This window comes from Nonomuraea sp. JJY05, from assembly GCF_043496855.1.
In the GTDB taxonomy this organism is placed as follows: Bacteria; Actinomycetota; Actinomycetes; order Streptosporangiales; family Streptosporangiaceae; genus Nonomuraea.
The window spans coordinates 54,495-110,104 of record NZ_JBIEIS010000043.1 but is presented as its reverse complement, the minus strand read 5'-3'; the positions used below and the strand labels follow the sequence as shown (position 1 = coordinate 110,104).

The window sequence follows — 55,610 nt, the reverse complement described above, 5'->3', positions numbered from 1 at the left end:
CGGCACCGGCGGATGCCCCTTGGTGGCATCGCCGTACAGGCCTGCCAGTTCCTCATGAAAGGCTTCATCGAACAGTTCGTGCCGGTGCAGGCGCAGGAAGATGAACAGTTTGGCCCGTTTGATCGCCTTGATGATGATGTGCTCAGCCGGTGCCAGCTCCACTGGTGGTTGCCACGTTCTGGGACGCATGAATCATGGATCCTCCCTGACCCCGACCGAAGACGCGATCAGGGAGAGGTACCACAAACACCATCAGAGATACATGACCGACGCTCTAGACTCTCATCCAGATGGAGGTCAGGTCATGCGACAGTAGACTCCCTGGGGGTTGAAGGCTTCGCCGCTGGAGTAACTTATATTCTCCAACTTGCCGTTATAGTACATCTTCCTGGTGATGTTGTAGCGCTTCTTGATCCCTTGCGGATAAGCCCGATACACCTGCCCACTCTTAGTGAACTTAGGGGAGTTGCACTGCGAGGTCACCGTGGTTGTGGTGGCCGTACTAAAACCGATTTCGGCGGCCACGATGGCTCGGGTAACGCCGAGCTTGGTTTGGATAGTCCGTGCAACTGAGAACGACCTGGAGAGCGAGCAGGTGCCGCCGACCCCGGCGGAGCAGCTCGCCAGCTGCTTGTTGTAGAGCACAACAGTGCTATCGGTACTCGTCACCTTGATCGCATAGGTATACACGGGATAGTCAGCGGCGGCGGAGTGCGCTAAGGCGCTTGGCGAGGTCAGTGGAATGAGTGCCATGGGGAGAACAGCGCTGGCTAGCGCGATGGTCCATTGTCGGGATCTGGGCATGAGGACACTCCTCGGGAGTTAGGCGAATCACCTGTTTACCGAGAGGCTAGGGGTGCCTGGTATATCGTCGGTATGTCGCCCGAGCCGTACGGGCGCAGGCGTACATGGTGAGGACCCCCGATCGGGTCGATGTAAACGAAGGTCACTGCCGTTCGGGTGCCCTCAACTCCGGCGCGTTCATGGTGTGCCGCTGATGGCCAGGCCCTCGACGGGCCTGTTCGACCTGGCGGAATGGAGAGGAGACGGCCTGATGCCACGCAGGCAGGCACAGACCAGAATCGAGCGGTGCCGACCGCGGCGACGAACGCTGCGCATGCTCCGATGAGGTCGACGAACCCGAGGTCGTGCTGCATACGGCGCAGCGCCGGCGCAGCCTGACTGCGGACGACTTCGGCCGCCTAGGGAGTGTCCTGTGGATCATGGAGTCGGGTCGCGGAGCCAGATCCTGATCGAGGCGACGTCGATGGTGCCCTGGTAGATCCGCTCGCGTTCTTGCTTGAGACGATTGGCTCGCTGATCTTTCTTGATCGGAATGACCGCCTTGATCCCACGTCGACGCAGGTAAGCGCGGTTACCCCGCGAGGAGTACGCCTTGTCGGCCAACGCCCGCCCAGGACGCTGACGAGGGCGGCCCAAACCACGACGCAGGATCCGTACGCGCTCCAGCACGCGCCGGAAGTACGGGCTATCCCCATGCTGACCAGGACTGACCATCGTCGCGATCGGCCGGCAGCGCCGGTCGGCGACCAGATGAATCTTGGTGCTGAACCCACCCACGAGCTCAGACGGGCAGGCCAAGGGTGATGCTGGCGGAAACATGCGCATCCTTCGTAAGCCGTCGCCAACGCATCCACGACATACCAGAAATATACCGCCGCACTCTATGGTTAAATCCACAACCTTGGCAGGACATCCAGGATGCTATCCGGTGATTGTCGGGTGTTTACTCGACATTTATTCGGCCATCGTTGAACTAGCCTCTAGTATCAACTTCAAGGGAAGGCGTTTTGTGAAGCGATTCGTTACGATTGCCATGCTGGCAGCAGCGACGTGTTTGACGCTGACGGTCAACGCGGCCCCGGCCAGCGCAGATACTGTCCATTCCTACTACCGCTCTAGTACGGCGTGCTACAAGGCCGCCAAGGTTCTTAACGCGCTCAGTTTCGGGACAAAGAAGTACTATTGCTTGTCCAATCCGCGCATCGCCGTCTATAAAGTGATGCGTGTGACGAAATAGTGTTGTTGCCTGGCCAGACAACACATGTGCTCAATCGATCCCCTCGGATGCTTCACACCGAAGCGATCAGAAGCCGCTGCCGGTAAGCGGCCAAATGACAAAATGAGTGACACCAAGGGTGCCCAGAGTGACCCGGCGGCACACTACGGTGCACATGAACAGACGTTTGAACTGGCAATACGCAAGGTGGAGCGATCAACTCGAATGCTTCGCATCGAAGGGGTCAGGGATTCGAAATTCCCTTCTCTCCACCAACGGCCGTTCTTGAAACTGCTGGACTGAAGTTGACGGAATCCCGTTCGATCATCTGGATTGGACGGGATTTCGCGTTTTCCTGTTCTGCCGCAGCGAAGGTTGAGCAATTCTGGGGGTCAGCCCACATAAGGCCAAAAGCCACATTGAGATGATCTTGAAGAGGCTGAGCAGCAGGTTGATGAAGCTGTGATCTGGCTTCGCCTGTTGTGTGCGTGTTCGTCTCGCTGCGGTGTGTCTCGTTCATTGGCGGGGTGAGCCTGGAGGCGTGTGCGGTGACGTCGGTGGAGCGGACCGCGTACCGGGTGTTCCCCCGGTTGGTGATGCCGCGTGAGCTGTACCTGTTCTACTCCCCGTCGGCCGAGGGGATGGCTTGGACGAGGGAGAAGAGCGACACCGATGAGCACCTGCTGGCATTGACGCTCGCGCTGAAGTGTTTCCAGCGGCTGGGTCGCTTCGCCAAGGCCCGTGAGGTGCCGCCTGTGGTGGTCGAGCACGTTTGGAGCGGCTGGCCCAGGCCCGGCTGCAACCGCCGGCGTTCTCCACGCTGGACAGCATGGAGTCGACCATCCGCGGCCAGGTCAACGCCCAGATCTTACAGACGATCTGGCGGCGACTGAGTACCGAAGACCGTGCCCGTATCGGGGCATTGTTCGTACCCCGGCCGAGTGGCAGGAGCGGTCTGGACTGGTTGAAGAAGCCGGCGCGCCGGGCGAGCTGGTGGAAGTTGAAGGAGCAGGCCGAGCATCTGGCGTGGGTGGAAGGGTTGTGCGATACCGAGACGGTGCTGGAGGGCATCGCCGCCTCGAAGATCGCCGACTTCGGGGGGGGAGGCGGAGGCGGCCGATGCCGATGTGCTGGCCCGTTCCTACAGCGTGGAGGTCAAGCGGATCGCGCTGCTGGTGTGCTTGGTGCACTCCGCCCAGGCACGGGCGCGCGATGACTTGGCTGAGATGTTGTGCAAGCGGATGGCGGCCACCGCCAAGAAGGTCAAGGCCAAGCTGGAGGAGATCCATCAGCGGCAGCGGTGGGTGGGGGAGAACCTGATTTCCGCCTACCGGGGCGTGCTGCAGGGCCTGGTGCCGGGCGGGCCGGTCGAGGTGGCCGAAGTCGCGGCCGCGCAGTTGGTGATGCTGGCGCTGACCGCGCTGCGGGGGTCCGACGGGGACGCCGACGCCGACACTGGCCCCGAACTCGGGGCGGGCCTCGGGGGCGAGGAACGCGGGGACAGCCATTGGCGGTGAGATGGATCATGGTGCGGACCGCCACCCCTGACTTGCGGAAACACGAAAAAGGCGTTATTGCGTCGGGCTATCCCACCATGTCTGGGCCGAAAAGCTGCTCAACACTGTTGATCGTGCATCGCCCTGACCTGGTCGAATAGCCCATACCGCCAATGGCTGTCCCTGCGTTCCCCGACCCCGGTACCGGCGGTCTCAACTCACCTGCCATGCAGTCACCAAACCGCAACTGGGACACCTTCAAGATCGCGATTGTGGCTTTTGGGCTTATCTTGGCTACACCCCTGCTGGGTGTGGGGCTGGCTCCGGTGCTGGTGATGGTGTTGCGGCCGTCGGATCCGGTGGCGTTCGCGGTCTCGCCCGCCGGGGTGGGGCTCGGGTACGTGGTCGCGGTGCTGGTCACGGTGCTGGCGGCGTACGCCTCGTCGCGGCGGGCGGCGGCGATCCCGCCGATCGCGGCGCTGCGGGCGGCTCCGGAGCCCGGGCGGACGCGGTCGCTGCTGGGCGTGCTGTTGCCGGCCGGGGGCCTGATCGGGGTGGTCGCGACGGCCGCCCCTGGTGAGGGCACGGTGCCGCGGATCGTCGCGCTGGCCTCGGCCGCCGTGGGCGCCACCGGGTGATGCTGCTCGCGCCGGTGATCGTGGCCACGCTGCTGCGGCCTCTGGACCTGCGGAAAGGAGGGCCGGCGTGGCAGCTGGCCGTACGGAACGCCGCCCGTGACCCCCGTCGTACGGCGGCGACGGCGAGCGCGTTGATGATAGGGCTGGCGCTGGTGTGCGCGTTCGCCACGGTCAGCGAGTCGTTCGCGGGGCTGATCCGCTCCACGACCCGCGCGAACGTCCCCGCCACCACGACCGTCCCGCACCCGGCGGCCGGGGCCCGGCCCGGCTCTCGGCGGGCGACCTGGCGCGGGCGCGTACCGTGACCAGCGCGTACGCCGCCCGCGACCGGCTGGCCACCCCCCGGTACGCGGGCGGCTCCACCGAACGGATCGTCACCGCGATCGACCCCGGCGCCATGGGGACGGTGCTGCGGCCGTCGGTCACGGCGGGCTCGGCCGACCTGCGGCGCGGCGTGCTCGTGGCCCGCGACCAGGCGGCCATGCTGGGGCTGGACGTCGGCGACCCGATCACACTGGTGATCTCGCCCGGGGCATCGGTGAACGTCCGGGTGGGCGGCTTGTACGAGGCGAGCGAGTTCTCGGCCAGCGTGTACTACGACGCCGCGCTGGCGCCGGCCGGGCTCGGCATCACGATGATCTACGCGGACGGCGCGAGGCGGGCCCCTGGACGAGGCCTTCCGCGGCGGCCCGACGCGTCGGTCATCGGGCGCGACGAGCTGATCACCAACGCGGTGCGGGCCCAGGAGCTGGGGTTCCTGGTGATGTACGCGATGTTCGGGATCGCGGTGGTCGTGGCGCTGCTCGGGGTGGTGAACACGCTGGCCCTGTCGGTGCTGAACCGTACGCGGGAGATCGGCGTGGCCCGGGCCATCGGGGCGACCCGCGGGCTGATCGGCCGGTCGATCCGGCTGGAGAGCCTGCTCATCGCGCTGTGCGGGGCGGTGCTGGGGATCGTCGTCGGGGTGGCGGCCGGGGCGGTGATGCAGCATGCGATGCTCGGGCAGCCGCTGTCCGGGCTGCGGGTGTCGTACGGGGTGGTGGGGCAGGCGTTCGCCGGGATGATGGTGCTCGGCGTGCTGGTCGCGGCCTGGCCGGCACGCCTCGCCGCCCGTACGGATCCTCTGGAAGCGATCAAGAGCTGAGTCGTCAGTCGCCCGGCGCGACGTCTCTGGAGGCGATCGGGACGCGAGGTGTCAGTCGCCCGGTGCCACATCCGCCGGGCGCGGCCAGCGGAGCGTCACCGGCGGCCCCCACCCGCTGCACTTCGACGACGCCAGGAAACCGCCCTTCTTGCACGCCTGCCCCTGGAAGGTGTAGCCGACGGACTGCCGTCCCTTCAGCGCCTTGGGGTCACCGAGTACGGTGACGATCGACGCGGTCGGCTTGAGCAGGGACTCGTCGTCGTCCTGGCCGCACCGTTCGGCGGGGTTGTGGTGGGCGGTGCACTCGATCTGCCACACGTCGTACCGGCGGTACGTCGACTCGAAACTGACGAAGACGCCGGGGTTCTTGCCCTTCGTCCGCCGTTCCCACCAGGAGGTGACGGCCAGCGCCCCGGCGCCGTCGTTGTCGGGCCGGTAGGTCACCGCGCCGTACTCGAAGTGCTGCCTGGAGGTGCCCGCCGGATAGCCGGGGACGTTGATGCCGCTCACCCCGACCGGGCAGCCCAGCACGGACGTGTCGCGCTTCATCTCCTCGCGCCAGTACTTCCCCACCCGGTCGATCGGGACGCTCTTGCACTCGCGGGTCTGCTGGGCCGTGATCGAGATCGGCGGCGCGAGGTAGCAGTAGCCGGGCGTCCCGGCAGTCACGCACGTGCCGGACGTCTTGAGCTGAACGCTGTACTTCGTCCCCTGCTGCAGGTTGTTGTGGAGGTTGATCCAGCTCCAGGCGTTCTCGTTCTTGGCGAACTTGCCGCCCGCCAGCTCCCGGAACGGCTCCTGTTTGGGCTTGTCCGTCCACCAGCCGACCGTCACGGCCCCGTCCGCGACCCGGCCCGAACCGCCCCAGGCCACGTACATGCTGTCGTTCAGGTGCACCGAATTGCCCTGGTACAAGGCGACCCACCCGCCCGGCGCCAGGCGCGGGGCCTCGATGACGACGCCGAAGTCGAACGTGACCTGCTCACTCACCCCGTCCACGCCACCGCTCTGCTCGCGTTTGCGCTGGACCAGCTCGCGACCGCGCGGGCAGCCTAGCGGGCTGCGCTCGGCGCCCCATTTGCGCCAGATGTTGCCGATGGTCGCGGGAAGCTTGACGGTCGTCACGCATTCGTCGTGTACGGGGGGCATACTGCTCGTCTGCGCCACCTGTGAGCTCGCCAGGAGCGCCAGGGCGACAAATGCTTTCATAGGGCCGAAGGTACGAACGGGACGCCTACCGCCACATGAGTAGGGGGTACTCATATCTCCGCGTCGTGCACCAATATCGCGGCCTGAACGCGGTTGGCCAGGCAGAGCTTGGCCAGCGAACGGCTGACGTGCGCCTTCACAGTGGCCTCACTCATGGCCAGCTCCCTGGCGATCTCGCCGTTGGACAGCCCGCGCGCCACCCGCGCCACCACCAGCCGCTCGCGCGGCGTCAGCACCACCAGCCGCTCGCGCGCCTCCTCGCCCCTCGGCGGATCGCGGTCGGCGAACGCGCTGATCAGCCTCCGGGTGACGGTCGGCGCGAGCACGTAGCCGTCCACGGCGGCCCTCACCGACGCCCATGTCCGCCACCCCCGGCGGACGCACTTCTCCCCGGCTACCGCTACTGGGAACCGGATTGATCACCCTCTCGTCCGGTGGCGGGAGGCTGAACGGACCCGGCGGGAAACGCGAGCGGCGTCACTGACGCTCTCACGGCAGAGCGACTGACACTCTGTGGCACTTGGCACCTCGGGGGCACGGTTTGTCGCGGGAGCCAGAAACGACGGAGATGCCCAACGAGGTGTGCGTTCCCGGCGGACACGTCTACGGTCGAGTGCATGGGCTGGATGTTCGCGCTGTGAGGGCTGGGCGGTGGGCTGGCCATCGAGGCGCTCGACTTCATCAAGGCGGTGCGGCGGCTGGCCCTGGCGCTATCCGCATGGGCCGGGTGGCGGCTCCTACCTGGTCTCGGTGCTGGGCCGCGCGGCCGCGAGCGCGGTGGTGGCCGGAGCCGCCGGCGCGTCGGTCAACGGCATGACGCCCCTCATCGCCCTGGCGCTGGGGGCGGCCGCACCACTCATCCTGGAAAAGCTCAGCCAGCAAATCCCCGTGCAGGCCGACCTCCCCACCGTCGCCAGGCGTGACGAGACCCGCCGAGATTGGTCCGGCCGCCGCGGCGCCCGATCAGGGCGATCAGTCCAGGCCGGACGTCATCGCCGAGTCTGGGCCTGCGTCATCGGCCGATCCGGTCACCAGGCAGGTAGGAGAAAGCGATGCCGCGCGCTGACTCACTCGCGGGCCGGATCATCACAGCCTTCGCCCGTACCTCGCCCGCTTTCCGCCCGACCGGCGGCCGAAAGCCCGGACGGTCGTGGTGGCGAGCCTGGACCCGCATCACCCCGGCATTCGCCCCCTCCTGGCCCCCAGTGTGGCCCGGCGCGCTCCTGTCCGACGTTGACCTGACCCTCGCGGACCTGAGCAACGCGGACCTGGCCTACATGAACCTCACCCTCGCAGACCTGGCCCGTGCGAACCTGACCGGCGCGAACCTGAACCGCGCGCAGCTGGTCGACGCAGTCCTGACCGGCGCGGACCTCACCCGCACGAACTTGCCCAGCGCGAACCTGAACCGCGCGCAGCTGGTCGACGCAGTCCTGATCCGCGCGGACCTCACCCGCACGAACCTGCCCAGCGCGAACCTGGACGGCGCGTACGCGACCGGCGCCAATCTGAACGGCGCGCAGCTGGTCGACGCGACCCTGTTCGGTGCAGACCTGACCGACGCGGTCCTGACCCGCGCGAACATGACCGAAGCGAACCTGACCGAAGCGAACCTGACCCTCGCGGACCTGAGCGACGCGAACCTGACCGGCGCGAACCTGGCGGACGCGGACCTGACCCGCGCGGACCTGACCCGCGCGAATCTCACCCGCGCGGACCTGACCCGCGCGAATTTCATCGATGTGGTCTGGAGTGAGCGGACCCGGTGGCCCACAGGTCAGTGGGAGGCGCGCATGCGAGCGGCCTCCGAGCAGCTGCGGGACGGTCGGCTGCGGGTCCGCGCGGAGGGTGCCTCGGACAGCGCCCGGATCCACGCCTAAAACACCCCCAGACGGCGGCTGCATGGTGCGGACGCACAGAAGGCCCTGGAAGAAAGGATCAGCGTGAGGGCGCGGCGCCCGTGACGGTGGGCGGGTTGTCGTTCTCCAGCGCCCGGTACAACGTCGACCGCCCCACGCCGAGCTCCAGGGCGATCCGGGTGACCGACTGGCCACGCTCGCGCCGGGCCCGGGCGGCGGCGAGCACGTCCTCGGTGACCATGACCGGGCGGCCGCCGACCCGGCCGGCGGCGCGGGCGGCGTCCAGGCCCTCGTTGGTGCGCTCGGAGATGAGGTCGCGTTCCATCTCGGCGGCCATCGCCGCGACCAGGAACAGCATCTTGTCGGACATCGTCTGGCTGTTGGGGCGGTGGATGCCGGCGCAGATGCCGGTCAGGATGTGCAGGTTGATGCCGCGCGGCGCGAGCTCGTCTTCGAGGAAGACCAGCAGCTCCTTGACGCTGCGGGCGACCCGGTCGGGCTTGGTGATGACCAGCGTGTCGCCGGCGTTCATCGTCGCCAGGGTGGCCTGCAGCTTGGGGCGGTCCTTGCGGCGGGTGGAGATGGTCTCCTCCACGATGTCGCGGCAGTCGGCCGCGTTCAGCAGTTCCGACTGTGCGGCGTGGTCCTGGCCCCGGGTGGAGACGCGGGCGTAGCCGAGGCGGATCGCGTTCGACGGCTCGGCGGCCTCAGTCACGTGCGACGCCTTCCTCTCTCGGCTCGCTCCTGGCGGGCCTGCTGACGCTTGCGCCGGTCTTTCTCTTCCATGTCGGCGTCGGCCTCGATGATCATGTCTTGCTCGGCGGGCGTGAGATCCGTCCAGGCGGCGCTCTCGAAGAACGGCGCCGCAACATTGGGCGGCGTCATCCTGAGCAGCGCGGCGGTCAGGCGCGCGTGCACCCGGTCCATATCCGGCTCGGGTGTCGGTTTCCGAAGCCGCCTGCGCGGATGTCCGAAGTCCTCTGCACGGGTATGGGAGCCGCTTTGGAAGGTTTCATCGGACGAGATCCGAGTGTTGATCATCTTCAGTGGTGCGGCAGCCGTTCCCTCTCTTCGGCCCCGACCAGGCTTGATCGGTCAGGCCGGCGAAGCGCGCGGATGGCCGGTGCGCTCGTTAGGGGTGTCGTTCACTTGGTGAGCGGGTGGCGAGGCGCTGGAAATGATGTCGCCGAGCCTTCGGCTGAAGCGTAGGGTGCGGGCGTGCTTCCTGCTGATTTCTACACAGGCATCGTCGCCGAGTTGTATGGGCCGCTGAAGTCCGTCGCCCAAGATCCAGAGCCCTATGCGGCGTTTGTCCAAGAGGCTGGTTCCCCGGCTCTGGAACTGGGGTGTGGGGACGGGGATCCATTGATCGACCTGCGTCGGCGCGGCCTGGACGTCGAGGGTGTTGACTCCTCGGCGGACATGCTGCAGCGGTGCCGTCTCCGGGCACGGAAGCAAGGCGTCGATGTCGTCGTCCACCACCAGCGCATGGAGGCGCTCGATCTGCCGCGCCGCTACCGTGCGATCTTTCTTGCCGGGCCGACTTTCAACCTGCTCCCCGACGACTCGACCGCTCTGGCTGCCCTCCACCGCATCCGCAACCACCTCGCCGTGGGCGGCACCGCCCTGGTGCCGCTGTTTGTCCCATCGCCCACACCCGCCGAACGGATCGGCCGAGTGCGCACCGCGACGGCGGACGACGGTGCTGAGTTGCGTGTCTCGGTGTTGTCCGAGGAGCGTAGCGATTCCGCGCGGACGCAGACGACGGTGTTGCGTTACGAGCGGTACCGCGATGGCGAGAGCACCATCGTGGACCGCCCCTGGGTGCTGCACTGGTATACCCGCTCAGGATTCGAGAGCCTTGCCGCAGCCGCCGGCCTGATCGCGGTGTCGGTCCTGGAGACGCCAGGCGCCTCCGACCTGCAATTCCAGCTGCAAGCCGCCGGTTAAGACGTCGTCTCATTTGATGAGTCGGCGGTGCCAGATGAGGGCTGCGGCGTAGGCGATGAGCGGGCTGTCATCGATTCTCGGGAAGGGCCGGACTCCAACCAGTGGATGTCAATCAGGTGGCAGCGAATCCGCGTACGCAGCAGTTCAGTGACGCACTGATGGCTGCCCCTCAGGTCCATCGTTATCTGGGGTAGTCAAGCGAACTATCCGGGTGGAACGCCGGGAAGCAGGTCCGACACGACGCCCTCGCCCGCACGCCACCGGCCGAGCAGCACATACACCTGACGCCGCGAGATCCCCAGCTCGGCCGCTGCCGCATCCGCGGCCGCCAATCCCAGTCGTGGCTCGGCGGCCAGCCGGCCGATCAGCTCCGCCTAGCCCGCTTCCGGCTTCCCCATCCGTCGCGGCGCCGCCGGCCGCCCAGTCCGGCTACGGGCGGCCGATCGGCCAGGTACGGCCTCTAGATCTGGAGGTGCATCCGGCCATCGACGCCGGCGCCGCGGCCGTCGGGCACGGCGAGCTGCCCGCCTACCTGCCCCGCGCACACGATGAGGTGCTCGCCGGGATCGTAGCTGAGGCCCGGGGCGGGGCCAGCCGGATCGTGGTGCTGGTGGGCGGATCCTCCACCGGCAAGACCCGCGCCCTGTGGGAGGCCGTACGCCAACTGCCGGAACCGTGGCGCTCTGGCACCCGATCAATCCCGGCCCCCCGAGCCGCCCTCGCCGACCTGCGGAGGGCCGGCCCGCACACGGTGATCTGGCTGAATGAGACCCAGCACTACCTGTGCACCGCTGATGACATCGGCGAGCAGGTCGCCGCCGGGCTGCGCGACCTGCTCCGCTCCCCCGATCGAGGGCCAGTCCTGGTGGTGGGCACCCTGTGGCCCGAGTACGCCGCGATCCTGTCGGCCGTCCCGGCCCCGGGTCAGCCGGATCCGCACGCCCAGGCCCGGGACTTACTCATAGGCGCCGAGTTACGGATCCCGGAGGCCTTCAACCGGCCTGGAGCTGGAAACGGCCGTCCACATGGCCAATGCGGGCGGGGATCCCCGATGGGCAGAAGCACTACAGCAGGCCCGCGCCGGGGCGCTGACCCAGTATCTGGCCGGCGGCCCGGCCCTGATCGGGCTCTACCAGAAGGCCGCCGCCGAGGCCCGGGCCGTGCTGCACGCGGCCATGGACGCCCGCCGGCTCGGCCACCGCGTGGCGCTGCCCCGATTGCTGCTGGAACAGGCCGCCGCCGGCTACCTGAACGAGGATCAGTGGGACCTGCTGGGCGATGACTGGCTGGAACGGGCCTTCGCCTACCTGACTGACCCCCGGCCCTGCCGGGGAGCACTGCCCCCCTTGACTCGAATCCGGCCCCGCCTCGGAACCGGCAACACCAAGCCGCAAGGAGAAGAACCGTCCTATAGGCTGGCCGACTACCTGGCACAACATGGCGCCCGCACCCGCCGCCTGATCTGCCCACCGGCGGAGTTCTGGGACGCCGCCACCCGCCACGCCGCCACCCCCGCCGACCACTCCGCCCTGGCCCGCGCCGCCAATGCCCGGGGCCGCTACCGTCACGCCTACAACCTCTGGCAACGTCCCGCCGACCGTGGCGACACTGCCGCGCTTGGAGCCCAGATCGAGATGCGGGAGCGGACGGGAGATCGGGAGGGCGCCGAGCAACTGGCCCGCGCCGGCGACCCCGCCCTGCTGCGGAACCTAGCCGCGATGCGGGAGCAGGCGAGAGACCAGGCAGAGGCCGAGCGGCTGTACCGCGCCGCCGCCGACGTCGGCAACACCGCCGCGCTGTCGGCCCTGGCCCGGCTTCGGGAGCAGGCAGGAGACCAGGCGGAGGCCGAGCGGCTGTACCGCGCCGCTACCGACGCCGGAGACACTTGGGCGCTGCAGGCCTTGGCCCGGAAGGGCGGGCGACTAGACACGGGTGGTCGATGGTCTGACCTACTGCGGTTCGGCCTGGAAGCGGACGGACGGGTGGCGGACCCGTGGTGAGAACGGTGCGCACACGATTGCGCAGCGCTTCATTAGTACTCGCGGGGATGGGGCCGTAGAGGGCTGGTCCGATCTTGTTGATGTAACCCTGGTGGGACCATTGGGACAGTTGGACACGGAAGCTGTTGATGTTCTCGATTCCGAGGATATCGGCCAACTCTGCCCCTTTCCAGGCTCGCCATGGCTGAGCGGCCAAGAGTTCCAGGACCTTGCCGCGCCGGTCGGGACTGGACAGCTCCGGAAGCGGTGGCGGGTCGCCCCAGCGGTTAGGGGGTGGTTGACCTGCCAGTTCGCGCGTCAGGCGGCGGGTCATCTGGTGCGCGGTAGCCCACCAAATCAGGGCTTCGTGGTGCTCGAGCCTGCGTTCGTAGATCCGGACGAGCCGGCGGTAGCGGGCCAGCCAGGCAAACGTTCGCTCTGCCACCCACCTGCGAGGCAACACGACGAAGCCCCTCAGGTCGTCGGAGCGCTTGACGATCGCGACGGCCACACAAGGCCCTGCCTGGCCCAGGTCACCAAGCGCCCGGCGTTGCCGCCGTCCGCCCACACCAGCGTGATGGTGGAGAACTTCTCCCGCAGCAGGGCGAGCAATGGGTGTTCGCCGTCACGGTCTTGGACCGACGCGGCGGTGGCGATCACACACAGCAACAGCCCGAGCGTGTCGACCGCGATATGCCGCTTCTGCCCATTGATCTTCTTGCCCCGGTCAAAACCGCAGGCCGCGGCCCCGACGGTCTCGGCCGCCTTGACCGTCTGGGAGTCGATGCACCCAGCCGTCGGCAGCTCGCCCCGTCCGGCCATGACCCGCAGCCTGCCGCGCAGCCGCCCAGCGAGCCGTTCGGGCAGACCACGCCGAGACCAGCGCAGGAAGAACCCATACACCGCCTCGTGTAGGGGAAAGTCGACCGGCAGGGCCCGCCACTCGATCCCGTACCTGGTCACATAGCCGATCGCGTCCAGCATCGCCCGCAGGTCATGTACCATCGGCCGACCCGTGGTCGCGATCAGTTCGGCCATCACCGCCCGCGCCTCGCCTTCCAGCACCGCCCACTCGGCATCGGTCAGATTCGACGGATATGACGGCTTCCGGCCATGACACCGGCACCCCGGTGAAGCACAATCACTGGCGTCCACGGACGCGAGCGTGCAAACAGACAACCACGAGCTCCTGGCCGCCGAGATGCGTAGACAACACCTCAGCTACCAGGAGCCCGCTCCCATTCACGGGTCAACGACCCGAAGTGACCGCATCTCAGTGATCTCCTGACCCCACCGTCGAGTATCAAATCCCTATGTCAGCAGGCACGCGCAGAGCTACCACCGCTACAGACAAGGGCTCAATGCTTCGAGAGGCACCCGAACTGCATCGCGTTCGAGATTCACGAGCACAGCACTCGGCCGCCGACCATGGCCGCGACGCTCAATCGTGGGAATCCGGTCAGGGTGCGACTGCATCGAGCACACACGAGGGATCACAGGTTTGACGACCTACTGGATGCTCCAGCGGTGCGGATGCGAGGGAACGGGGCAGGCGAAGACGTTCAGCTGACCCCAGTTACCCACCGCGACCTCGGTCGGCGTGGCGAACCGGTGCGTGGGCAGGTCCTGCTCCTCAATCGGCTTCCAGCTGCCGCTGCCGCCGTCCCACTCGCGGCTGTCGATGGTCAACAGTAGGTCCATCGGTGCCGTGCAGGTCCGGCAGTCCATGGGAGACGGGTCGGTCACGTGCCACGACGCGAACCCTCCGACGCGCCAGCCGGGCGGAATGGACAGGTCGAGCTGGTAGTAGGTGGGCGCCTCGGGTGCATCGTCGTCCACCGTCTCTTCGGCCTCCTCCTCGAGGGCTTCCTCCCAGGCGTCAATCCGGGCGCGCAGGTTCTCGGGCAGCAGTCCGGCGAACGGGTAGGTGGCCACTTGTTCCGGGTGCAGCACGCAGGGCTCCGGTACGTACCCCTCAAAGCCAACGACCGCTGGTCGGGGTGGCGCGGCCAGGACCTCGGCTACCTCGGAGGATCGGCGCCAGCGGAGGTCCAGCGACATGCCGTAGCCGGTGGGTCCGTGCAGGTCGAAGGGGCACCAGAACACCTGGAGCAAGTCGCACCCGTCCGGTCCCGCCAGCAGGTCGGGAACGTCCCGCCGGTACAGCTGGGCGACGCCGATCATCGGCAGCGGATCGGTGTCGGCCACCCCCGCGACGCGATGCTTGCGCGCCAGCTCCTCCAGGAGTGCCTGCTCCTCCGTCGTGGGACCCGGATCCGAATCGCGAGCCCAGGCGGCTGCGAGGACCTGTCGCTCCCGATGGATGTCCGCGGGGCGCCGGCCGGTCCCGCGCTTGTGCGGCTCCGTGCATACTGGCCATGGCTCGTCCGCCGGCCACAGAATTGGCCCGCCCACGGAACTGGACGACACGTCCGGGCTTCCCGGACGAGGGTGCAGCCGGGTAGTCGTGCCGCGGTAAGCGGCCAGCTCCGGGAAGAGCACCTCAACATCGAGCGGGCGCCGCGGGGTGGTCCTCGTCACGGATGCGATCTTAGACAACACCTCAGCTACCGGGAGCCCGCTCCCATTCCCGGGTCAATGGCCCGAACACGACCAAACCCGACCGTCTCCTGGCTCGAACTCCGACACCAAATCCCTTTGTCAGCAGGCTCTAAGGTTCATCTGGCCGCCGACCGCAAGTGCCGCCCACTGGCGTTCGTGCTGACCGCAGGCCAGGCCGCCGACAGCTCGCAGTTCATCCCCATGTTGGGGAAGATACGGGTCCGCGCCCCCGTCGGCCGCCCCCGCACCCGGCCGGACGCGGTCGCCGCCGACAAGGCCTACTCCTCCCGCGGTAACCGGGCCCACCTGCGCGGACGCGGTATCAAGGCAGTGATCCCGGAGAAGAGAGACCAGGCCGCCAACCGGAAGAAGAAGGGCTGCGCGGGCGGTCGGCCTGTCAGCCACGACGCTGGCCTCTACAAGGAGAGGAACACCGTCGAGCGCCTGATTGACAAGCTTAAGGCCTGGCGAGGCGTCGCCACTCGATCCGACAAGACCCGGGCAGCTACCTCGCCGGCCTCCATCTGCGCGCCTCAATGATCTGGGTCAAGGACCTCACCCGGACCACCAGTTGATCACGACCCAATACGCGCCCGAGGAGAACCCGCATGAGACCCGACACCATCGTCCTGATCCACGGCTTCTGGGTCACCCCGCGCAGCTGGGAGAACTGGGTCGCCCACTACGAGGCCAAGGGCTTTCGGGTGCTCGCCCCGGCCTGCCCCGGCTTCGAGGTCGAGGTCGAGGCGCTCAACGCCGACCCCACCCCCATCGAGCAGGTCACGGTACCGCAGATCATCGACTCATTGGAGAAGCTGGTTGGCGGCCTGGACCAGCCGCCCATCCTCATGGGGCACTCGGCGGCGGCGTCTTCACCCAGATCCTGCTCGACCACGGCTACGGCGCGGCCGGCGTCGCGATCAACTCCGCGCCCACCGAAGGCGTCCAGGTCATCCCGCTTTCCCAGCTCCGCGCCACCTTCCCGGTGCTGAAGAACCCCGCCAACCGCCACAAGGCCGTCGGCTTCACCTACGACCAGTGGCGCTACGCCTTCACCAACACCTTCCCCGAGGACGAGGCCCGCGCCACCTACGAGCGCTACCACGTCCCGGCTTCCGGCCACATCTTCTGGGGCAGCGCCCTGGCCAACATCAACCCCGGCAAGGACGACAGCTGGGTGAACTACCACAACGACGACCGCAAGCCGCTGCTGTTCATTTCCGGCGAGCACGACAACCTCATGCCGCCCAAGGTCCAGCGCTCCAACGCCAAGCACTACAAATCAGCCAAGACCATCGCCGAAGTGACCGAGTACCCCGGCCGCTCCCACCTGATGCCCGCTCAGGACGGCTGGGAAGAGATCGCCGACCACGCCCTGGCGTGGGCCCTGCACCACAGCTGACACCTTCAGAAGGAGCGCGTTCCATGTCGGACGTCAGGTTCACCCACATCGGCGGTCCCACCGTCCTCATCGAGTTCGACGGCTGGCGACTGCTGACGGACCCGACCTTCGACGCCCCCGGCCGGACCTACGCGTTCGGCTGGGGGACCTCCTCCCGCAAACTCACCGGTCCCGCCCTCCCCGCGGCCGACATCGGTCCCGTGGACGCCGTCCTGCTCACTCACGACCATCACGGCGACAACCTCGACAACGCCGGGCGCGCCCTGCTGACCACCCCAGAACGACGATCACCACCTCCTCGGGCGCCCGCCGCCTCGGCGGGACCACCCGCGGCCTCAAAACCGGACAAACCACTCGGCTGGAGGCGCCCGGCCGACCGGCGATCGAGATCACCGCCACCCCGTGCCGGCACGGGCCGCCACTGAGCCGGCCCATCACCGGCGAAGTGATCGGCTTCGCCCTCACCTGGCCCGGACAGGCCCACGGCCCGCTCTGGATCACCGGCGACACCGTCTACCACCGCGCGCTGCGCCGGGCCGCCGCCCGCGTCCGGCCGGGCACGGTGCTGCTCCATCTGGGCGGCGTCGGCTTCCCCCTCACCGGTCCGCTGCGCTACACCATGACCGCGCGACAGGCCGTACGGCTGTGCGCGGCCATCGCCCCGCGCACGATCCTGCCGGTGCACGACGAAGGCTGGCAGCACTTCCGGCAGGGCCGTGACGGCATCGATCGGGACCTCCTGCGCGCGCCGAAGGAGATGGGCAGCCGGTTTCACTGGCTGCCCATCGGACCGGCGGAACAGGTCCGGCTCTAGATCACAGCCTGACCTCGCACGCAGGGCCTCCCGCATTCCGGCAGTGACGGGCCTTCACCCCATCTCCACCTGGGCAGCCGAGCCCGCCCACCCCGGATCCACCCATGGAAGGAACACAGCATGACCTCCACTCAGCTCGACAACTTGACGACCGCTGCCTTGCGGGATGGGTTGAGGCGGCGGGCTGAGCGACCCCGCCGCCCGCGATGCTAGGGTCCGGCCATGGGTCACGAGCGATCAACGGGGCCGACCGGCTTCACGTAGTCCGCCAGGAGATACCTGGCGGTGCTACCGAGGGAGCCTCGTGTCCCGCACTGCCCATCACATTGACCGCCCGGTTCTCGACCGAGACGGCCCGTGGCGATCGGTGACGATAGTCGATCTCCGGTACAGCGCCGCATGCCTGCGTGGGGCAGAACGAGCCGGTCGTCGAGCACGTCCGGCCGTCGTCCGCCGCAGGATCGACGTCTACTCCTGGGCCAGGGCCGATCCTCGGGACCGCTCCGTGGCGCAATGGGCCAAGATCGAGGAGCGTCGGGCGCGCCAGTGCCTGCGTCTCCAGCTCGAGATGATCCGTCGGTACGCCAACGCCACCGAGCCTGTCGACGATCTCGAGGTCCACCCTGCCCGACACCGCCGCAACGCCATCTGGCAGTACTGATCGGGGGATAGGGCCCTCATCGCACCGGCATGAACTGCCGCGTACCGTACCGGCGGCACTATGGAGCGTCTCGGCTGTGCCGCTGGTACCAGCCAAGAACCGGCCGATCTTCTCCCTGGAGTCGGCTCTGCTCAGTGCCTGGAAGCTGCCGATGCCGCAGTACCTGTTCTCGTAGGGCTCTGGCTTTCCCGAATAAATCTACATTGTAAAGGCGCTGGGTGCTGGTCAAACTGGCCAAAGTGACAAAACAAAGCGGGCTCCGCCCGCCTTTCCTCTAAAGGAACAGCCACCATCGCGAGGCGTGTTTTGTGACCAGCGTGCCGCCCGGCGTGCGCTTGCCCTCATCGCGAATGATCATGGGTGGGCTGGGGAGTGTGGGGTGGGAGGCTTGCGGTAGGGCCGATCTGTGCGCTTTTCCGCCTCGGGTGGGTGTCGGAGGTCGTGTGTATTCTGGCTGGTTAGGGGAGTGTTCGGTCCGGTGCCCGCAGTTTTGACGGGGTCTTGTGGCCGGTGGGGGCGGCCCGCGCGCCGGACTCTTCTGCATGCCGATCAAGGGCTCGATCATGGAACTTCAGAACCAGACCGCTCTGGTGACCGGCGGCGGCTCGGGCATCGGTCGTGCGACGGCGCTGGTGCTCGCCCGCGAGGGAGCCTTCGTCATCGTCGCCGGTCGCAATGCCGGCCATCTCGCCGAGACGGTCGCGGAGATCGAGGGGGCGGGTGGCCGGGCTCGTGCCGTCCCCACGGACCTCAACGATCTGGAGGCGCTGCGGCGGCTCGCTGATGGAGCCGGTGACGTTGACATCCTGGTCAACAACGCGGGTGTCTACCCCTTCATGCCGACTCCGAAGCAGGATCTGGAGTCGTTCATGCAGGTGTTCGACACCAACGTACGGGGACCGTTCTTCCTGACGGCCGCCCTCGCGCCGAGGATGGGGGCCAAGGGGTACGGCAGCATCGTCAATGTCAGCTCGATCGCCGCCCTTCAGGGCATTCCGGATGCCGCCGCCTACGGGGCGACGAAGGCTGCTCTTGACGCGCTCACTCGCTCGTGGGCCGCTGAGTTCGGTGATCGCGGGGTCCGGGTCAACTCTGTCGCCCCTGGCAATACCAGGACCGACAACGTGGTGAAGGCCCTCGGTGAGGAGATGTTCGAGGAGTGGGGGCGGACGGGCAACCCGCTCGGCCGCCTCGGCCGGGCGGAGGAGGTCGCCGAAGCGATCCTTTTCCTTGCCTCTCCGCGGTCGAGCTATATCACCGGGGTTACTCTGCCCGTCGATGGTGGCTATGTGGCGCGTGGCTGAGCCGGCCGGGTGGCCGTGCTCCGCGGCCGTGTCCCGACTTCATGGGCGGGCTTTTATGGCAGGTCTTGGGGCAGGGTCGGCCAGGTCGGTCCGCGGGGGTGGCCGCTGGGCCGCGGAGCGTTGGCCGGCGGTTCAGGGGTGTCTGGGTTTGGTGTCCGGCGTGCTTCGAGCGCGTCCAGGATGAGGTCCAGGCCGTAGTCGAATTCGCCGGTGTGGTCGTAGCCGGGCCGCAGGGCGTGGTCGACGATCATCTCGGTGAGGTATGGCAGCTCGTCCGCCGGCAGGTGCTCCAGGATGCTGCCGGCCACTTCGTGGACATCGTCCGGCGTCCTGACCGGCAGGCTCGCCTCCTGGAGGACGAATCCGCCGATGTAGCTGTCGATGAGGGAGACGGCGTGTGCGGCCATCGGCAGGGTGAACCCCGCTTTCCGCAGGACGCCGAGGACTGCGTCGTGGTGGCGGAGTGTCGCGGGCCCCGGGTTGCGGCGGGAGTCCATGAGGCCGAGAGCCCAGCTGTGCTGTGACAGGACAGTACGTGCGGAGGAGGCGCGTGCGCGGATGGCGTCGCGCCAGTCGTCGCACTCGGCGCCGGGGAGCTTGATCGCGGCGAACACCATGTCGACCACGCCGTCGAGGATGGCGTCCTTGTTCGGTAGGTGGTGGTAGAGCGACATCGCCTCCACGCCGAGTTCCTGTGCGACCCGTCGCATCGTGATCGCCTCGACGCCGCCTCGGTCGGCGACCCGGATCGCGGCTTCCAGCACGAGATCTCTGCTGAGCGGTTGGGGTGGTGGTGGCATGACGGCTCCGGGAGTGCGGGTTGACAGCCTTACAACTGTAAGCCAGCCTTACAGGTGTAAGCCCTCTCGGGCGAGAGAAAGGGGATGCCCGATGCCGATGCCGAAGTGGTGGGGGCAGGTGAACAAGAGGGTGTTCAACCCTCGCGCGATCGCGAGTGGGGGGTGGCCCGTGCTGGTGCACGTCGGTCGTGTTTCCGGCGCTACTTATCGCACCCCGCTCGAGGCGCATCCGGTCGACGGCGGCTACCTGTTCGTGCTGGTGTACGGATCGCGCTCGGACTGGGTGCAGAACGTGCTGGCGGCCGATGGTGCGCGGCTCCGGGTCGAGGGGAGGGAGGTGGCACTCGCCGCCCCGCGCCTCGTCGGGGAGGACGAGGCGTTCCGGGCGCTCCCCGACGAGGTGGCACGCCCGCCGAGGCTGCTGCGCGTCACCGAGTTTCTCCGTATGGACCTGGTCGCGAACTGACGATCGGGGTCCAGGCGCCCGCGCACGCCCGGGCGACCGAGGTGCCGGTGCGCATCCCCACGCCGCGGTACGGCATGCTGCTGATCGAGGTGACCGACGACGGCGCCGGCTTCGACCCCGGGGCAGGGGTTCCCCGAGGCCCGGGCGAGGCGTCCACCGGCCGCCGGGTGAGGCGCCTCAGCCGGCGCCGATCCGCACGCGGTGACTGACGCCGCCGGAGTCACCGGAGCAGTCGGAGTCACCGGAGTCGGCGGACAGGAACGCTGCCAGCTCCCGCCCCTGCTCGGCGACGGCGTCGCGGTCGGCTCCGGACAGTTCGACCAGCGGCGTGACGGCCACCGTGCCGGCCTCGACGGTCCAGGTCGCGGCGACCCGGCCGTCGACCAGGACCACGCGTGCGCCGGCCACCGACAGGCCGCGGTGGGCGTCGTCGATGATCCGGCCGCGGTCGTGGTAGCCGAGGATCGCGTTGTCGAAGGCGGGCAGGAACCGCACCGGCGCGGGCGTGTCCGGGTCGGGACGTGGCGCGTCGGGCAGGTCCAGCAGTTCCCGGCCCCGCTCGTCGCGGAAGGAGACGAGCTCGTCGCGTACCGCGGCCACCGCGGCCGGCAGCCCGGCCAGGCCGCACCAGGCGCGCAGGTCGGCCGAGGCGGCCGGGCCGTAGGCGGCCAGGTAGCGCCGCACCAGCGCCTGGCCGACCGGGTCCGAGCCGTTCGGGGCGGGCGGGTCGATCTCGCGCCCCAGCCAGGAGGACAGCAGCGCGTTGCGTACGCCCGCCTTCGTCCGCCACAACCCGCGCGGCGGCAGTTGCACCATCGGGATGAGGGCGGCGACCAGCATCTCGCCCAGCACCCGCGGCCCCGGCGCCGGCCAGCGGTCGGCGACCGCCCGCCCGATCTCGCCCATCGAGCGGGGTTGCCCGTCGGCCATCACCGCCAGGCCCGCCGCCAGGAGCTCGTCGAGGTCCACCCCGTCGAGCTCGCGGCGGTAGGTCCCGAGCATCCGCTGGCGCAGCATGGCGTCGTGGCGGGCGCGCCAGGCCAGGGCGTCTTCGGCGGTGAGGAGGTGGACGGTGCGGCGCATGAGAATGGTCCGCACCAGGCGCCGCCCGGTCAGCAGGTCCGAGAGCACCGCGGGGTCGAACGCGCGCAGCCGCGACCAGAGCCCCACGAACGGCTCCTGCGGCTCCTGCGCCTGCAGGCCGCACAGGTGCGCGACGGCGTCCGGCACCGGTAAGTCGGCGCGGTCGAGCAGCAGCTGCCGCGCCAGCGTCGCGCGGTTGAGTGTCCGGGTGTCGAGCACAGTCATGCGATCATCCTGCCGCAGGTGATCAGGACGCGTCGTACGGGCTGACGACGTCGATCACCCAGGTGACGCCGAACCGGTCCGTCAGCATCCCGTACAGCGGGGCCCACTGCGCGGGCGCGAGGGGCTGGACGACGCTCGCCCCTTCGGAGAGCTTCTCCCAGTACGCGGTGATCTCCTCGGCCGTCTCGCCGCGCACCGAGACGAAGAACGCGTTCTCCCCCCGGCTGTAGGGCAGGCGTGAGGGCACGTCGTAGGCCATGATCCGGAATCCGTCGGCGGAGCTCACCTGGCCCCACATCACCTGGTCGGCCTCGGACGGCTCCTGGACGTTGCCGGCGTCCTTGTAGGTGACCACGGCCAGGTCCCCGCCGAACACGGACTGGTAGAAGGTGAGCGCCGCCTGGGCGTCTCCGCGGAAGTTCAGGTGGGTCACGGTGTTCACGGACACGGTGTGCTCCTTTTGTCGGTTGTCTTCCCGGTTGCCGACCACACTCCCAGGGGTAGCGGTCAGGTTGTGGCCTCTTCTTCGGGCGATACTGGGTGGGTGCAGAAAACCTCGTCCCGGCTGCTGTCGTTGCTCTCGCTGCTTCAGGCGCGCCGGGACTGGCCGGGGGCGCTGCTGGCCGAGCGGCTCGGCATCAGCCCGCGCACCGTGCGCCGCGACGTCGACCGGCTGCGTGAGCTCGGCTATCCGATCGTGGCCGTCAAGGGCCCCGACGGCGGTTATCGGCTCGACGCGGGTACGCGGTTGCCGCCGCTGCTGTTCGACGACGAGCAGGCCGTCGCCCTGGCCATCGCGCTCCAGGCCGCCACGACGACCGGCGCCGGCATCGAGGAGGCCGCGGCCCGTGCGCTGACCACCGTCCGGCAGGTCATGCCGGCACGGTTGCGCCACCGCATCGACGCCCTCCAGATCACCGCTGTCGAGCGGTATGCGCCCGATCCCCAGGTCGACAGCGGGGTGCTGGTGTCGGTCGGCGCCGCCGTACGTGCGCGGGAGGTGCTGCGTTTCGACTACGCCTCGCCGGGAGGCGACGGCGGTGCGTCGAGTCCGCCGCGCCGGGTGGAGCCCCACCACCTCGTCACCTGGGGCGGGCGCTGGTATCTCGTGGCCTGGGATCTCGACCGGGAGGACTGGCGTACCTTCCGGGCCGACCGGATCGCGCCGCGCACCCCGGCCGGGCCCCGCTTCACCCCGCGTGAGCTGCCCGGGGGAGGGGTGGCCGCGTTCGTGGCCGATCGGTTCCGGGGCTCCGGCGGCTCCGGCGACTGGCCCTGCCGCGGCGAGGTCATCCTGGGCCTGCCGGCCGCCGCCGTGTCCCCCTACGTCCATGAGGGGGTCGTGGAGGAGCTGGGCCCGGACCGGTGCAGGCTCGTCCTGGGTTCCTGGTCATGGATCGGGCTGGCCGCGAGCGTCGGCAGGTTCGACGCCGACATCGAGGTCGTCGGCCCGGCCGCGCTCAAGGACGCCTTCGCGCACCTGGCCCGCCGCTACGCCGGCGCCGCGAACTCTTCCTGATCGTAGGTGGGTCTTTCCGTCCCGACGTGGCACCGCTGCTCGGCGACGCGCAGGGCCCTTCGTTCAGAATTCGAGTTCGCCGACGTCGCGGGCAGCGTGGGCGAAGTGGCGGATGAGGTCGTTCTCTGCTGCGGTGCTCCAGATGAGTGCCCAGCGCAGCGGCGGCGCGTCGCGGATGGGCACATGAACCGTGTCGGGCCGGACGTAGTAGCGGGTGTAGCGGGTGGAGTGACCGTAAACCGGTGAGACGGCCTCTCCGGCGGCGAGGATGGGGAGCATTTCCTCGCCGGTGGAGACGGTCGGTCCGATGCGGATGGGCCGGCCGCTGGGGGTGCGGGTGGGGACGATCGCCTCGCGCCAGTAGCCGGGGTGGGCGCCGCCCATGACGATCTCGTCGCCGAGGTCTTCGTAGCTCACCGATGTCCGCGTGGCCAGTCGATGCGTGGCTGACACGGCCAGCACGGGGTGTTCGGTGGAGATGATCGGGCCCACGGTGAGGTCGCGCTCCTCGACCGGGAGCCAGGCCAGCAGTACGTCGACCTCTCTGGCACGCAGTGGTCCGAAGGGATCGCTGAAACTCGCCTGCCAGTAGGCAGCGGAACGGTGAACCGGGGCTGGTGTTACATCCGTTGACGCGGCACCGTGCTCAGGTCCCAGCCGGCCGCGCCCAGGTCGCGCAGTTCTACGTACCCGTCCAGGGCTCTGACCAGGCCGGTGCCGCTGACGTCGGTGGGGCTTTTGCGTAATCGGTCCAGCCGGGAGACGCGCCGGCCCGCCTCGACCTTGACCAGGTTCTCCAGGACGGTGGCCTGGTTGGGGCTGGGGGCGGCGGCCAGCAGCGCGTACTGGCGGGTGGCGACGCGCTCGCGGAGCGCGGCGATCAGCCGTTCCAGGGTGGTGACGCCGGGAAGCAGGATCTTGGCCTCCACCAGGCGGTGGGTGGCCAGGTCGAACAGCACGATCGGGCGCTCGCCGGTGGTCCAGGCCCGTTTGCAGAACCAGCAGGCCAGCGCGGACCACTGCTCGCCCGCGAAGGCGGTGTAGCCGTAGCTGGTGCGGATCTGCTCGCGGTGATCCCAGCGGGCCACCTTCTCGCCGTATCCCTTCAGGTCGGCTGCTTGCAGGCCGAGCTGCTCGGCGACCTAGTCGACCACCGCGGCGGGAACGTCCTCGGGATCGTCGAGGAAGCAGTTCAAGAACCGGGCGGTGCCCAGGTGCACGGCCCAGCCGAGCTGGTTGCGAGCGCCGTTGGCGGCCATCGCCCGGCGCCGGTCGTCGGCATCGAGGTGGAAGAAGGCCCCAGCTGGGTGATGTCGGGGACGGCGTTGAAGACGCCGTATCGGCTGCGTTGTTCGGGGGACAGGAAGCTGACCGGCATGGGGGCCTCCAGGCATGCCAGGGCGTCCTCGCCTCGCACGGCGTGGGACGCCCGTGGATATCGGCAGCGGCCAGGTCAGATGATCAACGTGACTGGATACGTGGTGGGGGGCAGTGGACACCCGGCTACCGGGTGGGGCAATGCGGTGATTGGGCTGCAGGAATGCGCGGATCGTGGCGGCGATGGCGCGGTAGTCGGGGCCGAGCCAGATCATGTGGGTGTCGGCGTGGCTTTCCACCAGCGTTGCTCGCGGGACTGCCGCGGCCAGGGACTGGGCGTGGGCGAAGGGCACTGGGCGGTCGTTGCGGCTGGCGATCACCAGGGCGGGCTGGCCGACGCGGGCGATGCAGTCGGTCACCGGGAGCATGTGGGCGACGAAGCCGTGGCCCGAGCGAATCGAGGCGTACAGTTCGGCCAGCCTGGCGCGGTCGGTGGCGTGCAGCCGGGCCAGTACCTGCCCGGCGGGCAGGACGGATAGCTCACCGGTGAGCAGCCGCAAGCCCAGCCCTGGCGCGAGGCGGATCATGCTGCGCACCAGCGCCCAGGTGATGGCCTCGGCCCTGGGGTGGAACAGCAGCCGCCCGCCGAGGCGAGTCAGCCGATCGGGCCAGGGCAGGAACCCGACCGCGCTTTCGAAGTTGGACGTGGATTTCACCCCGCTGCGCGAGCACGATCTGACCGCTGCCGGCCTTGGCCAGGCCGCGCCTGAAAGACGGGGATCGGGGCCGGCGCAGGAAGTCCGTCGCCACCCGCGCGGCCGCCTGCTCATCGGTGGCCAGGTCGTAGACCGCCTCCACCTTCTCCTGAACCGACTGAGGAGTCTCCACCCGCCGGCCCACCAGCCGTTTCGCCGCGTCCCCCGTCCACTCGAACTTCCCCGTCCGCGGATGCCTGGGCGGGTTCAGGATGCGCTCGATCTCCTCGTACCGCGTGCGCGAGACACTCCCGACCTTCGTGCCTGCGGGCAATCAGGCCACCCCCTGCACGGCACGGGGCGCCAGCTCTCCTCCCGCCGGCGACAAGCCCGGCCCACTCCACGAGCGTCGACCCGCCACCAGATCCAGAGCAACCAATGGCCTGGGCATGCGTATACGAGCCTTCCAATTCAGGTTGTCAGCGGGATTCCTGTGCGCTGAGCAGGGTGAGCGCGTTGCGGATGCCCTCTTCGAGGAGTTCGTCGGAGAGTCGCCGGTCGGCCAGGGCGCGGGAGAGCTGCAGCGTCCCGACCATCATGGCGTAGACGCTGAGGATCCTCGTGTGCACCGAGCGCGGATCGGCGGGCGCCAGGCGAGCGGCGATGCCGTCGATGACGGCGAGCACGCCGTCGGTGTACGCCTGCTTGGTCTCGTCCGCGCAGCGCCCGATCTCATCGAGGAGTGCCGCGGAGGGGCAGCCGTCGTCGGGACTGTCGCGGTGCTGGGGCGACAGATACCACCGTACGATCTGCTCGACTCCGGCGATGCCGGGGGCCGCTCGCTCGATGACGTTCGCGTACTGGGTGCGCAACTGGTCCGCGACCGCGCTGGCCACGAGGTCGTCCTTGGATGCGAAGTGGGTGTAGAAGGCGCCGTTGGTCAGTCCGGCGTCCGCCATCAGCGTCGAGATGCCTGAGCCGTCGATACCGTCCCGCTTGAACCGGCGGCCGGCGGTCTCGATGATCCGTTGCCTCGTCGCCTGCTTGTGCTCTTTCCCGTAACGCGTCACGAGCTCGCTCCTTTGTGCTCCGGAAGGGTCACCCGCGCTTCGCCATCGTATTGGATTGCGAACGTACTCCAATGGTGTGCTGACGGTGTCTTGGAGTACCGACACGCCTTCTCTGCAGCCGGCCCGATTCAGTCGTTGTCGGGCGCCATCGAGATCACGACCTTTCCGGCCGTGGTACGGCCCTGCTCGACGTACGCCATCGCCTCGAGCGTCTGGTCGAAGGGGAACGTTCGGTCGATGACCGGGCGGAGCTGTCCGTTGTCGTACAGGGCGCCGAGTTCACGGAGCTGGGCGCCGCTGGCCTTCATGAAAAAGAACTGATAGCGCACACCCAGGGCCTTGGCCTGCTTGCGCACTTTGCGGCTGAGCGCGGTCATGACCACGCCCATGAACGACGGGGCGTCGAGTTGCCTGGCAAACCCGACGTCCGGCGGGCCGACGACACCGATGGCCAGGCCGCCCGGCTTCAGCACAGTCAGCGACTTCTCGAGGTTCGCCCCGCCAAGGGAGTCCAGCACCAGGTCGTAGCCGGACAGCACCTGCGAGAAGTCTTCCTTGGTGTAGTCGACGACGATGTCTGCGCCGAGGCTCCTGACCAACTTCTCGGTGCGAGAGTTCGTGGTCGTCGCCACCGTGGCACCGAGGTGCTTGGCGAGCTGGATGACCGTCGATCCGAGGCCACCGGCACCGGCGTGGATGAGCACCTTCTGACCCGGCATCACGTGGGCGCGGTCGACGAGGATCTGCCAGGCGGCCAAGGCCACCAGCGGCACCGCGGCCGCCTCGCGCAGGGTGAGTGACTCCGGCTTGGGCGAGACGTCGTCCTGGTCGATCGCAATGAACTCGGCGAAGCCTCCGATCCGCAGGTCGCGGGGACGTGCGTAGACCTCGTCGCCGACTGTCAAGTCGCGCACGGCCGACCCGACCTGCGTCACGATGCCGGCGACGTCGTGGCCGAGCACGAACGGAGGCTTGTACTTCAGGAGTCGTTTGAACTCCCCGTTGCGGACCATTTTGTCCAGCGGGTTGATGCTGGTGGCGCTCACTCGGACCAGGACGTCGCCGTCCCCGACGGTGGGCACGGGAACGTCTGCGGCGCGTAGCCCGTCCTTGCCGTACTTCTCGACGACGAATGCCTTCATGTCAGCCATCCCTTTGCGTGGTCTTCTCGGTTGCCTTCTCGGCGGACGATGCGCATGTCCGGGCAGCTTCCACATCAGCTGCCGAGGTGCCGGCGGAGCCACTGACCCATCTGCTCGATCGCCCGGTCCACCTCGGGCACGCGCCCCGCGCCCAGGATGAACGAGTGCTGGCCCTCGGGCAGCGGGCGGACCTCGGAGAGGATCTTGAAGTAGGCGAGCCGGCGGCCGAAGTCGGCTGCCTCGCCGGCAAGCGTCTCGTACTCGCCGTAGTGGAGGGCCGTGGGCGGCAGGCCGGTCAGGTCGGCGTTCGCGATGCTGATATCGGGGTCGGTGAAGTCCACGCCGGGGTCCTGCAGCCAAGCCGCTCGGAACTGCTCGAGGATGCCCCGGCTGAGCATCTTGTCGAATTCCTCGTTCTCGTCCACCTTCGGGTTGCTGATGGTGAGGTCGGTCCACGGCGAGATGCTGATGATCGCCCCAGGGACTGCCTCGCCCTTGGCGAGCAGGCGCAGCGGCAGCGCGACCGCGAGCGTGCCGCCGATGGAGTGGCCGGTGCTGCCGATGTTCCGCGGCTCGTAGCCCTGCGCGAGCAGCCAGCGGTAAGCGGTCTCGGCGTCGTCGATCTGCGCCGGGTGGGGATGCTCGGGCGCCAGGCGGAAGCCCACGACGAGTGAGCGGGCTCCGGCCGCCTTGGCGATGTGGCCGGCGGCCTTGCGGTCCGATGCAATCGAGGCCGCGACCGATCCGCCGAAATGGAAGTGGAGCAGCGCCTTGTCGGGGTCGGCGCCCTCAGGGATGGCCCACAGGGCGGGGACGCCGTCCGCGTCCACCTCGGCGTAGGTGACGCCTTCCGGCTCGGTCGATGCCGAAGCATGTGTGTCGACGATGTCGCGGACGACGGCCAGGTCGAGGCCCGGAGTCGACGCCTTCGCGCGCACGCTTTCGAGGAACTGCGCAAACTGCTGTGCTTGCGAGCTGATTCCCATGGTGATGCTCCTTGCCAGGTCAGGCTGAACGCGCCTCTCGCGCGCACTGCAGGTCGATGGGCCGGGTGCGACGTCAGCCGGGCATCCGGTTGAATCTGCGGATCTGCTTGTCGAAGATCCCGGCGGGGACGAGGCGTCGCGCGGTGGTGATGCGTGAGGCGAGCGGTCCGGCGGTGTAGCGCAGCCTCGGTTTCGGGGCGGTGGCTGCCGTGACGATCTCCTTGGCGACGACGGCGGTGTCGTCGCCGGTCTTCATCGCCGCAGCGACCACTTCGTCGAAGACACGCCGCCGCTCCGCATACAGCGGCATCGGGGTGTCGGGCTGCGCGGCATTGGCATCGAAGGGGGTCCGGGTGTAGCCGGGCTCGACGAGCAGGACGCGGACGCCGTGCTCGCGGACCTCGTGGTCCAGGGACTCGGAGTAGCCCTCGATGGCGTGCTTCGCGGCGACGTAGAGGGCCATGTAGGGCTGCGGGATGACGCCGAGGACGGATGAGAGGTTGACGATGCGGCCACGGCCCTGGGCGCGCATGTGCGGCAGGACGGCCTTCGTCATGCGGACGAGACCGAAGAAGTTGAGGTTGAAGAGGCTCTGGGCCTGGGCGACGGAGTTCTCCTCGGCGGCGCCGGCCGAGCCGAGACCGGCGTTGTTGACGAGGACGTCGATCCGTCCGAACCGTTCGATCACTTCCTGGACGGCGGCGGTGACGGATTCGTCACTGGTCACGTCGAGGTCGAGGAAGGTCACACCGGCGGGCGGGGTGAGTGCCGAGGTGTTCCGTCCGGTTCCGATCACCTCGAACCCGGCTGTGACGAAGGCGCGAGCGGTTGTGTTACCGATCCCCGATGACGCCCCCGTTACGAGTGCTACCGGCCGATGTGTCGCCATCACAGACTCCCTATGTCATTGAATTACGATCGTTTAGCTTATGGTCGTAAGGCTATAGCGGGACTGCGCGGATGGCAAGGAGCGGCTTCGGTGGTCGCCGGGAACCGGCCCTCGAGGCGGATCGGATCGGATTTTGGTGCTACGCCGGAGGAGGCTTGCATTCGGTACCTAGGAGACCCCGTGCCTGCTCGGCTGGCTCTCCCTGGCAAAGACCCGGAGGGGGCCCTCGATCCCGAGCGGCCATCGGGGGGAGCTCCGGGGGTGTCTCCTGGCGACTATGAGTTGTCCGCCTCCAACGAGCCGGTATGCCGGAAGCGAGCTCATCATGGATGAGTGCCGCGGATCTCACCGTCCGTGACGGCGACGCGGCAGCCCTGACGCGACACCCTCCCTGTGCCCGAAGGAGATGCCATGACCGCCACCGCACCTACGGCCCCGACTGCACCAGGGGTGCGGTCTTGGTGGGGGATCCCGTACGCCACCGCCGAGCGGTACCGCCGCCCCGTGCTCATGGACTTCGATCCAGACCGCGCCTATGACCGCAAGGGCGTCGTGTCCCTCCAGCCCGACAGCGGTGACTGGCTGGAGGCGGACAGCGGGATGGGCGAGGACTGCCTGAACCTGAACGCGTGGGCTCCCGAGGAGCCTGCCGGGCAGGCGCTCCCGGTGGCCGTGTACATCCACGGCGGCGGATTCGAGTACGGCGCGAACACGCAGACCACCTCGAACGCCTCCGGCCTCGCCGCGACGGGACGCGTAGTGGGCGTGTCGATCAACTACCGGCTCGGCGCACTGGGTGCGCTCTCGCTCTCGCAGTACGGCGGGCGGCTGGCGGAGGCCAGCAACCTCTTCCTGCAGGACATCATCGCCGCGCTGACCTGGATCAAGCGGAATATCGCCCACTTCGGCGGCGACCCCGACAACGTCACCGTCTACGGCCACAGCGGCGGCGCCTACTCCACCTTCGGGCTGCTCGGCGCCTCCTCCGCCGACGGCCTGTACCGGCGCCTGGCCGGGTTCTCCGGCGGGCCCGCTCGTAGCATCCCGGCCTGGTGGGCCGAGGAGCTCGCGGAGCGGTTCGTCACCGAGCTCGGTGTCGCGGGCAACCCTGAGAAGCTGATCGACCTCGACACGGCTGGTCTGGTGGCCGCCCTGCACAAGGTCGCCCCGACAGACCTCGGAGTCCGCGGCGGAGTGGACAACCAGGCCACCGGCGTCGTCCTCGACACCGGACAGCCCGGCGCGGTGATGCACGCCCACCCGATGGACCTCCTGGCCTCGGGCTCGCACCGCGATGTAGACGTGCTGCTGAGCATGGCCAGCGACGACATGGGCTGGTGGGTGGCGAACGACCTCGACCGGTTCGACCCGCACACTCTCGACCGCGTCACCGACGAGGTCGCGGGGTGGCGCATTTCCCGCTCCCGCGCCAAGAAGATCGTCGATGCCTACGACCAGGGCGGCCGTACGCCGGTCGAGGTCCGCGCCGCGCTCATGGCGGACTACCTCTTCGCGCTCCCCGCGGCCCGCGGTGCCCTGGCTCACGCCGCCGCGGGAGGCGACGCCCATCTCCTGATGATCGGGCCCGCCGAGGGCGCGCCCGCATACCACGGCACCGAGACGTACGCCCTGGTCGGTCAGGAACAGCCGGGCCGCAGCCCGGCACAGGCCGAGCGTGACACGCGTATCCGCGACATCGTGCTCGACTTCGCCACCGGCGAGCAGTCCCGCCTGTGGCCCGCGGTCACGGACCGGTCCACCTCGGGAAGCGTCGGCAACCCTCCCTTCGAGGCCGGCGCCCACTACCAGGCGGCCCTCAACCTGTGGGAGGGCATCGACCGCCCCTGACAGCCTTCGGGCAATTCGGAATAGCGCAGGTCCGCTACCGGCTGACCGCCTGGGTGCCTGCGCGTGGAGCCCTGGCCCCACCTTCACATCCCAGGGGGCGAACACGACAAGGAGCTCGGTATGAGCCGATCGACAGCAGCCGGCGACGCCACGCCCGCGACGATGCAGGCCGTCGTCGTCACCCACCCCGGCGGCTTGGACGCGCTGGAGATCAAGGAAATACCAGTACCCGTACGCAAGCCCGGCTGGGTGCGGATCCAGGTGAAGGCATTCGGCGTCAACGAGTCCGAGGTCACCACCCGCAAGGGCGAGTCGGATGCCGTGGTCACCTACCCCCGTGTTCCCGGCATCGAGGGCGTCGGCGTGATCGACCAGGCCGACGAGGACGGCGGACTGCGGCCTGGTCAGCAGGTGGCGACCATGATGGGCGGCATGGGCCGCTCCTACGACGGCGCCTACGCCCAGTACGTCACCGTCCCCGCGGAGCAGGTCATCCCGTTCGAGACCAGCCTGCCGTGGGACGTCGTCGGCGCGCTGCCGCAGATGTTCCAGACCGCCTACGGGTCTCTGAGCACCAGCTTGGGCCTCAAAGCCGGGCAGACGCTGCTGATCCGCGGCGGCACCTCCACCGTGGGACTGAGCGCGGCGATCCTAGCCACGGACATCGGTGCCACCGTCATCTCCACCACACGTCACGCCGACCGCGCCGGCGAACTGCGGGCCGTGGGCGTCGACCATCCGATCGTGGACGACGGGAAGATCGCCGAGAAGGTCCGGGACGTCGTGCCGGAGGGCGTGGACGCCGCGCTGGAAATGGTGGGCTGCACGGTCCTGCCGGACACCTTCGGATGCGTGCGCGTGCACGGCACCGTCTGCTTCGTCGGCGCCCTGGCAGGCGCATGGACCATCCCCGATTTCAGCCCGTTCATGATTCCCAGCACGGTACGGCTGACCGCCTACGCGGGAGAGGCCGCCGACCTCCCGGCCGACGTCTTCACCCGGCAGCTCCAGGCCATCGCCGAAGGGAGCCTCAAGGCCCCGGTCGGGAAGGTCTACCACGGCCTGGAACAGGTCCGTGACGCCCAGGCCGGCCTCGAGTCCGGCACCATGCCGGGGAAGCACGTCGTCGTCCTGGACGGCTGAGAAGCGAGCACTCGGGGCCGCCGCACCCCGCTCACGGATCGGTCGTGGCGTCGCGGGCCGCGAACGCGGCCGGCGTGAGACCGGTGCGGTCGCGGAAGAAGCGGCCGAAGTTCGCGGGATCGGTGAAGCCGAGGTGGGCGGCCACAGTCCGGGCCTCCCACCGGGCACCTCCCAGCAGGCGCCGGGCTTCGAGCAGCCGCCGCTCGTCGATGAGCTCACGCACCCCTTTGCCGGTGGCGTCCCGGGCGGCGCGGCTGAGGGTGCGGACCGAGCAGCCGAGCAGCTCAGCGTAGTCCGCGGCCCGGTGCAGCTCGCGGAAGTGCAGCTCCAGGGCGTCCACGAACCGCCTGTACGTGCCACCACGACCCGTGCCGGCCGTCGCCGCGCCGGTGGGGATGATGCCGGGGGCGTTGGCGAGGCGCAGCAGCAGCGATTCGAGCAGGCTGCGCCGCAGGGCGTGGTGGACATCAAGAGGGCGACGCCCGAGCGCGCGGTGTTCGTCCAGGAGCTGGAGCGCCGTCTGCTGCAGCCAGGCGGCGTCATCGGCATGCGGGCTCAGCACGGCAGGAGCATCGTGCGCGGTGAGCGGGGCCAGCAGGCAGGCAATGTCGGATCGCAGTACGTCCGGCTCGAACAGGATGAACGGGCCGCGGGCGGCGCCGGGCGGATGCCAGCACTGCGCGTGCCCTGGACGTACCCACAGCCACTGGCCGGGGGCGACGGTCCGCGTGACGTGGTCGACGTCGTGCCGCAACTCACCCTCGGTGACTGCGATGAGGTAGTGGAAGGTGGCGCGGCCCGGACGAGGCGGATTCCACGGCCAGTCGTCGTGCTGGGCGAAGAAATCCTCAACGGTGCTCACCTCAAGCCCGTACGGAGTGCCGACCGGGGGCTGGAAACCGTACAGCGGAACCGCGGCCGGTCCGGCCTGGCCGCTCGGCCTGGCGTGTCGCTCATCGACCATCACGTGTCCGCAGTCTACCGTCCCTTTTGTCGACTTCGAGGGAAGGATGGGTTGTGCCGCCGCGACGCGCGGCGCGCCCTGGCGCGTCCATCGATGCCGCAACCCGTCACCACCTGAGGAAGTCCACCGCCCATGAACGGAGCGACCCTGCACAAGACCGCCGCCGACTGCGCCGAGGAACTTCCCGGCGCCCAGCTGGAGCATCCCTTCGGCCCCGACTGGGAGGTCTTCAAAGTGCGCGGCAAGGTGTTCATGCTGATGACCGAGGTTCCCGGGCGTCCCGTCGTGGTCCTTAAGGCGGACCCCGGCGAGGCCCTCGCCCTGCGGGAACACAACAGCCATATCACCCCCGGCTACCACATGAACAAGAAGCACTGGATCACGCTGGAGGGCGGGGAAGGCGTCGACAAGGAGCTCGTCAGGGAGCTCGTCACCGACTCCTACCGGCTCGTCGTCGCTCACCTGCCCAAGGCCGAGCAGCCCATCGACCCGCACACCTACGGCAGCGGCACGCGGGCGGCCCGGTGAGCACGGCCGGCGACCGGCTCCAGGGCACCGCCCGCCAGGCGGCCCTCGCCCTCCCCGACGTCAGCCACGGACGCCCCTTCACCCCCGTACTGGACGTGTACAAGGTCGCGGGCAAGGTGTTCCTGATCATCACCGACGACCCGGACGAGCAGATCATCACGGTCAAGTGCGAACCCGAACACGCCCGCGCGCAACAACGCGGCTACTCCTCGATCACACCGGGCCGCTATCTCGACAAGCGGCACTGGATCTCGCTGGGACCGGGGCCCGGCATCACCCAGCGATTGGTCACCGACGCGGTCGAGAATTCCTACGATCTGGTCGTCGAGCGGCTGCCGCGACGCGACCGTCCCGGTGCCATCTACCGCGGCTGCAAGGCGGCGCACCGCGCCGCCCTCCGCACCGGCTCGCTCATGCCACCCGCCCACATCCTCAACGCCCCGACCCGGCTAATGAAGGATCTCGGCTACGGCAAGGACTACCAGTACGACCCGGACACCGCCGACGGCTTCTCCGGCGCCGACTACTTCCCCAGCGGCATGGACCGAGAGACGTACTACCAGCCCACCCGCAACGGCTACGAGTTCCAGATTACCGAGCGCCTGCGCCGCTGGGCCGCTCTGCGTGCTCGCAGACAACGCGGCTGACCGGCCGACGTCCGCGAAGAATTCGTCGGCTGACCCTCACCCGCCTCACTGCGGAGCGATGCCCCTCGGGCGCTGGACGGCTTCTACGTTCCGTGTTCGCAGAAATGAGGAGTTCTACGACGCCAAGATCACCGAGGCCCCGGCTTGCGAGCCGGCGAGCGTGGGGAGAACTCTGGCACGCAGCCGACGTCGTGACTGACTGCTCCAGTGCCGCGCGGGCTCGTTCACCGTAGGGGTGACTCCTGGACAGGTTGCCGAACAGGTCGCTCAGGTGTGCCACCACCCTCCGGACGGCCCGTGGGTTCAGGCTTACACGGGTGATCTCAAGATGGGTGTACTCCCGTCTCCAGCAGGACGCGCACGTCCCAGGGAAAAGCCGTACCTGCGCCGGCCTCGTGTTCGGTGTCGTCGAGGACGTCGCGCAGGGCGACGGGGACCGTCACCGTCGACTCCTGCCAGGTCCAGTTGTGCAGGAAGCGGATCCGGCGGCCGTCCGTGGCGGCGGCGCCGGAGACGGTGACGCCTGCCGGCAGGAGTGCCCAGGGTTCGGCGTCCGGTAGCAGCCAGCGGAACAGGGCCTGGCCCAGGGCCGGGTTCGGGATGGTGCCGACGTAGGTGATCCGGCCTTGCCCATGTCGGTGAGTGGTGATGGCGGCGAACTGCCCGAAGTGCGGGTGGTCGTAGCTGGCGAGCACGTCGGCGCTGTCGGCGTGCAGCCCGTCGGCCCAGCGAGTGCCGGCCGCGCCTTCGGGCAGCGTCAAGGGGAAGCCGTCCGCTGCCTGCAACGGCAGCTCTGCGTCAAGGTTGCTGAATTCGTCGTACCAGGCTCCGGCGGCGTGGGCGAGACGGGCGGGCTGGACGTCGCGGCAGGCACGGGCTTCGTGGTCGGCGTAACAGGAGCGCGGCCCCAGGACCAGGTGTCCGCCAGCTTCGGCGTAGGCGGCCAGCCAGTCCAGGGTGGCGTCGTCGGTCACGTAGAGCCCGGCGGCCACCAGCACTGGGTGCCTGTTGGCGATCTCGGCGGCATCTTCAGCGACGGCTTGTCCCGCGTGCAGCACTCGCGTCTGAAGGCCGGCTTCGAACGCGCCCCGGTAAAAGGCGTCGAAGATGGCCTCATACGAGCGCCCATCCGGTCCGCCGTCGGGCGCGGCCAGGGCCGGCTGGGCGGCCAGGGCCCATTTGCTGGGGTGGGAGTACAGCATCGCGATGTCGGCGTCTGGGACGAGGTTCGCGACCAGGTCGCCGGCTCGCTCCAGTTCGGCGCCGATGCGGGCGATCTCCCGATAGGTGCGGCCAGGACGGCCGCTGTGGGGCAGCACGCCGCCCCAGTAGGTCTCGGCGCCGAACACCAGCGTCCGCCAGTGCCAGTACTCGATCATGGATGCGCCGCGGGCGACGAGGGCCCAGGCGGCCTGGCGCCACTGCCCGTCGTAGCCGGGCTGGTTGACCCAGGACGGGCCGATGGCTAGGGCATTGGTCTCGGTGACGAAAAACGGCTCCTGGCGGGAGGAGTACATGCGGCCGGCCACCCGGTAGAACGTCCACGGGTCCTGGCTTGCCCAGTGCTGGCCGCCGTCCTGCTGTGCCCACGCCGGCAGGGCCAGATGGTCCTGCATCGCGTAGCAGGGGGTTTCCGGTCGCGACGTCGAGCCGTCGGGTCAGGTCATCGTCGGCGACAGCGGGCCGGTCGTAGGCGATGCAGGTGGTGACGAACTGATCGGTGCGGGCGTATTCGCGGACGATGTCGGCCTGCCAGGCGATGAACTCGGTGACCTGGTCGACCTGGAAACGCCGCCAGGCCTGCTCGTACTGCGGTTGGACGTTGCCGTCGGGCGTCCACAGATCGGCCCAGTCCGACAGCCGGTGTGACCAGTAGACCAGGCCCCACTCCTCGTTCAGCGTTTGCACGTCGCCGTACTGCTCGCGCAGCCGGTTGACGAAGCGCTGGAAGATGCCGTGGTTGTGCAGGAGGTGCAGGCCGGGCTCGTTGTCGACCTGGTAACCGATGACGGCGGGGTGATCGGCGTAGCGCTCGACGACCTTGCGGATGATGCGCTCGGCGTGGAAGCGGAACGCCGGGTGGGTGAAGTCCATTTCCTGGCGGGCTCCCCAGCTCATGCGCTGCCCGGTCGCCGCCTCACCGGCGATCTCCGGGTAGAGGCGGGCCAGCCATGGCGGTGCGGCGTAGGTGGGGGTGCCGAGGATGACGCCGATGCCGCGCTCGTGCGCGCCGTCCAGCGTTGGTTGCAGCCAGTCCAGGTTGAAGTGGCCGTTGTCCGGCTCCCAGGTGGACCATACGGATTCACCGACCCGGATGACGGAGAAGCTCGCCTGGGCCATCAGGTCAAGATCGGTCTTCAGAAACTCGGCAGGGTGGTATTCGGGGTAGTAGGCGGCGCCGAACAGCACTCGCGACATACGCAATCCTCTCGTTGAGGTCATTGATCGACCACGCCATGGCTGTTCCGCTCTGCCAGTACCGCCGCAGTATCAAGAACGCCGCCATGCAGGTCATCGACGACTTTCGAGCGCAGGAACTCTGCCTGGCTCAGCTTCTACACGCGCTCGCCGCAGCCGAGCCCACACTCGACCGTGGCTCCATCAACCGCTCCGGCGTTGGTGACGGTGGCGCTGATGCCGGCCGTGCCAGTCGTATCCGAGCAACGACTCGGCTCGGGCATCGTCCGACAGGCGGGTATCGCAATAGCTCCTCACAGTTGGTTCCTCAATCCGTGAAGACGTGGGTGCCCGGACCAGCGGTCTTCTCGCGGCCACTGGGCAGGACGACGGTGGCCTCGGTTCCGGCGGGCACGGCCAGCTGCACGTGCACGTGGCCGTCATCGAGCCGCCAGCCCATCTCAATTCGCCCGTACGGTGATTCATGGACAGCCTCCGCCCATGTCAGGCCCCCGCCGGGGCGAGGTCGCACCAGGAAACGCCGGTAGCCGGGTTCGAGCAGTTCGATGCCTGCCACGTGGCGGTGCAGGAACGACACGACGGCGCCCTTGGAGTAGTGGTTCAGGGACGCGTTGACCGTCCCGTCGGCCGTGACACCGTTCCAGTTCTCCCACATGGTGGTGGCGCCGCGGTCGATCATGACGAGCCATGAGGGTTCGGTGTCCTGCCGCAGCAGGTCGTAGGCAAGGTCGAGGTGACCGGTATCGGCGAGCACGGGCAGCAGATACGGGGTGGCGAGGAAACCCGTGCCCAGGTGGGTGCCCGCCTCCCGCACCAACTCGGTCAGACGAGCGGCGACCTTGGGCCGCAGTTCGGTGGGGACGAGGTCGAAGGCGAGCGCACGGACGTGATTGGCCTGCGTGTCCGGGGTCAGCCTGCCGTCGGGCCCGATGTACTCGGCCTGCCACGCGGCACGGACCTTCTCGCTCAACGTGCGGTAGCGCTTGACCTCGTCGGCGTGGCCGAGGACCTCGGCGATCCTGGCGGCCAGGCCGGTGCTGTAGGCGTAATAGGCGGTGGCGATGTCTCCCTGGTCCTGCCGTGCGTGGGGGATGAGGTCGACGACCTGCTCGCCAGGTACGAGCCACTCACCCCAGTGGGAGCCGGCGTCCCACAAGTACTGTTCGTGCGGCTCGGGTATGGGCCGGGCGGCCGCGCGCCGCGGGTGCCGCTCGGTGCGAGCGCTGCGTTCGATCCGGCTCAGCCAGGCTGTGATCACGGGCCAGGATTCGGCCAGAATTTCGGTGTCGCCGTACGCCCGGTACACCTCCCACGGGACGATCACTGCGGCGTCTCCCCAGCCGGCCGACCCGTTGAGCTGGTCGGCGATGCTGTGCGCCTCGTCCGGAGCGTAGGGACTGAAGTGCACGACGGTCCCGTCGGGCCGCTGGTCGGCCGCGACGTCGCGCAGCCATTTCGCCGAGAAGCCCGCCACGTCGAACAGGAAGGCCGCGCTGGGGACGAACAGCTGCCAGTCACCTGTCCAGCCGGCACGTTCCCGGTGCGGGCAGTCAGTCGGGATGTCGCAGGCGTTGCCTCGCAGGCTCCAGACGACTGCCTCGTGCAGCCGGTTGATCCGCTCGTCGCTGCAGGTGAACCAGCCGGTGCGCCGCAGATCGGTGTGCACCACGATTCCGGTGACGTCGTCGGGTGTCAGGTCTTCGGGGTGGCCCTCGATGCGGACGTACTGGAACCCGTGTGTCGTTCGCCGTGGCTCGAAGACCTCCCCTGGCACTCCTGCGGAGGTCACCTCGTCGATCTGTCCGGCCGGTTTCGGGTCGGGGAACGTGATGGCGAGGTTGTCGATGGTCACGTCTCCGGAGGCGTCGAGCCACTCTCCGTGGACGAGGCGGACCGTCGTTCCCGCCGGACCGAGCTTGGCAAGCCGTACCCAGCCGTTGATGTTCTGACCGAGATCGACCACTTGCCGGTGCTCGTCCAGCCGGCGTACCGACACCGGAATCACTTCCTCGATCTGACGCACCGGTGGGGCGGGAGAGTCGACCAGAGTGTCGAAACCTCGCGGCTCGGTGGCGGCGTGCGGCCAGGCGGTGTCGTCGAATCCCGGCCGTGACCAGCCGTGCGGCAGCCTCCGCAGGTCCCAGCGTTCGCCGGCGATCAGGTCCGCGGCGACGACGTGCTCCTCAGTGCTGCTGCGCCACTGCGGGCCGGTGCCCAGCACGGTCACCGTGCCGTCGGGGTGGGTGAGGCGCATCTGCGCCAGCAGCGCGGGCCGGCTGCCCCACTGGTCGCTGTGGCGGAAGTAGCCGATGAGGCCGCGGTACCAGCCGTCTGCCAAGATCACACCGATCGCGTTACGGCCCTGAACCACCTCGGCAGTGATGTCGTAGGTCTGCACCTGAAGTCGGCTGCGGTACTGCGTGAAACCGGGGGTGAGTTCGGCGCTTCCTATCCGTTCGCCGTTGAGGAAGCCTTCGTAGATGCCGTGGGCCGTGGCGTACAAGCGTGCCGAGGCAACTGGGGTTTCCACGTCGAACTCGTAGCGCAGCAGGGCGGCGGGGCGGGCTCCGGGCGTGCCGTCGGCCGGCCGGCCGGGAGTGATCCATTCGGCCTGCCAATCGTCGGGGCGCAGCAGTCCCGTCTCGAAGGATCCGGGGGCCGACCAGTCGCTCTCGCCGCGGTCGGTCCAGGTCTTGACCTGCCACTCGATGCGCTCGCTGGAGCGCAGCGGAGGTCCTGCGTAGGGGATCAGGAGGTTGTCGCCGGATGCGGTACGTCCGCTGTCCCACCCGTTGCTCGTACGGATCTGATAGGCGGTCTGTACGGCTGTGCCCGCGGGCAGGCGCCAGGACAGCCGGGGCCGTACGACACAGATGCCGACCGCTTCGTCGAGGTGCTCGACGCGCAGATGCGTGGGAGCGCCGGTCGTGATCATGAGAGGCCTTTCCCGTGATAGCGGAAGTCGCTGAAGTGGACGGTGCCGTGCTCGGCGAACATGCCCACCACCCGGCCGGTGAAGGGGGCAGCCGTCTCGACCGACCAGAACCGGCCGTCGAACTCGGCAAGCCGGGTCTCGGTCCCCGTCACGTCCACGGCGGTCAGCCGGATGAGGTCGCCGTTGGGCGACCACGGCGTCGTAGCCGGTGGCGGCGTGTCGGTCTCCAGCCGCAGCAGGACCGGCCCGCCGGCCAGCTCGGCTGCGCTCTTCTGGGTCAGGGTCGGCAGGCACGGTCGTGCCGTGACCCGGGTGCCGGTTCCGGACGGGGTTCGTTCGGCGATGAGGGCGATCGTGAAGTCCTCGCTGAAGCGCAGGCCGCGCCCGCCTGTGCCGTCGGCAGGGTCGATCGTGGTTTCGAAGAGGCTCTTCAGGTGGCGTTGGCGGCGGCCGATGAAATCAGGGCGGAAGGCATCGATGCCGCCGGAGGTGGCGCGGATCGTGAGGTGGCCTGGTCGTGCACCGCTGGACGCCACGTCTCCTGGGGTGCGGCCCACCGCCAGCCAGCCTGGATCTGTCAGGGCGCGGTCATCGGTGAAGCCGAAGTGCTCGTCCACCGGTTCGGGACGTGGTTGGAGGTCTACCGGTGCCGGTTGGGGCCAGCCGTCGGCCCATTCGACGGCCGTGACGTACGTCTCGCGGCCCAGCGGGAAGGCCGCGCCTGCTTGACGCGTTCCCAGCAGTACGAGCACGTCCGTCCCGTGCGGCCCGGGCACCAGATCGGCGTGTCCCGTGCACTGGACGGGGAGGTGCCGGCCGGAGGCGCTCAGGACGGGATCGTCCGGCGCGCCCTCGAACGGCCCCTCGATGGAACGCCCGCGGGCGACGCTCACGGAGTGACCGCTGCCGGTGCCGCCTTCGGCGATGAAGACGATGCCGTAGCGCGAGCTGAAGCCGGCGGCGCATTCGTAGTTGTCCAGCAGGGACCACAGGCAGTGGCCGCGCACGTCCGCGCCCTCCTCATCGGCAGGAAGGCGTGACGCGGCCGTCCGCCTCAACTTGCTGACGGGGATCGCCGGCTCCGGACGCCGGCCGGATCATCCCAGCGCCCGGGAGAGCGCCTTGATCACGGACTTTCCGCGGTCCCAGTCGCCCATGCGGTTCGTCAGGTAGGCGAACCCCACCTTCGCGTCGACATCGGCGAACGCGACCTGTCCGCCCGCACCGTCGTGTCCGAAGGAGCTCGGCGACAAGTACCATTGCCACTCCGAGGGCACCATGACGCCGGCGCCCCAGGACTGGTAGGGCGGCGGCTGGGGAAAGTAGCCAGGTCCTTTGCTGCGTGTTTCCCGCAACGCGTCCACGGTCTCGTCATTGATCAGGCGCACACCCTTCGTCGGCGCGACAGTGGCGGACCACATCTTGGCCAGTCCGTTCGCGGTCGCGATGCCGGACACGCCGGCGAATTCGGCCTGGTGGAAGCGCGGTTCGTTGAAGTTGTCGAGAGTGATCGCGCCCCCCAGAGTCAGCGCGCGATCCAGCCAGCGAAGCGTCTCGGGGTCGCCCTCCGGTGGAGCCGACAGTGTCCCCATCTCGACCATATGGGTCACCCTGGGCTCCTCCGACTCGGGAAGGCCGAGCCAGATGTCGGCGTCCAATGGCTTGGCGACGAGATCGTCGAGGCAGCGCCCGATCGACCGGCCGGTGGCGAGCGTGACCAGTTTGGCGGTGAGTGCCCCGTGAGTGACCGCGTGGTACTGGTGATGCTCGTTCGGAGGCCACAGCGGGGCCTGGGCGGCGAGCACGTCCGCCATCCGCAAGGGGTATATGGCCTCCTCCAGCGTGAGGTCGCGAAGCGGAGCCGACAGGCCTCCGCGGTGCGCGAGCGCGTCGCCGATCGTGACCTGGTCCTTGCCGTGTGCGCCGAATTCCGGCCACAGCTTGATGACCCGGGTGTCATACGAGGGCATCATGCCCCGCTCGACCAGCATCGCGATCAGCACTGACGCCATGCCCTTCGTACATGACCAGGCCACCGACAGTGTGTCGAAGGTGAACGGGCGCCCGGTGCGTACGTCCGCCATGCCGCCCCAGAGGTCGATGACCGGCGCTCCGTCGATCCACACGGACATCGCGGCTCCGCTGCGGCCGTCGTCGGCGATGGTCCGGAGGAAGGCGTCGGCCACGTTGCCGAAGCCGGGTGCTACCAGCGGCTCATGTCCGTTCACGGGTAAACCACCCCATTCTCACTGCATGGTTTTGGATTCAGTCGCCGTACGGTGGTCGCCCTGACCACCACCGTGCGGCGGTTCGCGAGCGTCCGGACCTGCCGACACGGTTGCGCGTGGGCGAGGAGGCCGCGAGTCCGTCCAGGTCGTAGGTCAATGTCCGCTAGCGGACCACGACGCGCACCCGGCCCAGATTCGGCACCGTCGCGAAGGGTGTCCTGGTGTCACCGTCTCGGTGGGCGGCGGCTCGCAGCCCTGGGAAGTAGGTGCCCGGCTGGGTATAGGTGAAGGTCATCTGCACGTCCATGCGCTCGCGGGGAGATCCGAAGGGACGTGCGGCGAATGTGCCGTCGCCCTTGAAGTCCCATCCGGTAGAGACGATCTTGCCTGTGCCGGGCGGGACCTGGATCGTGGCCTTGAAGGTGACCGGCTGGCCGGCGCGCACCTGGATGGAGGTGAGGCCGTTGGCGGTCAGGTTGACGACGGGTTGCAGACCTCGGCGATCCGCGGCTTTCGCCGGTACCTTGACCTGGCTGCCGGTTACCTCGTAGCGGGTGGACCGCGGGGGTGTCACGCCCTTCTCGGCCCAGGCACTCACGTCTCGCAGCGCCTGCTGCAGGATGCCTGTGCCGTCGATCAGGGCCGGTGTGCGGGGGCCGATGTGGTCGGCGTGATCGTTGTACCAGATCCGGAAGGTGTCGCGGGAACGCGCTCCCAGCGCCTGCTCGACCTGGTTGCCGTACCAGTCGGCGTCCCAGGGGAAGGCGTCGACGTCGAGGAGATTGCCGACCATGATCATCTTACCGGTGATCTTGCCGGTGTGCGTGCCGCCGCCGCTGACGCCCACAGACACGCGAGGGCCGACCTGGACGTCGCGCTGAGGGTGGATCGGCTGCCCGTCGGCGTCCCGGAACTGGTCCCAGGCGTAGAAGCCGGGCCGGGTCGGGACCTGGTGCCGGTGATACGCGGTGAGCGCGAGGGACCAGCGATTGTCGATGCGCAGCTTGGCGCCCTGGTCGATCGCGTTCAGTACCTCGGTGGTGTTCCCGCTGCCGAGGGTGAAGACCTTCGTGGCCGGGTCCAGTGCACCGGTGACCGGCCCGACCAGGGTCGAGCCGTCGTAGAGCGCGAAGTCCAGAGGGACCCGGCCCTGGCCGGCCGGCGCGTCGTCGAGGACCAGGCTCGCGGGCCTGTTCTGGGCGTCCCGGTTGACGCGGGTGATGGTGGCTGAGGTGTCGACCTTCTCCGCTCGGAACAGATCACCGAGCGGCGACTGCTCGGTGCCCAGGTAGCCGGGCTTGCTCCAGAAGTCGTCCGCGTACGTGGGGTCCATGGCGCGCACGGTGCCCGCGAAGCCGAGCAGTCCTTGAGGGTCGTGCAGACCCAGCAGGTAGGGGTAGTCCTCCCAGGCCCGTAGCGGGACGCCCATCCTCGTCACCTCGCGCAGCACCGTCCGCTGCGTGTCGGTGAGACCGGCGTACGGGTCGCCGGATCCACCCGGCCGCACCGCGTCCGCGATCTGTGCCGCCTTGTCCGTCAGGACCAGCCTGGCGAAGGCGCGTACGAAGAAGTTGTTCGGGATGGAGGTCGGCACACCGGGGATGAACGGCACCGCGCCGTCCCACACGCCCGTGGTGTTCTCCATGGCGCCCACGGTCTGGTACGAGCCGCCGCTGCCGCCGTAGATGTAGCCGTAGATCCTGCGCGCCCCCGACCCGTAGTAGCCGGCGGCCACCGTCTTGGCGAACTTGGCCGCCGCCGCGTCGGCCTGATAGCCGACGGTGCCGTTGATCTGCACGGTGTAGGCGCCGCTGGCCGCGCCGAAGGCGATGGAGTCGTCTGTGGCGTTCTCGTTCTGGAGCGGGTAGACGAGCTGGAAGAACCGGCCCTGCCACTGGCTCCTGGGCGGGAGGTAGACGTTGAACTTGACAGTGGTGCCCTCGAAATGGCCGGAGACCTTGTGGTGGGGCATCGGGCCGGTCAGGTCTGTCTCGGCATCGATGACCGGGCGGTTGTAGGTGGGGTCGACGCAGTCGGCGGTTACCCAGACCGGTTCGCCGGGCTGGGCGGGGGCGCACGGTTGCGACCGTGCCGCCGCGCTCGGCGCGGCCGTCACGGTGAGCAGGACCGCGATGCCGATGGCTGAGGGGAGGATCTGCATGGGTGCTCCAGGGGGTGGTTCGGTACGGCGGGCCGGACATCCCTGCCGTGCCGTCAGCACGGCTGACGGGGGCAGGCATTACCCTTCGAGCGACTCCTGCATCTTCTGCAGGACGCCGTCGACGGTGTCCTTGCCAAGCAAGATCGCCTGCATACCCTGTTGGGCCACCTCGTTCACCTTGGGATTGCCCCAGTCGGGAAGCTTGGTGGACTTGCCGCCGGCGACGGCCTCGTTGAACGAGGCCAGAACGGCCGGCGGTTGAAAGGCGTCGTTGGGGATCGCCGGGACGCTCATGTAAGCCTTGGAATACTCGTTGATGTGTCCGGGCTCGGCCAGCAGATTGAGGAAGGCCTTGGCCGCCGCGGGATTCTTCGCCTGGGCGTTGCCGGACAGGGTGAAGCCGGGCAAGGCCGGCATGTAGGTGTCAGCAGGGTTGTCGGTGGCCGGTATGGGCGCCATGACGAACTCGCTGCTCGGTGCGGCCTTCTGCATGGGGGTCAGTCCGGCGCCCACCTCGGCGACGGCCAGGGCCTTACCGGCCGCCACCTCGTCGCCGCCCTGTGACCTGGTTCGTCCCAGGGCCCCTTCGCCGAAACAACCGGCGTCGTACATCTGCTTGTACTTCTCCAGCACCTGCTTCCATGGAGAAGCCGCCAGGGTGGTCTTCCCGTCCCGGAGTTGCCGGGTGAAGTCGGGAGTCGGTCCGTACACCAGGGTCGAGGAGAGGACGAGATACATCATCTGAGGCCCTGCCGCGTCGTTGAAGCCCTGGGCGTAGGCGTAGACGCCGTGGTCCTTGGCGCTCTTGCAGAACTGAAGGACCTCGCTCCAGGTCTTGGGGACCTCGAGCTCCAGTTCCTTCAGCTTGGTCTGGTTGTAGATGCCGCCCAGTCCCTGGAGGGTCCCCGGGTAGGCGTACAGCTTGCCCTTGTCCGACAGGTCGTCCCGCCATAGTTGGGGAACGCTGGCGGCCCACGGTGAATCCGTCAGATCGAGCAGCTTGCCCTGGGAGCCCAGCAGTCCGACACCCATCGCCGCGGAACGTCCGGGGAGGGAGATGAACAGGTCGGGGGCCGTACCGGCCTGGAGCTGCGTCGAGATGACGCTCAGGACGTCGTCGCCAGAGTAACTGACGTCGACCTTCGTGCCTGGATACTTCTGTTCGAATGCCTTGACGACCGGAGTGAGGGCTTCCTTGAAGGTGGTGCTGTAGATCATGGTCAGGGTTCCGCTCACCGCGCCGCCGGAGGCGGTCGAAGCCGGAGCGGATCCCCCAGGCGGGGCGGTGGAACAGGCGGCGAGGGTGAGGGTGGCCAGCAGGAGGGAGCCCACTACCGGCGTGCGCATCTTCATCGGTTTCTCCAGGGGGTTGGTCAGTTCTTGCGAGGGTCAGCCCTTCAGGCCGCCGGCGAAGCCGTGGATCACGTAGCGCTGGAAGATCAGGTAGAACAGCAGGACCGGGAGCATCGAGATGATCAGACCGGCGAACACCATCGGCCAGTCGGTGGTGTACAGGCCTACGAACTGGTAGATCGCGACGGGAAGCGTCTCCTGGTGGCTTCCGATCAGATACAGCAGCGGGGTGAAGAAGTCGTTCCAGATTCCGACGGCGTTCAGGATGATCAGAGTGCCGAGGACCGGTCGCAGGAGCGGGACCACCACGTGGACGAAGGCGCGGACGTCTCCGCAGCCGTCGATCCGGGCCGCCTCTTCGTACTGGAGAGGCACGCTGCTTCTCAGGAACGTGGTCACCAGGAAGATCGCGAAGGGCATCTGCAGGCCGGTGTAGAGGATGACCAGCGACCACAGTGTCCCGAGCAGGTTCAGATCCCGCATCATCAGGTAGAGCGGAAGCAGTGCGACCTGGAACGGCAGAAGCAGGCCGATGAGGAACAGGTAGAAGGTGACGTTCGACAGCTTGGCCGTCGAGCGGGCCAAGGGATAGGCCGCCATCGTGGCGAAGATGACGATCGCGAGGCAGGAGATCGTGGTGACGACCGTGCTGTTGACCATCGCCGGGCCGAGACTGGATTGCGTCCACGCCGACGCCAGGTTGGCGCCCGTCGGCCGCGAGGTCGGCACGAACGCCGGCGACAAGTCGTCGGCCGGGCGGACCGCCAGGTTCACCAGGATGTAGATCGGCAGGACGAAGACCAACGCGCTGCCGTACGCGAAGACGTGATTGATCGTGCTGCTCAGCCGGCTCGTCTTCATGAGGTGCCCTTCTGCCGGCGCAGGATCGAGAACTGGACCAGGGAAAGGACGGCCACGATGAGGGCCAGGGCGACCGCCAGGGCTGTTGACGCGGCGTAGTCACCCTGCATGCTGAACAGCCGGTAGATCGTCGTGCTGATCGTTTCGGTCTGGCCGGCGGGACCGCCCTGGGTGGTGGAGTAGATCTGATCGAAGATCTTCAGCCCGCCGATGAGGCTCATCATCATGTTGATCATGAATGCCGGGGCGAGAAGCGGCCGGATGACGTACCAGAAGCGCCGCACCGCACCCGCCCCGTCGAGGGAGGCCGCCTCCAGGAGCTCGGCCGGCACACCCTGCAGGCCGGCGAGGTAGATGACCATCGACATGCCGACAAACTGCCAGCAGACCACCATGATCACGACGGTGAGCGCGGTGTTCGGCTGACCCAGCCAGTCTTGCTGGAGCCGGCCGAGCCCCAACGCATCGAGGAGGTCGTTCACGGCTCCGATGCCAGGCGGCGCGAAGAGGTACTTGAACAAATACCCACAGACCAGTGGTGACACGATGACCGGCGCGAAGATCAACGTTCGCAGCACGTTCCGGGCGAAGACGCGCGTGTTCAAGGTCAGTGCCAGCAAGAGGCCCAGCACGTTCTGGATGACCATCGTCGCGGCCGCGATGATCAGCGTGCGCACCAGGATCTCCGCGGATGCGCCTTCGAAGATGGATTCGTAGTTCCGCGTTCCGACGAAGCGCTGAGAGGTGGTGAACGCGCTCCAGTTGGTGAAGGACAGGTAGATGCCCTGCGCCGTCGGGAGCACGACCACGTAGAGGTAGAGCACCAGGCCGGGAATGACGAACCACCACAGGTTCCGTCCGACGGTGCGGCGCCGGCCAGGTGGGCGGGCTTCGGGCGCGCGGCGCCGCACCTCGTTGCTGAGGGCTGTCGCCATCGAATCCTCCAAGGGAAAGATCGGTCAGTAGGTGGCGCGGCCGCCGCTGATGTCGTAGACGGCTCCGGTGGAGAAGCTGAGCTTGTCCGAGGCCAGCCAGGAGATCAGTTCGGCGACTTCCTCGGGCCGGCCGACGCGGCCCATCGGGATGAGGCTGGTGATGTGGGCCAGCGCCTCAGGGCCGGTGGTGGCGTTCATCGGGGTCTCGATGACGGCCGGAGCTATGGCGTTGACCAGCACTCCGCTGGTGGCCAGCTCTTTGCCGAGGGATTTGGTCAGTGCGATGACGGCGGCCTTGGAGGCCGAGTACGGCGCCATGTTCGGGTTGCCGTCCTTGCCGGCCATGCTCGCGATGTTGACGATGCGGCCCCAGCCGCGCTCGCGCATGCCGGGGACGAAGGCGCGACAGGTGTTGAAGATGCCGTGCACGTTCACCTCGAACGTGCGCCGCCAGCCGTCCAGGGGGATCTCCCACAGCGGGACGTTGGGGCCGACGATCCCGGCTGAATTGACGAGGATGTCGACGGCTCCCACTTGGTCGGCGACGGCCTGGACGCCCACCGGGTCGGTGACGTCGCAAACGATGTCGGCCCCCGCGGCGATGTCGAGGGTGACGACCATGACGCCTTCGGCTTCCAGGCGGGCGGCGGTGGCCTTGCCCAGGCCGCTGGCACCACCGGTGACGAGGGCGGTTCTTGCGGGGGTCATGAGGTCCTTTCAGTGGGATTCGCGCGATACGTGGTCGCCGCTGGAGCCGACGAGGAAATCCAGGTCGGCGCCGGTGTTGGCCTGGCGGACGGTCTCGACGTAGAGGCGTTGCCAGCCGCGGCCCGGCCTGGCGAACGCCCGCACGGCGGCGGGTGCGGGTTCGCGTGCGGCCAGTTCCTCGTCGGGGATCTCGACGTCGAGCCGCCTCCCGGGGACGTCAAGGACGATCATGTCGCCGGTGCGCACCTTCGCCAGCGGGCCGCCGGCGGCGGCCTCGGGGGCGACGTGGAGCACGACGGTGCCGTAGGCCGTGCCGCTCATGCGGCCGTCGCAGATGCGCACCATGTCACGTACGCCCTGGGCCAGGAGCTTGGGCGGTAGCGGAAGGTTGGAGACCTCGGGCATGCCGGGGTAGCCCTTCGGGCCGCACCCGCGCAGGACGAGCACCGAGTCGGGGGTGACGTCGAGGTCAGGGTCGTCGAGACGGGCGTGCAGGTCCTCGACGGAGTCGAAGACGACGGCGGGGCCGCGGTGCTTGAGCAGGTGCGGTGAAGCGGCGGCCGGTTTGATGACGGCGCCGTCGGGGGCGAGGTTGCCGTACAGTACGGCGATCCCCGCATGGTCCTGCAGGGGTCTTGCACGGGGGCGGATGACCTCAGCGTCATAGATCCGCGCGTCGCCGAGTGAATCGACCAGCGGCCGGCCGGTGACGGTGATCGCCTTGGAGTCGAGGAGGTCGCGGATTTGGTGCAGCACCGCGTGCAGGCCCCCGGCCCGGTACAGGTCGTCCATCAGGAAGCGGCCGGCGGGCTGCAGGTCCACCAGCAGGGGAACTCCTGAGCCGGTGCGGTCGAAGTCGTCCTGGGCCAGGCCCACCCCGAGCCGGCCGGCGATGGCCAGCAGGTGGACGACGGCGTTGGTGGAGCCGCCGAGCGCGGCCAGGGCGACGATGGCGTTCAAGAACGAGCTGCGGGTCATGACCTGGCTCGGCCGGCGATCCTGCTTGACCAGGTCCACGGCGAGCCCGCCGGTCTCGTGGGCGCCCTGCAGCAGGCGGCTGTCGGCGGCCGGGATGCCGGCCAGACCGGGCAGGGTCATGCCGAGGACCTCGGCGAGCAGGCCCATGGTGGAGGCGGTGCCCATCGTGTTGCAGTGACCCTTGCTGCGGACCATCGACGACTCCGAGCGCAGGAACTCCGCTTCGGTCAGCGTCCCGGCGCGGACCTCTTCGCTCAGCGCCCATACATCGGTGCCGCAGCCCAGCGGCGACCCGCGGAAGTGACCGGTGAGCATCGGACCGCCGGGCACGACGACCGCCGGCAAGTCCACCGAGGCGGCGGCCATGAGCAGGGCGGGGATGGTCTTGTCGCAGCCGCCGAGCAGCACCACACCGTCGATGGGATTGGCGCGCAACATCTCCTCGGTGGCCATCGCCGCCATGTTCCGCCACAGCATCGCCGTGGGCCGGACCTGGGTCTCGCCGAGCGAGACCACCGGCAGGTTCAGCGGGATGCCACCCGCCTCCCACACTCCCCGCTTGACGTGCTCGGCGACCTCGTCCAGGTGCATGTTGCACGGGGTGAGGTCGGAGGCGGTGTTGGCGATAGCGATGTGCGGCCGGCCGTCGAAGGCGCCCGCGGGCAGCCCGCGCCGCATCCATGCCCGGTGAATGTAGGCGTTGCGATCGGTACCGGCGTACCACTGGGAGCTTCGGTGCATAGCGACCACACCAACGTTCTATTCCAATAATTGGAACTTAAATCGATTTTTCGGAACTTGCGGCGAGATTAGTCCATGCCTCACCTCGCGGGGAAGAGGCGATTGAGGAGAACTTTCGTTTTTTGGAACGATGGCCTAACGTTCGGAATATGCCGAAGTTGGTGAGACCGGCCGACGCGGTCAGCGCCGCCGACCAGAAGCTCGTGGGCTCCGATCGGGTGCTTGCGGTGCTGGCCGAACTGGCCCGCCATCCCGACGGGATCGGGCTGGAGGAGATGGCGCGGGCGGTGGCCAGCCCCAAGCCGACCGCCCATCGGGCGCTCGCTTCGCTGCGCCGGGCCGGGTTCGCCACGCAGAACGGTCACGGGCGGTACGTGCTGGGCGATGAGTTCCTGCGCCTAGCCTTCGCCCACCATGAGGCGCGGCCCGACCACGTCCGCGTCACCCCGATCCTGCAGGCGTTGTGCGACCGCTACGGCGAGACCGTGCACTACGCGGTGCTCGAGGGCACCTCTGTCGTTTACCGCTCCAAGCTCGACCCGCCCGCCGGTGCGGTACGGCTGACGTCGGTGGTCGGCGGCCGGAACCCGGCGCATTGCACCGGCGTCGGGAAGGTGCTGCTCGCCCACGCCCTCCCAGACGAGACCGCCGTACGGGTTTGGGTGGGCGATCGGACGCTGGAACAACCGACCGAGCGCTCGATCGGTACGGTGGAGGAGTTACACGCCGCTCTGGAACGGATCCGTGCCCTGGGCTACGCCATCGACGACCAGGAGAACGAGCGGGGTGTCAACTGCATCGCGGTCCCTGCCTACTTGACCTCGCCCACGGTGCCGAGCGGTGCGATCAGTATCAGCGGCCTGACCTACCGCACCCCGCTGGACAAGCTTGTCAGCGACCTGCCCGCCATCCGCGCCATCGTCGCAGGTGAAAACCTCGCATGATCATCACCGCGACCCCGGCTTCGGGCGAGGTGTACGCCCTGGGCGAGGGCCCGGTCTGGGATCCCGTACGGGAGCGCCTGCTCTGGGTCGACATCGTCGCCGGCAGAGTGCATGAGGGGATGCTCGACGAGGGCAAGGTCACGGCCACCGTACGTCATGCCGTGGATACCACCGTGGGCGCTGTCGCCGTCTCTGCCGACGGCGATCTGATCGTGGCCGGGCAGGCCGCCCTCATCCGCCTCGGCGCCGACGGCAGCCGCGTGGAACTGGCCCGGTGCTGCCCGCCGACGTACCCAGCAGACTCAACGACGGTGGGGTGGATCCGGCCGGACGCTTCCTGGTCGGCAGCCTGGCTCAGGACGACTGCCACGGCCGGGAAGTGCTCGCCCGCCTGGACTCGACCGGCGTGACTTTCCTCGACACCGACCTGGTGCTCTCCAACGGCCTGGCCTGGACCGGCGACCGCCTCTACAACGTCGACACCGTCCCCGGCACGATCTGGTACGCGACTACGACCCGGACACCGGTGACACCGGTCCACGCCGAGAGGCGTTCAGGGTGACCGACGGGAAACCCGACGGCATGTGCGCCGACGCCGACGGCAACCTGTGGATCGCCAACTGGGGACGTGGCCGTGTCGAATGCCGCACGCCGGTCGGCGACCTCCTGCACACCGTCGAAACCGGCGCCAGACATACCTCCAGCGTCTGCTTCGCCGGGCCCGACCTCGACACCCTCGTCATCACCACCTCCACCCAGCACCTGCCCGAGGCCGCCCCCGACGACGGCCGCCTGTTCACTGCGAAGGCCGGCGTCCGCGGCCTGCCCACCTCTTACTGGTCTACGGAGAACCTCCCTTGTATCTGATGCGTATCGGCGCGCCCGGCGCCGAGAAGCCCGTCGTCCGCATCGACGACACTCACTACATCGACGTCTCTGACGTCACCCCGGACTTCGACGAGCGCTTCTTCGCCGCCGGCGGCCCCGCTCTGCTCACCGTTCCGCTCCTACTGGCAGGCCAAACTGATGTAACGGAGCTGGATCTCGCAGTGGGGGCGGTGGGTCGCGAACGCGTCGAAGAGGGGCGGAGCTCGGCGGTGTGGGTGCTGAGCATACCCAGCCGCAGCGCCTCGTCCTTGTTCTGTGCCTCGCGTTTGGCTCGCTCCACGCTCTCGCCGAGCGCGTGGTAGATCGGCCGCAGGTCGTCACGCAGGCGTACTCCCGCGGGCGTCAGCAGGACACTGCGGTTGTTGCGGACGAACAGCTGGGTGCCGATCTGCCGCTCCTGCTTCTTGATCGCCTGGGTGATCCGGGCGGGGGAGACATGCAGGCGCTCGGCGGTGCGCCCGAAGTGCAGCTCTTCGGCCAGCGTCAGGAAGATCTCGATGTCCCGCAGTTCCACGCTTGACCTGCCACGATAAGTCTCCGCCTCATGTGATCGTGCGGCATTCGTCGTTGTTGTGGTGAACCGCCGTACTCGATCCTCGAGGCCGGAAGGGCGGCGGCCAGGCCCATCCCGTCAGGGCCGGACAGCCGCTCCTCGGGCGGCGTCAGCATGATCGGGACGTCGCTGAGCTCCCGCGTGTCCTGCCCGACGTTAAGTCTGCGGTTAACGCAGCGTTGCAAGATCCGGCATTGCCCGGGCCTGGCCATACCCGCAACCCTGATCCAGGACGAATCACCACATTTGGGGAAACCGTGCCGCGCAACCGAGGAGCCCTCGACCTGAGGCCGGCCCTCGCGCTCGCCGTTGACCGTGTCAGCGGCGGCGTCAGGACGGCAACGGCCCGGTGTCAGAGCGATCGGCGATTGTGGATTCCACGAACGGCTCAGCGATTGCGGCCTCGGAGCTGGGAACCGGGCCGCGCCGAACTCACCCCCGACCCTCGTGCGCAGTGCCGGGACGGCTCTCGCAAGAGAGAACACTGCTGGTAAGGAGATTCATGATGGAAAGAAGCAACAGCGGCTTCTCTGAAGCGGGGCTGCGCAGGTTGCGTGAGGTGCTGGCGCGGCATGTCGAGTCCGGGAAGATCCCCGGGCTGGTCGCCCTGGTCGGCCGGGGCGAGGAGACGCACGTCGAGACGATCGGGACGATGCGTCATGACGGTGGCGCGCCGATGCGGCGGGACACGATCTTCCGGATGGCCTCGACGACCAAGCCGGTGGCGATGGCGGCGGCGATGGTGTTGCTGGATGAGTGCCGGTTGCGGCTGGATGACGTGGTGGATCCGTGGCTGCCCGAACTCGCCGACCGGCAGGTGCTGAAGCGGGTCGACGGCCCGCTGGAGGACACCGTGCCGGCTCGGCGGCCGATCACCGTGCGGGACCTGGTGACCTCCACGTTCGGGCTCGGCATGGACATGACGGCGCTGGGCGCCCCGATCATGGGGGCGCTCTTCGAGCAGGGGCTCACGCCTGATCTGCCGGAGCCGATGCCCGGGCCGGATGAGTGGATGCGCCGCCTGGGCACGTTGCCGTTGATGTACCAGCCCGGGGAGCGCTGGCAGTACCAGATCAGCCATGATGTGCTCGCCGTGCTGGTGGCCCGGGTGACGGGTCAGTCGTTGGAGGGGTTCCTGCGCGAGCGCGTCTTCGATCCGCTGGGCATGACCGACACCGCCTTCCACGTGCCCGACGACAAGATCGACCGGTTGCCGACCCTGTACGCGCCCGACCCGCAGAGCGGCGAGTTCCTGGTGTGGGACGAGGCCAAGGGGGGACGGTGGAGCCGGCCTCCGGCGTTCCAGGGCGGCGGTGGCGGGCTGGTCTCCACCGCCGACGACTACCACGCCTACTTCCGGATGCTGCTCAACGGCGGCATGCACGGGACCCAGCGGATCCTGTCGCGGCCCGCCGTCGAGCTGATGACCACCAACCGGCTCACGCCCGAGCAGAACGCCGCCCGCAACGCCATGGCCCGCGACAACGTCCACCTGTCCTTCGGCCAGGGCCAGCACGGCGGCTGGGGCTTCGGGATGGCGGTACGCACCTACCGCGGCGACTACGCCTCCATCGGCCAGTTCGGCTGGGACGGCGGAGCCGGCACCTCCACCTACGCCGACCCCGGCAGGCAACTCGTCGGCATCCTGCTCACCCAGGTCGGGATGACCGTCCCGAACTCGGCGCGGCTCATCCACGACTTCTGGACCACCCTCTACCAGGCCATCGACGACTGACACCGAGCCCGCGCCCCGGCAGAGGCGCCCTCGACCCGCGGCACCCAGCCGGACCGCCGACGCTTCCCCGCGGTGGACACCGGGTGGATGACGAGCCGCTGCCCGATGGCACCACAGGGTCCTCCACACAAACGATTCTGCACACCGTGCTGAACCAGCCGGCCCGCTACCTGCGGAAATAGGAGTAGCAAAAATGCGCATGCCGTTGCCGACGAAAGACTATGAGGAGACCGGCCAGTGATGGACGCAGACGTGATCATCGTGGGCGCAGGCCCGACCGGTCTCATGCTGGCCGCCGAACTGCGCCTGGCCGGCGTGCGACCGCTGGTGCTGGAGCGGCAGCCCAAGCCCCGAGACACCCCGAAGGCAGGTGGTCTCGGCGGGCAGATCCTGGAGCTGCTGCGCCACCGAGGCTTGCTGGAACGCTTCGAAGCAGCCTGCACCGGCCCTGTGCCGGCACCCCGGTTCCCGTTCGGCGGAGTGCATCTGGACTTCACCCAGCTGGCGGATCCCCCGTTGCACGCCCTGCCGCTCCCGCAGCAGCTGCTTGAGCGGCTGCTCGACGAACGCGCCGCCGAACTCGACGCCGACATTCGCCGCGGTCACGAGGTGACCGGGGTGAGCCAGGACGATGCCGCGGTGAGCGTGGAGGTGCGGGACCCGGACGGGCCGTACCGGATCACCGCCCGCTACCTCGTGGGGTGCGACGGTGCGCGCAGCCGCGTCCGTGACTGGGCCGGCATCGGCTTCCCTGGCATCACCTATCCGGAGGTCAACCGGCTGGCCCAGGTCACCTTGCCCGAGACGGTGACCGTGCTCGGCAACGGCGACCTCGACGTCCCCGGCTTCGGAACGATCCGCGCGGGATTCACCCGGACCGGCGACGGACTTTTCGGCGTCGGCTCCTCGCCCGGCTCCCAGGAGGTCTCGCTCTACACCATCGAGGACGAGAGCACCGAATACGACGACGACGTACCGATGACCGTGTCCGAGCTTCAGGACAGCGTCCGCCGCGTGCTCGGCGCGGAGCTGCCGGTGGAGAAGGCGAGCCGGCTGTCGCGGTTCACCTTCAAGGCGCGTCAGGCCGAGCGCTACCGTGACGGGCGGATCCTGCTGGCCGGTGATGCGGCGCACCTGTTCCCCGCCACCGGGGTGGCGCTGAACGCCGGCATGCTGGATGCGGTCAACCTGGCCTGGAAGCTGGCCGCCGACCTGCACGGCCGGGCGCCGGCCGGCCTGCTGGAGACCTACCACGGCGAACGCCGTCTGGCCGGCGCCCGTACCATGCTGCACGCCCGGGCCCAGGTGGCCCTGCGGCGCGGGCACGACGCGGCCGCCGAAGCGCTGCGGGAGGTCTTCTCCGAACTGCTCGCCGACGAGCAGCCGCTGCGGCGCATGGGAGCGCTGGTCGCCGGCTCCGACATCCGCTACCCGATGCCCGGCTCCGACCGGCACGAGCTGGTCGGCGCCTTCGTACCTGACCTCACCTTGCACTCCGAGCTGGGCATGACCAGCGTCGCGGACCTCATGCACGCCGCACGGCCCGTCCTGCTCGACCTGGCCGAGCGCGAGGATCTACGCGAGGTCGCCCGGGCGTGGGAGGATCGCGTCGACTACCGCACCGCCAAGACCGGCGACCGGCCGGCCGATGCCCTGCTGATCCGTCCGGACGCCCACATCGCCTGGGCCGCGGCCATCGACGAGCCGGCCGAGAGCGCCGCGCCCGCGCTGCGCGAAGCGCTTTGCGGCTGGTTCGGCTCCGCCTGAGCCACGATCGCGCCGATCGGCGCGAAGGCGCCGCGGTGTGCGCGG

At 68.7% G+C, this 55,610-nt stretch carries 56 protein-coding genes and 7 pseudogenes (2 of these 63 cut by a window edge); 28 read left to right on the top strand and 35 right to left on the bottom strand.

Annotated features, from left to right (window positions below):
* The coding region annotated (locus ACFKCF_RS47345; protein ID WP_394501966.1) for a transposase crosses the window boundary (this coding region is incomplete at its 5' end): on the top strand, positions 1–58 show 58 of its 491 nt. 433 nt of the annotated region lie to the left of the window's left edge.
* Here the strand turns inward: ACFKCF_RS47345 and ACFKCF_RS47340 are convergent.
* The 4 genes and pseudogenes from ACFKCF_RS47340 to ACFKCF_RS47325 all read right to left on the bottom strand — a co-directional run.
* A pseudogene (locus ACFKCF_RS47340) lies at positions 1–189 on the bottom strand (IS5/IS1182 family transposase) (its annotated part extends 15 nt beyond the left edge of the window); the annotation flags it as partial. The gene ACFKCF_RS47345 and the pseudogene ACFKCF_RS47340 overlap by 73 nt on opposite strands.
* A 108-nt stretch (positions 190–297) precedes the next feature.
* On the bottom strand, positions 298–804 hold the full coding sequence (locus ACFKCF_RS47335) for a hypothetical protein (protein WP_394501964.1): 507 nt from the start codon (positions 802–804) through the stop codon (positions 298–300).
* 35 nt (positions 805–839) lie between these two features.
* Positions 840–1,184: pseudogene (locus tag ACFKCF_RS47330) on the bottom strand (hypothetical protein); the annotation flags it as partial.
* Between the two features lie 112 nt (positions 1,185–1,296).
* Positions 1,297–1,578: pseudogene (locus ACFKCF_RS47325) on the bottom strand (transposase); the annotation flags it as partial.
* A gap of 235 nt (positions 1,579–1,813) precedes the next feature.
* Between ACFKCF_RS47325 and ACFKCF_RS47320 the strand changes: the two are divergent.
* The 6 genes from ACFKCF_RS47320 to ACFKCF_RS47295 all read left to right on the top strand — a co-directional run bounded on the left by ACFKCF_RS47320 (position 1,814) and on the right by ACFKCF_RS47295 (position 5,298).
* Positions 1,814–2,041: a hypothetical protein gene (locus ACFKCF_RS47320; RefSeq protein WP_394501963.1), complete on the top strand. Its 228-nt coding sequence runs from the start codon at positions 1,814–1,816 to the stop codon at positions 2,039–2,041.
* 461 nt (positions 2,042–2,502) lie between these two features.
* Positions 2,503–2,913, top strand: coding sequence for a DUF4158 domain-containing protein (locus ACFKCF_RS47315; protein ID WP_394501962.1), 411 nt, complete (start codon positions 2,503–2,505; stop codon positions 2,911–2,913).
* A 234-nt stretch (positions 2,914–3,147) separates the two neighbouring features.
* Positions 3,148–3,537, top strand: coding sequence for a hypothetical protein (locus ACFKCF_RS47310; protein ID WP_394501960.1), 390 nt, complete (start codon positions 3,148–3,150; stop codon positions 3,535–3,537).
* Positions 3,538–3,788: 251 nt separating this feature from the next.
* Positions 3,789–4,154 (top strand): hypothetical protein, encoded by a 366-nt coding sequence (locus ACFKCF_RS47305; RefSeq protein ID WP_394501958.1) that lies wholly within the window; start codon positions 3,789–3,791, stop codon positions 4,152–4,154.
* Positions 4,154–4,459, top strand: coding sequence for a hypothetical protein (locus ACFKCF_RS47300; protein ID WP_394501956.1), 306 nt, complete (start codon positions 4,154–4,156; stop codon positions 4,457–4,459). Before ACFKCF_RS47305 ends, ACFKCF_RS47300 begins: the two co-directional genes overlap by 1 nt.
* Positions 4,456–5,298 carry an ABC transporter permease gene (locus ACFKCF_RS47295; RefSeq protein WP_394501954.1) on the top strand — a complete coding sequence of 281 codons (843 nt, stop codon included), beginning with the start codon at positions 4,456–4,458 and terminating at the stop codon, positions 5,296–5,298. Before ACFKCF_RS47300 ends, ACFKCF_RS47295 begins: the two co-directional genes overlap by 4 nt.
* A gap of 51 nt (positions 5,299–5,349) precedes the next feature.
* On the opposite strand, the gene ACFKCF_RS47290 is transcribed toward ACFKCF_RS47295, so the two are convergent.
* The 3 genes from ACFKCF_RS47290 to ACFKCF_RS47280 all read right to left on the bottom strand — a co-directional run bounded on the left by ACFKCF_RS47290 (position 5,350) and on the right by ACFKCF_RS47280 (position 7,367).
* Positions 5,350–6,507, bottom strand: a complete 1,158-nt coding sequence (locus ACFKCF_RS47290; protein WP_394501953.1) for a hypothetical protein — start codon at positions 6,505–6,507, stop codon at positions 5,350–5,352.
* Between the two features lie 50 nt (positions 6,508–6,557).
* Positions 6,558–6,857: a response regulator transcription factor gene (locus ACFKCF_RS47285; protein WP_394501951.1), complete on the bottom strand. Its 300-nt coding sequence runs from the start codon at positions 6,855–6,857 to the stop codon at positions 6,558–6,560.
* A 387-nt stretch (positions 6,858–7,244) separates the two neighbouring features.
* Entirely contained in the window at positions 7,245–7,367 is a 123-nt protein-coding gene (locus ACFKCF_RS47280) for a hypothetical protein (RefSeq protein WP_394501949.1), read from the bottom strand.
* 192 nt (positions 7,368–7,559) lie between these two features.
* Here ACFKCF_RS47280 and ACFKCF_RS47275 point away from each other — a divergent pair, with 192 nt between their 5' ends.
* Positions 7,560–8,387: a pentapeptide repeat-containing protein gene (locus ACFKCF_RS47275; RefSeq protein ID WP_394501947.1), complete on the top strand. Its 828-nt coding sequence runs from the start codon at positions 7,560–7,562 to the stop codon at positions 8,385–8,387.
* A 58-nt stretch (positions 8,388–8,445) separates the two neighbouring features.
* On the opposite strand, the gene ACFKCF_RS47270 is transcribed toward ACFKCF_RS47275, so the two are convergent.
* Together ACFKCF_RS47270 and ACFKCF_RS47265 are read right to left on the bottom strand one after the other, a co-directional pair.
* Positions 8,446–9,081 carry a recombinase family protein gene (locus ACFKCF_RS47270; protein WP_394501945.1) on the bottom strand — a complete coding sequence of 212 codons (636 nt, stop codon included), beginning with the start codon at positions 9,079–9,081 and terminating at the stop codon, positions 8,446–8,448.
* The gene (locus ACFKCF_RS47265; RefSeq protein WP_394501943.1) at positions 9,078–9,407 is read right to left on the bottom strand and encodes a hypothetical protein; all 330 of its coding nucleotides are present in this window, start codon (positions 9,405–9,407) and stop codon (positions 9,078–9,080) included. Before ACFKCF_RS47265 ends, ACFKCF_RS47270 begins: the two co-directional genes overlap by 4 nt.
* A gap of 177 nt (positions 9,408–9,584) precedes the next feature.
* On the opposite strand from ACFKCF_RS47265, the gene ACFKCF_RS47260 reads away from it, so the two are divergent.
* Positions 9,585–10,316, top strand: a complete 732-nt coding sequence (locus ACFKCF_RS47260) for a class I SAM-dependent methyltransferase (protein WP_394501941.1) — start codon at positions 9,585–9,587, stop codon at positions 10,314–10,316.
* Between the two features lie 460 nt (positions 10,317–10,776).
* On the opposite strand, the gene ACFKCF_RS47255 is transcribed toward ACFKCF_RS47260, so the two are convergent.
* Complete coding sequence (locus ACFKCF_RS47255; RefSeq protein ID WP_394501940.1) at positions 10,777–10,980, bottom strand: hypothetical protein; 204 nt, start codon at positions 10,978–10,980, stop codon at positions 10,777–10,779.
* Between the two features lie 361 nt (positions 10,981–11,341).
* On the opposite strand from ACFKCF_RS47255, the gene ACFKCF_RS47250 reads away from it, so the two are divergent.
* Positions 11,342–12,316: a hypothetical protein gene (locus ACFKCF_RS47250; RefSeq protein WP_394501938.1), complete on the top strand. Its 975-nt coding sequence runs from the start codon at positions 11,342–11,344 to the stop codon at positions 12,314–12,316.
* A gap of 453 nt (positions 12,317–12,769) precedes the next feature.
* On the opposite strand, the gene ACFKCF_RS47245 is transcribed toward ACFKCF_RS47250, so the two are convergent.
* Positions 12,770–13,450 carry an IS5 family transposase gene (locus ACFKCF_RS47245; protein ID WP_394501936.1) on the bottom strand — a complete coding sequence of 227 codons (681 nt, stop codon included), beginning with the start codon at positions 13,448–13,450 and terminating at the stop codon, positions 12,770–12,772.
* Between the two features lie 354 nt (positions 13,451–13,804).
* Entirely contained in the window at positions 13,805–14,836 is a 1,032-nt protein-coding gene (locus ACFKCF_RS47240; protein ID WP_394501934.1) for a hypothetical protein, read from the bottom strand.
* Positions 14,837–14,965: 129 nt separating this feature from the next.
* On the opposite strand from ACFKCF_RS47240, the pseudogene ACFKCF_RS47235 reads away from it, so the two are divergent.
* From ACFKCF_RS47235 to ACFKCF_RS47205, 7 genes and pseudogenes are all read left to right on the top strand, one after another.
* A pseudogene (locus tag ACFKCF_RS47235) lies at positions 14,966–15,432 on the top strand (IS5 family transposase); the annotation flags it as partial.
* Positions 15,433–15,465: 33 nt separating this feature from the next.
* Complete coding sequence (locus tag ACFKCF_RS47230; protein WP_394501933.1) at positions 15,466–15,849, top strand: alpha/beta fold hydrolase; 384 nt, start codon at positions 15,466–15,468, stop codon at positions 15,847–15,849.
* Positions 15,843–16,259 carry a hypothetical protein gene (locus ACFKCF_RS47225; protein WP_394501931.1) on the top strand — a complete coding sequence of 139 codons (417 nt, stop codon included), beginning with the start codon at positions 15,843–15,845 and terminating at the stop codon, positions 16,257–16,259. The genes ACFKCF_RS47230 and ACFKCF_RS47225 overlap by 7 nt, the downstream gene beginning before the upstream one ends.
* 23 nt (positions 16,260–16,282) lie before the next feature.
* Positions 16,283–16,684, top strand: a complete 402-nt coding sequence (locus tag ACFKCF_RS47220) for an MBL fold metallo-hydrolase (RefSeq protein WP_394501929.1) — start codon at positions 16,283–16,285, stop codon at positions 16,682–16,684.
* Positions 16,618–17,073, top strand: coding sequence for an MBL fold metallo-hydrolase (locus tag ACFKCF_RS47215; protein WP_394501983.1), 456 nt, complete (start codon positions 16,618–16,620; stop codon positions 17,071–17,073). Before ACFKCF_RS47220 ends, ACFKCF_RS47215 begins: the two co-directional genes overlap by 67 nt.
* Positions 17,074–17,578: 505 nt before the next feature.
* Entirely contained in the window at positions 17,579–17,734 is a 156-nt protein-coding gene (locus ACFKCF_RS47210) for a hypothetical protein (protein ID WP_394501928.1), read from the top strand.
* Between the two features lie 542 nt (positions 17,735–18,276).
* Positions 18,277–19,038, top strand: coding sequence for an SDR family NAD(P)-dependent oxidoreductase (locus ACFKCF_RS47205; protein ID WP_394501926.1), 762 nt, complete (start codon positions 18,277–18,279; stop codon positions 19,036–19,038).
* 53 nt (positions 19,039–19,091) lie between these two features.
* Here the strand turns inward: ACFKCF_RS47205 and ACFKCF_RS47200 are convergent, their stop codons facing one another.
* The gene (locus tag ACFKCF_RS47200; RefSeq protein WP_394501924.1) at positions 19,092–19,838 is read right to left on the bottom strand and encodes a TetR/AcrR family transcriptional regulator; all 747 of its coding nucleotides are present in this window, start codon (positions 19,836–19,838) and stop codon (positions 19,092–19,094) included.
* A 91-nt stretch (positions 19,839–19,929) separates the two neighbouring features.
* Here ACFKCF_RS47200 and ACFKCF_RS47195 point away from each other — a divergent pair, with 91 nt between their 5' ends.
* Positions 19,930–20,304, top strand: coding sequence for a nitroreductase family deazaflavin-dependent oxidoreductase (locus ACFKCF_RS47195; protein WP_394501922.1), 375 nt, complete (start codon positions 19,930–19,932; stop codon positions 20,302–20,304).
* 177 nt (positions 20,305–20,481) lie between these two features.
* On the opposite strand, the gene ACFKCF_RS47190 is transcribed toward ACFKCF_RS47195, so the two are convergent.
* Positions 20,482–21,612 (bottom strand): winged helix DNA-binding domain-containing protein, encoded by a 1,131-nt coding sequence (locus ACFKCF_RS47190; protein WP_394501920.1) that lies wholly within the window; start codon positions 21,610–21,612, stop codon positions 20,482–20,484.
* Between the two features lie 22 nt (positions 21,613–21,634).
* Positions 21,635–22,060, bottom strand: coding sequence for a VOC family protein (locus tag ACFKCF_RS47185; RefSeq protein ID WP_394501918.1), 426 nt, complete (start codon positions 22,058–22,060; stop codon positions 21,635–21,637).
* Positions 22,061–22,156: 96 nt separating this feature from the next.
* On the opposite strand from ACFKCF_RS47185, the gene ACFKCF_RS47180 reads away from it, so the two are divergent.
* The gene (locus tag ACFKCF_RS47180) at positions 22,157–23,131 is read left to right on the top strand and encodes a helix-turn-helix transcriptional regulator (RefSeq protein WP_394501916.1); all 975 of its coding nucleotides are present in this window, start codon (positions 22,157–22,159) and stop codon (positions 23,129–23,131) included.
* 63 nt (positions 23,132–23,194) lie between these two features.
* On the opposite strand, the gene ACFKCF_RS47175 is transcribed toward ACFKCF_RS47180, so the two are convergent.
* The 7 genes and pseudogenes from ACFKCF_RS47175 to ACFKCF_RS47145 form a co-directional block, all read right to left on the bottom strand.
* Positions 23,195–23,686: a LysR substrate-binding domain-containing protein gene (locus ACFKCF_RS47175; protein WP_394501981.1), complete on the bottom strand. Its 492-nt coding sequence runs from the start codon at positions 23,684–23,686 to the stop codon at positions 23,195–23,197.
* Between the two features lie 65 nt (positions 23,687–23,751).
* A pseudogene (locus ACFKCF_RS47170) lies at positions 23,752–24,876 on the bottom strand (DUF4158 domain-containing protein).
* A gap of 112 nt (positions 24,877–24,988) precedes the next feature.
* Positions 24,989–25,477, bottom strand: coding sequence for a DUF6192 family protein (locus ACFKCF_RS47165; protein ID WP_394501914.1), 489 nt, complete (start codon positions 25,475–25,477; stop codon positions 24,989–24,991).
* A gap of 145 nt (positions 25,478–25,622) precedes the next feature.
* Positions 25,623–26,213, bottom strand: a complete 591-nt coding sequence (locus ACFKCF_RS47160; RefSeq protein ID WP_394501912.1) for a TetR/AcrR family transcriptional regulator — start codon at positions 26,211–26,213, stop codon at positions 25,623–25,625.
* Positions 26,214–26,341: 128 nt separating this feature from the next.
* A complete protein-coding gene (locus ACFKCF_RS47155) occupies positions 26,342–27,355 on the bottom strand; it encodes an NADP-dependent oxidoreductase (RefSeq protein WP_394501910.1) in 1,014 nt (337 codons plus the stop codon).
* Positions 27,356–27,429: 74 nt separating this feature from the next.
* On the bottom strand, positions 27,430–28,341 hold the full coding sequence (locus tag ACFKCF_RS47150; protein ID WP_394501908.1) for an alpha/beta hydrolase fold domain-containing protein: 912 nt from the start codon (positions 28,339–28,341) through the stop codon (positions 27,430–27,432).
* A 73-nt stretch (positions 28,342–28,414) separates the two neighbouring features.
* Positions 28,415–29,230 carry an oxidoreductase gene (locus tag ACFKCF_RS47145; RefSeq protein ID WP_394501906.1) on the bottom strand — a complete coding sequence of 272 codons (816 nt, stop codon included), beginning with the start codon at positions 29,228–29,230 and terminating at the stop codon, positions 28,415–28,417.
* A 411-nt stretch (positions 29,231–29,641) separates the two neighbouring features.
* Between ACFKCF_RS47145 and ACFKCF_RS47140 the strand changes: the two genes are divergently transcribed.
* Both ACFKCF_RS47140 and ACFKCF_RS47135 read left to right on the top strand, forming a co-directional pair.
* Positions 29,642–31,078, top strand: coding sequence for a carboxylesterase family protein (locus tag ACFKCF_RS47140; RefSeq protein ID WP_394501904.1), 1,437 nt, complete (start codon positions 29,642–29,644; stop codon positions 31,076–31,078).
* 120 nt (positions 31,079–31,198) lie between these two features.
* Entirely contained in the window at positions 31,199–32,221 is a 1,023-nt protein-coding gene (locus ACFKCF_RS47135; RefSeq protein ID WP_394501902.1) for an alcohol dehydrogenase catalytic domain-containing protein, read from the top strand.
* Between the two features lie 31 nt (positions 32,222–32,252).
* Here the strand turns inward: ACFKCF_RS47135 and ACFKCF_RS47130 are convergent, their stop codons facing one another.
* Entirely contained in the window at positions 32,253–33,185 is a 933-nt protein-coding gene (locus tag ACFKCF_RS47130; RefSeq protein ID WP_394501979.1) for a helix-turn-helix domain-containing protein, read from the bottom strand.
* A 132-nt stretch (positions 33,186–33,317) separates the two neighbouring features.
* Between ACFKCF_RS47130 and ACFKCF_RS47125 the strand changes: the two genes are divergently transcribed.
* Both ACFKCF_RS47125 and ACFKCF_RS47120 read left to right on the top strand, forming a co-directional pair.
* Entirely contained in the window at positions 33,318–33,713 is a 396-nt protein-coding gene (locus ACFKCF_RS47125) for an MmcQ/YjbR family DNA-binding protein (protein ID WP_394501901.1), read from the top strand.
* Positions 33,710–34,360 carry an MmcQ/YjbR family DNA-binding protein gene (locus ACFKCF_RS47120; protein ID WP_394501900.1) on the top strand — a complete coding sequence of 217 codons (651 nt, stop codon included), beginning with the start codon at positions 33,710–33,712 and terminating at the stop codon, positions 34,358–34,360. Before ACFKCF_RS47125 ends, ACFKCF_RS47120 begins: the two co-directional genes overlap by 4 nt.
* 323 nt (positions 34,361–34,683) lie before the next feature.
* Here the strand turns inward: ACFKCF_RS47120 and ACFKCF_RS47115 are convergent, their stop codons facing one another.
* From ACFKCF_RS47115 to ACFKCF_RS47065, 11 genes and pseudogenes are all read right to left on the bottom strand, one after another.
* Positions 34,684–35,976 (bottom strand): beta-galactosidase, encoded by a 1,293-nt coding sequence (locus tag ACFKCF_RS47115; RefSeq protein ID WP_394501899.1) that lies wholly within the window; start codon positions 35,974–35,976, stop codon positions 34,684–34,686.
* 82 nt (positions 35,977–36,058) lie between these two features.
* A pseudogene (locus ACFKCF_RS47110) lies at positions 36,059–36,700 on the bottom strand (beta-galactosidase); the annotation flags it as partial.
* A 385-nt stretch (positions 36,701–37,085) separates the two neighbouring features.
* Positions 37,086–39,713, bottom strand: coding sequence for a family 78 glycoside hydrolase catalytic domain (locus ACFKCF_RS47105; RefSeq protein WP_394501898.1), 2,628 nt, complete (start codon positions 39,711–39,713; stop codon positions 37,086–37,088).
* Positions 39,710–40,771: a family 1 glycosylhydrolase gene (locus ACFKCF_RS47100; RefSeq protein WP_394501897.1), complete on the bottom strand. Its 1,062-nt coding sequence runs from the start codon at positions 40,769–40,771 to the stop codon at positions 39,710–39,712. Before ACFKCF_RS47100 ends, ACFKCF_RS47105 begins: the two co-directional genes overlap by 4 nt.
* A gap of 39 nt (positions 40,772–40,810) precedes the next feature.
* Positions 40,811–41,899, bottom strand: a complete 1,089-nt coding sequence (locus ACFKCF_RS47095) for a serine hydrolase domain-containing protein (RefSeq protein ID WP_394501896.1) — start codon at positions 41,897–41,899, stop codon at positions 40,811–40,813.
* Positions 41,900–42,104: 205 nt separating this feature from the next.
* A complete protein-coding gene (locus ACFKCF_RS47090) occupies positions 42,105–44,102 on the bottom strand; it encodes a PKD domain-containing protein (protein ID WP_394501895.1) in 1,998 nt (665 codons plus the stop codon).
* 78 nt (positions 44,103–44,180) lie between these two features.
* Positions 44,181–45,455, bottom strand: coding sequence for an ABC transporter substrate-binding protein (locus ACFKCF_RS47085; protein WP_394501894.1), 1,275 nt, complete (start codon positions 45,453–45,455; stop codon positions 44,181–44,183).
* 36 nt (positions 45,456–45,491) lie between these two features.
* A complete protein-coding gene (locus ACFKCF_RS47080) occupies positions 45,492–46,316 on the bottom strand; it encodes a carbohydrate ABC transporter permease (RefSeq protein WP_319712547.1) in 825 nt (274 codons plus the stop codon).
* Positions 46,313–47,125, bottom strand: a complete 813-nt coding sequence (locus tag ACFKCF_RS47075; RefSeq protein WP_394501893.1) for a carbohydrate ABC transporter permease — start codon at positions 47,123–47,125, stop codon at positions 46,313–46,315. The genes ACFKCF_RS47080 and ACFKCF_RS47075 overlap by 4 nt, the downstream gene beginning before the upstream one ends.
* Positions 47,126–47,275: 150 nt before the next feature.
* Complete coding sequence (locus ACFKCF_RS47070; protein WP_394501892.1) at positions 47,276–47,959, bottom strand: SDR family NAD(P)-dependent oxidoreductase; 684 nt, start codon at positions 47,957–47,959, stop codon at positions 47,276–47,278.
* A 9-nt stretch (positions 47,960–47,968) separates the two neighbouring features.
* Positions 47,969–49,678 (bottom strand): IlvD/Edd family dehydratase, encoded by a 1,710-nt coding sequence (locus tag ACFKCF_RS47065; protein ID WP_394501891.1) that lies wholly within the window; start codon positions 49,676–49,678, stop codon positions 47,969–47,971.
* A gap of 149 nt (positions 49,679–49,827) precedes the next feature.
* On the opposite strand from ACFKCF_RS47065, the gene ACFKCF_RS47060 reads away from it, so the two are divergent.
* The 3 genes and pseudogenes from ACFKCF_RS47060 to ACFKCF_RS47050 all read left to right on the top strand — a co-directional run bounded on the left by ACFKCF_RS47060 (position 49,828) and on the right by ACFKCF_RS47050 (position 51,489).
* Positions 49,828–50,622, top strand: coding sequence for an IclR family transcriptional regulator (locus ACFKCF_RS47060; protein WP_394501890.1), 795 nt, complete (start codon positions 49,828–49,830; stop codon positions 50,620–50,622).
* Positions 50,619–51,032 (top strand): SMP-30/gluconolactonase/LRE family protein, encoded by a 414-nt coding sequence (locus ACFKCF_RS47055; protein WP_394501889.1) that lies wholly within the window; start codon positions 50,619–50,621, stop codon positions 51,030–51,032. The genes ACFKCF_RS47060 and ACFKCF_RS47055 overlap by 4 nt, the downstream gene beginning before the upstream one ends.
* A pseudogene (locus ACFKCF_RS47050) lies at positions 50,939–51,489 on the top strand (SMP-30/gluconolactonase/LRE family protein). Before ACFKCF_RS47055 ends, ACFKCF_RS47050 begins: the two are co-directional and overlap by 94 nt.
* 55 nt (positions 51,490–51,544) lie before the next feature.
* Here the strand turns inward: ACFKCF_RS47050 and ACFKCF_RS47045 are convergent.
* A complete protein-coding gene (locus ACFKCF_RS47045; RefSeq protein ID WP_394501888.1) occupies positions 51,545–52,024 on the bottom strand; it encodes a LysR family transcriptional regulator in 480 nt (159 codons plus the stop codon).
* Positions 52,025–52,568: 544 nt separating this feature from the next.
* On the opposite strand from ACFKCF_RS47045, the gene ACFKCF_RS47040 reads away from it, so the two are divergent.
* Positions 52,569–53,798 carry a serine hydrolase domain-containing protein gene (locus tag ACFKCF_RS47040; protein ID WP_394501978.1) on the top strand — a complete coding sequence of 410 codons (1,230 nt, stop codon included), beginning with the start codon at positions 52,569–52,571 and terminating at the stop codon, positions 53,796–53,798.
* Between the two features lie 240 nt (positions 53,799–54,038).
* Positions 54,039–55,565 carry an FAD-dependent monooxygenase gene (locus tag ACFKCF_RS47035; protein ID WP_394501887.1) on the top strand — a complete coding sequence of 509 codons (1,527 nt, stop codon included), beginning with the start codon at positions 54,039–54,041 and terminating at the stop codon, positions 55,563–55,565.
* The last annotated feature ends 45 nt before the right edge of the window (positions 55,566–55,610 follow it).

Coding starts and splice junctions, on each gene's coding strand:
- ACFKCF_RS47055 (WP_394501889.1), top strand. CDS start 50,619: ATGATCATCACCGCGACCCCGGCTTCGGGCGAGGTGTACGCCCTGGGC.
- ACFKCF_RS47080 (WP_319712547.1), bottom strand. CDS start 46,316: ATGAAGACGAGCCGGCTGAGCAGCACGATCAATCACGTCTTCGCGTAC.
- ACFKCF_RS47195 (WP_394501922.1), top strand. CDS start 19,930: ATGCCGATGCCGAAGTGGTGGGGGCAGGTGAACAAGAGGGTGTTCAAC.
- ACFKCF_RS47280 (WP_394501949.1), bottom strand. CDS start 7,367: ATGAGTGGTGCGGCCGCCCCCAGCGCCAGGGCGATGAGGGGCGTCATG.
- ACFKCF_RS47150 (WP_394501908.1), bottom strand. CDS start 28,341: ATGGGAATCAGCTCGCAAGCACAGCAGTTTGCGCAGTTCCTCGAAAGC.
- ACFKCF_RS47205 (WP_394501926.1), top strand. CDS start 18,277: ATGCCGATCAAGGGCTCGATCATGGAACTTCAGAACCAGACCGCTCTG.
- ACFKCF_RS47220 (WP_394501929.1), top strand. CDS start 16,283: ATGTCGGACGTCAGGTTCACCCACATCGGCGGTCCCACCGTCCTCATC.
- ACFKCF_RS47230 (WP_394501933.1), top strand. CDS start 15,466: ATGAGACCCGACACCATCGTCCTGATCCACGGCTTCTGGGTCACCCCG.
- ACFKCF_RS47140 (WP_394501904.1), top strand. CDS start 29,642: ATGACCGCCACCGCACCTACGGCCCCGACTGCACCAGGGGTGCGGTCT.
- ACFKCF_RS47335 (WP_394501964.1), bottom strand. CDS start 804: ATGCCCAGATCCCGACAATGGACCATCGCGCTAGCCAGCGCTGTTCTC.
- ACFKCF_RS47265 (WP_394501943.1), bottom strand. CDS start 9,407: ATGATCAACACTCGGATCTCGTCCGATGAAACCTTCCAAAGCGGCTCC.
- ACFKCF_RS47085 (WP_394501894.1), bottom strand. CDS start 45,455: ATGAAGATGCGCACGCCGGTAGTGGGCTCCCTCCTGCTGGCCACCCTC.
- ACFKCF_RS47290 (WP_394501953.1), bottom strand. CDS start 6,507: ATGAAAGCATTTGTCGCCCTGGCGCTCCTGGCGAGCTCACAGGTGGCG.
- ACFKCF_RS47105 (WP_394501898.1), bottom strand. CDS start 39,713: ATGATCACGACCGGCGCTCCCACGCATCTGCGCGTCGAGCACCTCGAC.
- ACFKCF_RS47125 (WP_394501901.1), top strand. CDS start 33,318: ATGAACGGAGCGACCCTGCACAAGACCGCCGCCGACTGCGCCGAGGAA.
- ACFKCF_RS47155 (WP_394501910.1), bottom strand. CDS start 27,355: ATGAAGGCATTCGTCGTCGAGAAGTACGGCAAGGACGGGCTACGCGCC.
- ACFKCF_RS47275 (WP_394501947.1), top strand. CDS start 7,560: ATGCCGCGCGCTGACTCACTCGCGGGCCGGATCATCACAGCCTTCGCC.
- ACFKCF_RS47070 (WP_394501892.1), bottom strand. CDS start 47,959: ATGACCCCCGCAAGAACCGCCCTCGTCACCGGTGGTGCCAGCGGCCTG.
- ACFKCF_RS47035 (WP_394501887.1), top strand. CDS start 54,039: ATGGACGCAGACGTGATCATCGTGGGCGCAGGCCCGACCGGTCTCATG.
- ACFKCF_RS47040 (WP_394501978.1), top strand. CDS start 52,569: ATGGAAAGAAGCAACAGCGGCTTCTCTGAAGCGGGGCTGCGCAGGTTG.
- ACFKCF_RS47130 (WP_394501979.1), bottom strand. CDS start 33,185: ATGGTCGATGAGCGACACGCCAGGCCGAGCGGCCAGGCCGGACCGGCC.
- ACFKCF_RS47300 (WP_394501956.1), top strand. CDS start 4,154: ATGCTGCTCGCGCCGGTGATCGTGGCCACGCTGCTGCGGCCTCTGGAC.
- ACFKCF_RS47200 (WP_394501924.1), bottom strand. CDS start 19,838: ATGCCACCACCACCCCAACCGCTCAGCAGAGATCTCGTGCTGGAAGCC.
- ACFKCF_RS47060 (WP_394501890.1), top strand. CDS start 49,828: ATGCCGAAGTTGGTGAGACCGGCCGACGCGGTCAGCGCCGCCGACCAG.
- ACFKCF_RS47090 (WP_394501895.1), bottom strand. CDS start 44,102: ATGCAGATCCTCCCCTCAGCCATCGGCATCGCGGTCCTGCTCACCGTG.
- ACFKCF_RS47145 (WP_394501906.1), bottom strand. CDS start 29,230: ATGGCGACACATCGGCCGGTAGCACTCGTAACGGGGGCGTCATCGGGG.
- ACFKCF_RS47065 (WP_394501891.1), bottom strand. CDS start 49,678: ATGCACCGAAGCTCCCAGTGGTACGCCGGTACCGATCGCAACGCCTAC.
- ACFKCF_RS47250 (WP_394501938.1), top strand. CDS start 11,342: ATGGCCAATGCGGGCGGGGATCCCCGATGGGCAGAAGCACTACAGCAG.
- ACFKCF_RS47135 (WP_394501902.1), top strand. CDS start 31,199: ATGAGCCGATCGACAGCAGCCGGCGACGCCACGCCCGCGACGATGCAG.
- ACFKCF_RS47115 (WP_394501899.1), bottom strand. CDS start 35,976: ATGCAGGACCATCTGGCCCTGCCGGCGTGGGCACAGCAGGACGGCGGC.
- ACFKCF_RS47190 (WP_394501920.1), bottom strand. CDS start 21,612: ATGACTGTGCTCGACACCCGGACACTCAACCGCGCGACGCTGGCGCGG.